Origin of the sequence: Methylobacterium sp. 174MFSha1.1, assembly GCF_900116815.1 — a bacterium.
Lineage (GTDB): Bacteria > Pseudomonadota > Alphaproteobacteria > Rhizobiales > Beijerinckiaceae > Methylobacterium.
The window spans coordinates 113740-169748 of record NZ_FPCB01000018.1 but is presented as its reverse complement, the minus strand read 5'-3'; the positions used below and the strand labels follow the sequence as shown (position 1 = coordinate 169748).

Genomic DNA, 56009 nt, shown 5'->3' with positions numbered 1-56009 from the left:
GCGTGCCGGCGAAGCGCGTGCGGAACCCCGCTTCGTCGAGCCGGGCGAGCTCGGCGAGGGGAGGGGCCGCCAGGTCCTCGCGGGCGAAGAGCCGCGTCTCCCGGGTGGCGGTCGCGAACTTGTTCCATGGGCACACCGCCAGGCAATCGTCGCAGCCGAAGACCCGGTTGCCCATCGGCACCCGGAATTCCGGCGGGATCGGCCCCGCATGCTCGATCGTCAGGTAGGCGAGGCAGCGTCGCGCATCCAGCTGGTAGGGCGCCGGGAAGGCGTTCGTCGGGCAGGCGTCGAGGCAGCGCCGGCAGCGGCCGCAATGGTCGCCCTCGGGCGCGTCCACCGGCAGCTCGGCGGTGGTGTAGATGGCGCCGAGCAGCAGCCAGTTGCCGAAATCCCGCGACAGCAGCACGCTGTGCTTGCCCTGCCAGCCGAGTCCGGCGGCGGCGGCGAGCGGCTTCTCCATCACCGGCGCGGTGTCGACGAAGACCTTGACCCTGGCTCCGGCCTTGGCCGCGAAGGCACCGCCCAGCTCCTTCAGCTTGCCCTTGATCACGTCGTGGTAGTCGCGCCGCCGCGCGTAGACGGCGATCGACCCGCGGGACGGTTCCTGGAGCGCCGCCAGCGGGTCGCCGTCCGGAGCCGCATTGACGCCGAGCATCGCGATGCTGCGCACCTCCGGCCACAGCCGCGCCGGATCGGCCCGCTCCCCGGTGCGCTCCTCCATCCACGTCATCGTGCCGTGGCGCGAGGCGGCGAGCCAGGCGGCCAGGCGCTCGGGCAGAGCCGGCACCGCGTCGGGCCGGGTGATCGCCAGCGTGTCGAAGCCCAGCACCCGGGCGCGGGTCTCGAGGAAACGTCGAAGGGCGTCAGAGGTGAGCGGGGCTTTGGGCGTCAGAAGTCCAGATCCGCGTAATGATCGGCCGGGGCCATCCCGGCCACCCGGTCGGCGAGCAGGCTGCGGAAGGAGGGGCGCGACTTCACCCGCGCGTACCAGTTCCGCGCCGTCTCGTCCTCGTCCCACGGCACGTCGCCGAGGTAGTCGACGCAGGACAGGTGGGCCGCGGCGGCGAGGTCGGCATAGGTCAATTGGCTGCCCGCCAGCCAGTTCCGCCGCGAGATCAGGTAGCCGATGTATTTCAGGTGGTAGCGCACGTTGCTGCGCGCCGCCCGGATCGCGTTCATGTCCGGCGGGCCGCCGCCGTGCTGCGAGGTCATGAAGCGCTTGTGGATCTTCTCGGTGACGAGGTAGCCGGTCACCTCCTGGTCGAACTTCTGCAGGAACCAGTCGAGGAGGCGGCGCACCTCGACCCGTGCGGCGGGGGATTCCGGCAGCAGCCGCGACCCGCCCAGCCCCAAGCCCCGGGTCTCGTCGAGATACTCGGCGATGATGCCGCCGCCCGGCACGGCGAGCCCGCCCTCCTCGACCAGCACCGGGGTGGTGCCGGCCGGGTTCATCATCAAGAAATCCTCCCGCCGCTCCCACGGGCGTTCTTCGACGAGCTGGGGCTCCATGCCCATCTCGGCCATGATCAGGCGCACGAAGCGGGAATGCGGGCAGAACGAGGAATGGTGGAGCGTCGCCATGCGGGGCCGTTTCGCGCTTCGTCTGTTGGCTGGCCTTGAAGGTCGGCTCGCGGTGGGTCGTGTCCGTCAGGATTGGCCCGGACGTGATTAACGTCCGGTCACCGGTTCATAGAAAACTTTCGGCATCCTTAACACGGGTGGTGCGGGCTGGTAACCGAGCCTCAACCTTGTTGGTGCGAGGCTCCGCCGAGAGGGTGGGTGCACCTCACGAAACTCCCGCCGCGCTGACGTCGCTACAACGGGCGACGACGGTGATCGGGAGTTTCGTGAGAGACACCGAGAATCCCGGCACGCCCTTCACCACAGGCACTCCACCACAGACTTGCCATAGAGGTGGCGCTGGACCGCCGGCGAGAGCGCGGCACGACGCCGGGCCCGTTTCCAATCTCCGCCGGACGCGGTCGCGACCGCCCGCGGCGCGACCACGAGAGCAGACGACATGACGACGGCGATCTGGGGGGCGGGCGGGCCCGCGCGTGGCATGATCTCCGAGCGGGGAGCGCGGTGATGGACGTCGCCAGCATCGGCAAGGCCGTCCTGCTCGCCCTCGTCGAGGGCGCGACCGAGTTCATCCCGGTCTCCTCGACCGGGCACCAGCTCCTCGTCGGCCACTTCATCGGCTTCGAATCGCCCAACAACACCTTCGAGGTGCTGATCCAGCTCGGCGCCATCCTGGCGATCGTCGGAGTCTATTTCCGCCAGCTCCTCGACCTGCTGGTGCGCGCGCCGAGCGATCCGACCGCCCGCCGCTTCATCCTGGCGATCCTGATCGCGTTCCTGCCCGCCGCCATCATCGGCGGCCTGTTCTCGAAGTACATCAAGTTCTACCTGTTCAATCCCTGGATCATCTGCTCCACGCTGGTCGCCGGCGGCCTCGTGCTCCTCGTCATCGACGAGACCGAGATCGAGCAGAAATACGACGACGTGCACCAGTTCTCGCTGCCGATGGCGCTGAAGATCGGCCTGTTCCAGTGCCTGGCGATGATCCCCGGCGTGTCGCGGTCGGGCGCCACCATCGTCGGCGCCATGCTGATGGGTTCGGGCAAGCGCGCCGCCACCGAGTTCTCGTTCTACCTCGCCATGCCGACCATGGCCGGCGCCTTCGCCAAGGACCTGCTCGACAACTACAAGAACCTGTCGAAGGACGATGTCGGGCTGATCGCCATCGGCTTCGTGGTGGCGTTCCTGTCGGCCCTGTTCGTGGTCCGCAAGCTCCTCAACTACGTCTCCCGGCACGGCTTCTCGCTGTTCGCCTGGTGGCGCATCATCGTGGGTGCGGCGGGCTTTGCCGGGTTGATCGTGTTCGGCTGACGAAAGGGGGCCGACGTCCCCGCAACGGCACTCGACCATGGGCGGGTCGCGCGGCTATGTCGTGGTCAGGAAACGACCCGCGCCACGAGGACCCGCCATGGACGATACGACGCTCGCCGCCGCGTTTCCGGCCGCCACGGAGGCGCAGTGGCGTGCCCTGGTGGACGGTGTGCTGAAGGGCGCCGATTTCGGCAAGCGGCTGGTGCGCCGCACGCCGGACGGCATCCCGGTCCAGCCGCTCTATCCGCCGGCCGAGGCCGCCCCCCAGCCCGGCCGTGCGGCGCCCGGACGCTGGCGGGTGAGCCAGCGGGTCGACCATCCGGATGCCGCCGAGGCCAATGCGCTCGCCCTGACCGACCTCGACGGCGGCGCCGACGCCCTGACCCTGGTGATGGCCGGCAGCCCCGCCGCCCGCGGCTTCGGTCTTGCCGGGCCCCAGGCCCTGGAGGCGGCGCTCGACGGCGTGATGCTGCCGCTGATCGGCCTGCGGCTCGATGCCGGGGCCGTCGCGCCCGAGGCCGCCCGGGCCCTCCTCGCCCTGGCGAAGGCCCGCGGCGACGATCTTTCCGCCCTCGACATCGATCTCGGCCTCGATCCGGTCGCCGTGCAGGCCGCGACCGGCACCGTGCCGTCCTGGCCCGGCCTCGCCGACCTCCTGCGGGAGGTCGAGGTGCAGGGGTTTTCCGGCCGCGCCTTCCTGGCCGACGGCCGCCCCTTCCACGAGGCCGGCGCCGGCGAGGCGCTGGAACTCGCCTGCCTCCTATCCGGCGCGCTCGCGACCCTGCGGGCGCTCGAGGCCGGCGGGCACTCGCTGGAGCGCGCCCGCGCCGCCCTGGCCTTCCTGCTCGTGGCCGATGCCGACGAGTTCCTGACGGTGGCGAAGACCCGGGCCCTGCGCCGCCTCTGGGCGCGGGTCGAGGAGGCCTGCGGCCTGACGCCGGCGCCGATTCGCCTTCACGCCGAGACCGCCTGGCGCAGCACCACGCGGCGCGACCCCTGGGTCAACATGCTGCGGGCGACGACCGCCGTGTTCTCGGCCGGCCTGGGCGGCGCCGACGCGATCACGGTGCTGCCCTTCACCGCGGCGATCGGCCTGCCCGACGCCTTCGCGCGCCGCTGCGCCCGCAACACCCAGCACGTCCTCCTCGACGAGGCCAATCTCTGGCGCGTCGCCGATCCGGCCGCGGGTGCGGGCGGCTTCGAGGCGCTGACCGACGCGCTCTGCGCCGAGGCCTGGGCGCAGTTCCAGACGATCGAGCGGGAAGGGGGGATCGCCGAGAGCCTGCGCTCCGGCGCCCTCGCCGGCCGCCTCTCGACGTTGCGGGACGCCCGCGACAAGGATCTCGCCACCCGCCGCCAGCCGATCACCGGCACCAGCGAGTTCCCGGACCTGCACGAGGCACCGGTGGCGGTGCTCAGCCCGGCCCCGGCCGCCGACGCCCTGCCGGAGGGCGCGCTGCCGTCCCGGCGCCTCGCCGAACCCTACGAGGCCCTGCGCGAGGCCTCCGACGAGATCCTGGCCCGCACCGGCCGGCGCCCGCGGGTCTTCCTGGCCAATCTCGGACCCTTGAGCGCCTTCAACACCCGCGCCACCTTCGCCCGCAACGCCTTCGAGGCCGGCGGCATCGAGGCTGTGACGAACGAGGGTTTTTCCGATCACGCCGCCATGGTCGAGGCCTTCCGGGCGTCGGGCACGACGCTCGCCTGCCTGTGCTCCTCCGACGCGGTCTACGCCGAGGAGGCGGTCCCGGCTGCCGAAGCCTTGAAGGCGGCCGGCGCCACCACGCTCTTCCTCGCCGGCAAGCCGGGCGAGCTGGAGGCCCCTTTGCGGGCGGCGGGCGTCGCCCACGACCTCTATGCCGGCTGCGACCTGGTGACACTACTGGCGCGGGCACAGGAGGCGGCGAAAGCCTGAAGCCGGACATCGCATCCCGGGCCGCTGCCGTCCGGACCGGGACGCCCTATGTCGTGAGCACCGTGACCGAGATCCTGTTCTACCACATGCAGCGCCAGTCCCTGGAGACGGTGCTGCCGAGCCTCCTGGAGAAATCCCTGGAGCGGCAATGGCGCGTCGCCGTGCAGGCGACGAGCGAGGAGCGCCTCCAGGCCCTCGACGACCACCTCTGGGTGTTCTCGGAGGAGAGCTTCCTGCCCCACGGTACCGACCGCGACCCCGATTGCGCCACCCAGCCGGTGGTGCTGACCCTGCGCGACGCCAACCCGAACGGCGCCTCGATCCGCTTCCTGGTCGAGGGCGCGGCCCTGCCCGACGACGCGGGCGCCTACCAGCGCATCTGCATCCTGTTCGACGGCACCGACCAGGACGCCCTGCTGCATGCCCGCGAGCAGTGGCGCGGCGCCAAGGAGGCCGGCCACAGCGTCGCCTACTGGCAGCAGGACGAGCGCGGCCGCTGGCAGAAGAAGGCGTGATGCAAGTTTGACCTGCTCCGTGCCGATCAGGACGGAGCACTTCTCCCCTCTCCCGTGTGGGAGAGGGGCCGGGGGTGAGGGTGGCTCGGTTTCAGAATTAGACTCTCAGGGTAGAGCTGCGCAGCTCAACGCTCGGTGTCTTATTCTGAGCCCGAGCCACCCTGCGCGATCTTCGATCGCCCCTACCCCTCTCCCACTCGGGAGAGGGGATCCCGCGCCGGATCCTTGGAATGGGATGGTGCGGATATCGTTGGACGAGCCAGTGCCACGGCCCGCGAGGAGACGTCATGACCCGCTTCACGACCCGCATCCTCGCGCTCGCGGCCGCCCTGCTGCTGGGACCCGCGCCGCTCGTCGCGCAAACGGCCCGGCAGGAGAATCGCCAGGAAACCCGTCAGGAACCCCGGCAGCCGGAAGGCCGGCGCCTGCCGCCCGACGCCACCACCCAGCACAGCCTCACGCTCTCAGACGGCCGCGTTCTCAGCTTCACCGCGGTCGCCGGCAGCCTGCCGCTGGTCGACGAATCCGGGAAGCTCCAGGCCGAGATCGCCTTCACGGCTTTCACCCTGCCGGCGCGCGAGGCGGGCGGGCGGCCGGTCACCTTCGCGGTCAACGGCGGGCCGGGCGCGGCCTCGGCCTATCTCAACCTCGCGGCGGTCGGGCCCTGGCGCCTGCCGCTCGACGGCCCGAGCATCAGCCCCTCGATGCCGCCGGTGGCGGTCCCGAACGACGAGACCTGGCTCGACTTCACCGACCTCGTCTTCATCGATCCCGTCGGCACCGGCTACAGCCGCGCCGCCGGCGATGACGGGAAACGCTACTACGGCGTGGAGAGCGACGCGGCCGTGCTGTCGGCCGCCATCGCCCGCTGGCTGCGGACCAACGACCGGCTCGCCTCCCCGAAATTCTTCCTCGGCGAGAGCTATGGCGGCTTTCGCGGGCCGCTGATCGCCCGCAAGCTCCAGGACGATGTCGGCGTCGGGCTCTCGGGGCTGGTGCTGCTCTCGCCGGTGCTCGATTTCGGCTATCTGCAGCCGCCGCGGCACAACCCCCTCGGCGCGGTGACGCGGCTGCCCTCGCTCGCCGCGGCCGGCCTGGAGCGGCGCGGGCAGACCCCCGACCCCGCCCGGATGCGGGAGGCCGAGGCCTACGCCACCGGGCCTTATCTCGCCGATCTCCTGCGCGGGCCCGCCGATGCCGCCGCCACCGAGCGGATGACCGAGCGCGTCGCGGCGCTGACCGGGCTCGATCCTGCGCTCGTGCGCCGCCAGGCCGGTCGGGTCGCCGGATCGAGCTATCAGCGCGAGGCCGACCGCGACTCAGGGAGGGTGTCGAGCGCCTACGACACCGGCGTCACCGGCTGGGACCCGGACCCGAGCGCGGCTCAGGGCCGCTTCGCCGACCCGATCCTCACCGCCATGCAGGCGCCGCTCACCAGCGCCATCGTCGATCTCACCGCCCGCACCCTGAACTGGCGGGTGCCGAACCTGCGCTACGAGCTCCTCAGCAACGCGGTCAACGGCAGCTGGAACTGGGGCGGCGGCCGCTCGCCGCCGGAGGTGGTGAGCGAGCTGCGCCAGGCGCTGGCCCTCGACGGAGCGATGCGGGTGCTCGTCGCCCACGGCTACACCGACCTCGTCACCCCCTATTTCGCCTCGAAGCTGATCCTCGACCAGATCCCGCCCTACGGTCGCGAGCCGCGCCTCTCCCTGTCGGTCTATCCCGGCGGCCACATGTTCTATTTCCGCAAAGCCTCGCGGGCGGCCTTGCGCGGGGACGCGCTCCGCCTCTACGAGACGGCCCTAGCCGCGCGGCAGGGCGGCAACGACGGACGATGACGGGCGGGGCACGATGCGGCGGACGGTGATCGGAATCGCCCTGATGGGACTCGCCTCGGCGGCGCTTCCTCTGGCCGGCTGCAGCAGCACCGACCGGGCCGCCCCGCCGGTGAACCTCGCGACCCCGGTCAAGCCGCCCCCGCCGCTCGCTCCGAGCTGGGGCCCGGTCCTGGCGCAGGACGGCAGCTGCACCGGATCGGTCCCGGCGACCGCGACCGAGATCGCCCCCGGCATCGCCGAGTGCGAGCTGGTGCGGTTGAAGGGCAAGCCGCCGACCGACGTGCTCGTCGGCGAGAGCGGACGCGGCCAGCGCGAGGTCCAGGTGCTCTACACCGAACCCGGCGCGAAGGAGCTGTACTTCTTCGTCAACAACCGCCTCGACCGGATCGTGAAGTAGGGCAGGGCGCCCTCCACGATCCCGGACGGCCGCCGCGCGGGAGATGCGCGGTGGCCTCCTCATGGGCTAAATTCAACGACGACAGGCACTCCCCATCGGTCCGGGGACGTCCGCAGGCCGGCAAAAGGGACCACGAGCCTCATGCGTGAACCGAATGCGGTCGATTTCTGGCGCGGCATCGCCCTGATCACGATCTTCATCAACCACATCCCGGGCAACGTCTTCCAGAACTATACCTATTCCCAGTACGGGATCTCGGACGCGGCCGAGCTGTTCGTGTTCCTGGCCGGCTGGTCGATCGGCATCGCCACCCGCGGGCGCGACGGGGTGCCGGAGCCGGCCGCCCGCACGGTGCTGCGGCTGGTCTCGCGGATGGTCGAGGTGTACCGGGCGCAGCTCGTCATCACCGCGATCGCCCTGGCGATGCTGGCGGGGGCGGCGCTCTACCTCGACAACCCGCTGCTCGTGGAGTGGCACAATGCCGGGCCGATCTTCAGCGACCCGATCCAGGCCACCGTCGGCTGGGTGACGCTGCTGCACCAGCTCGGCTTCTTCAACATCCTGCCGCTCTACGTCGTGCTGCTTGGGCTGGCGCCGGCCTTCGTGCTGCTGTCGCGGGTGCATCTCGGCCTCGCGGTCGGTATCTCGGCCCTGCTCTACGCCGTGAGCCTGGTCTTCGAGATCAACATCCCGAGCTGGCCGGTGGAGGGGCACTGGTTCTTCAACCCGCTGTGCTGGCAGCTGCTGCTGGTGCTGGGCTTTGCCGCGCATGAGTGGCGGCGCAGCTCGGAGCGGTTCCTGGCCTGGCGCCGCAAGCTGATGCCGCTCGGGGTCGTCATCGTGCTCGTCGGCGCGGTCCTGTCCTGGTTCAACCTGCGCCCCGACCCCCTGGCGGTGCCGGAGCCGCGGCTGCTCTTCATCTTCGACAAGTCCTACCTGTCGCCGGCCCGGCTGATACACTTCCTCGGAGTGCTCCTCGCCTTCCAGGGCGTGTTCGCCCTGGTCCAGCCGCGGGCGCGCTGGCTCACCCGCCAGCTCGCCGGCCTCGGGCGCAATTCGCTCGCGGTGTTCTCGGTCGGCTCGGTCGCCAGCCTCGGTGCACAGCTGATTCGTTTCTGGAGCGGGGGAGGTTTCGCGACGGACTTATTCGTCGTAGGATGTGGGCTGGCCTCACTCTCCTTCACGGCATGGTTCGTCGAATGGCGCTCTCGCTCTCCCCGTCCCTCCTCGGCGGCGTGAGCCTCGCCTTGGTCTCGTGCCTCGGCTTCGCCGTGCAGGCGCAGTCGACGACGCCCCAGCCCGGACAGGTGCAACCCGGCCAGGCCCAGCCGGCCCATGCCGAGATCCCGGCGCTCCAGGCGACCGCGCCGGGCCTGGACGCGCCCGATCCCAGCCTCTCCCCCGAGTGCCGGGTGCCGGGCTCCAAGCTCTACACGCTGGCCAAGCTCAAGGCGGTGAAGAAGGCGCTGGTCGAGCACCGGGCGGTCCAGGTCCTCACCATCGGCTCCAATTCCGGGGGCATCGGCACCGCCGCCACCTACCCGGTGCGGCTGGAGGACGCGCTCACCCGCTCGCTCCCCGACATCGAGGTGACGGTGGAGAGCCGCGGCGTCTCGGGCGAGATCGCCTTCGGGGCGGCCGAGCGCCTGCGCAACCAGGTGGCGGAGATCGAGCCCGACCTCGTGGTCTGGCAGGTCGGCGGCAACGACGCGCTCGCCCGCGTCGACATCGAGGATTTCTCGCAGTCGCTGGCCGAGACGGTCGCCTGGATCAAGTCGCACGGGATCGACGTGGTGCTGGTCGATCCGCAATACACCGCGAGCCTCGCCAAGGACGATTACTACCGCCAGTTCGTCCAGGCGATCCAGAAAGTCGCCGAGCGCGCGCAGGTGCCCCTGGTCCAGCGCTACGAGGCGATGCGCTACCTCGCCACGCGGGCGATCAGCGCGCTCAAGGGCGAGTCGCGGGGCGACACGGCGCAGTCCGGCGCCGGCTTCCGCCTGGCCGATCTCGGCTATCGCTGCATGGCCGAGCACGTCACCCGGGCGATCACCGTTTCGCTGCTCCAGCCGGACGTGGCGCCGGCGAAGGCGGCGGTGCCGGTTCCGGCGAACTGACGTATAGCTCTAACCCCCTTCCTCATACCCGCCATGTCATTCCGGGGCCGCGCAGCGGAGCCCGGAATCCAGAACCGCAGGTCGTGCAGAAGAAAGCGGATCGTATTCCGCTTCATCCTGTATCACCCGAGTGTCTGGATTCCGGGCTCCGCTGCGCGGCCCCGGAATGACATGGCGGGTGGCAAGAACCGTCGAGAGAATGCAGGATCAGAATCGATGCTGAAACCCTGGCTGATCGCCGCCTCCTGCATCGCCCTCCTCACCGCGATCCCCGCCCCCCGCGCCGCCGAGCCCCTGCGCCTCGTCCTCGCCACCGCGACGCCCGGCGGCGGGTTTCCGGCCTATGGCGCGGCGCTGGCGGCGGCGCTCCGGGAGGTGGATCCGGACCTCACCCTGGAGTTGCGCGCCAGCAAGGGCTCGACCGAGAATCTGGCGCTCCTGCGCGACGGCAAGGTCGATCTCGGCCTCGTCCAGGGCGAGTACGCCTACGAAGCGCTCGAAGGGCAGGGCGCGCCGGCGGTGACGGTGGTCGCGCCGGTCTACGCCGCACCCGGCCTGTTCGTGGTGCCGGCGGGGAGCCCGGTGACGCGCATCGACGACCTGCGCGGGCAAAATGTGGCCCTCGGCACGAAGAGTTCCGGCCTCACCGCCATGGGCCGGACCGTCCTGCGCGGCTCCGGGATCGACCCCGAGAACGACATCCGTCCGATCCTCCTCGAGCACGCCGGCGACGGCCCGGCACTGGTGCACGACGGACGTGCGGCGGCCCTGTTCGGCGGTGGTACCGGCTGGCCGGGATTCCGGAGCATGGCGGAGGCGCCGGGCGGCGCCCGCTTCCTCGGCCCCGCGGCGGCGGCGATCCCGGCGATCCTGGCGGCGAGCCCGTCCCTGCGGCGCATCACCGTCGCGCCCGGCACCTTCCCGGGCCAGAACGCGGCGATCGAGACGGTGGGATCCTGGAGCTTCGTTCTCGGCCGGCCCGGCCTCGACCCGGCCGCGGTCACCCGCCTCGTCGCGGCGATCGACAAGGCGAAGCCGGCCCTCGCCCGGCTCTTGCCGCATGAGCGGCCGAGCGATCCGCACGACTTGAAGGAGGCCGTCCCGGCGGCCTGGCTGCATCCCGCGACCGCGGCCTTCCTGCGCGGCGAGTAGAGCCCCGAAGGCCGCACCAGCCGGTGTGATCCTGTGGACACAGCGATCGCAACATTATTACATTGCGTTTCTAGATGTTGCTCCCCGGCGGGCGGCCTGCCATGGATGGTGCCGCCAAGGTTCCCCGGGCGCGAGCCCGCGGGCGAAGAGGGAACCCGGTGAGTCCCGACGGGACGAAACCGGGGCTGCCCCCGCAACTGTGAGCGGAGAGGTTCCGCCGCCGACGGTCACTGGTGCGCCTGCACCGGGAAGGCCAGGTGGAGCCGACGATCCGCGAGCCAGGAGACCTGCCTTGAGCGCGCGCCGTTCCGGCGCGGTCACGTCCCGCGGGCGGTGCGGCCCGGAGGAGCGCTCGGGCCCTGCGCCGCGCGATCGCGCGGACGCAGCCTGCCGCTCGCCCGGATCGCGTCGCGCGGCAACAGTCGAGTACGCTCCGTGAAACGCCGTCCGCCGTCCCCCAGCGCTCCGTCCGCTCACCCGGCGCCCCACCGGCGTCGGTACGGCGCGACCCTGGCGACCGCGCTCGTCCTCGGCGCCGCGGCGCCGGAGGCCCGGGCGCAGGAGACCATCGCCCTCGACGAGGTCGTGGTGGAGGGCCCGCGCCCGCCCGTGCCAGGTCCGAGCCTGCCGGTGCTCCCGACGACCGCCGCCGGCATGATCGGCCTCATCGGCCCGACCCCGGGCTTTCGCGCCGACCGCGCCGTCAGCAGCACCAAGACGGACACGCCCCAGCGCGACGTGCCGCAGGTCGTCACCGTCGCCCCCCGCGAGGTCATCACCGATCTGGCGGCGACGCGGGCCGAGCAGGTCCTCGCCTACACGCCGGGCATCGTGCAGCAGAACAATTTCGGCGGCCTCTCGCCCCTCGGCTACGCCGTTCGCGGCGTCGCCACGGCCGAGATCTACAAGAACGGATTCCCCCTCGCCCGCGGGTTCCCGCCCCAGCAGGACGCCCAGAACATCGAGCGGATCGAGGTGCTGAAGGGCCCCGGCGGCGGCCTGTTCGGCCGCAGCGACCCGGGCGGCCTCGTCAACATCATCACCAAGCAGCCGACGCGGGAGCGCTTCGTCGAGATGGGCGGACTCTGGGGCTCGTTCGAGCAGGCCCGCGGCACGGTCGATGCCGGAGGCAGCCTCGACGAGGAGGGCACGCTCCTCTACCGCTTCAACCTCGCCGCCGGACGCCAGAACAGTTTTCGGGATTTCGTCGACGGCGACCGGCTCCTCGTCGCCCCGGTGGTGAGCTGGCAGGTCACGCCCGACATGCGGGTGACGGTCGAGACCGAATTCCTGCGCAACCGCGCGGTGTTCGACCGCGGCATCGTGGCGATCAACGGGCAGCTCGGCGCATTGCCGATCTCCCGCTTCCTCGGCGAGCCGGGCCAGAGCATCCACCAATCCAGCGACATGATGCAGGTGCGGGTCGACCACCGCTTCGACGCCGACTGGCAGATGCGCCTCGCGACCTCCTTCAACACCGGCGCGCTGACCGGCGAGGCGGTGGAGGTGAGGGGGATCGCCGCCGACAACCGCACCGTCCTGCGCGACCGCAACCTGCGCAACTACCGCTGGGACGTGGCGATCGGGCAGGCCGAGCTGGTCGGGCGCTTCGACACCGCCGGGATCGGCCACACCCTGCTCCTCGGCGTCGAGCGCGAGAGCACCGATGCCCGCTACCAGCAGGTCCGCTCGCGCTTCCGCCAGACGCCCTATTCCCTCGACATCTACGCCCCGGTCTACGGCCGGCCGCTGCCGCCCTTCGCCTTCCAGACCAACGGCTTCGAGCAGGTCACCAACACGGCCTTCTACGTCCAGGACCAGATCAGCCTGAATCCGGAATGGAAGGCGCTCGTCGGGGCACGCTTCGACGTCTTCGAGCAGTCGTTCCGGGAGCGGACCACCGGGCTCCAGACCGACCAGACCCATTTCGCCGCCTCGCCCCGGGCCGGGCTCGTCTACCAGCCGCTACAGGCGCTCTCCTTCTACGCCAATGTCGGCACCAGCTTCCGGCCGAATACCGGGCCCGACGCCTTCGCGGCGGCGCGAAGCGGGCCCTTCGCGCCGGAGAGCGGTCTGGGCTACGAGGTCGGCATCAAGCTCGACCTGTTCGGGGGCGCCTTGAGCCTCACCGGCGCCGCCTTCCGGGTCGAGCGGCAGAACGTGCTGACCGCCGATCCCAATAATTCCGGCTTCTCGCTCGCGGCCGGCGGCGTGCGCAGCCAGGGCTTCGAGCTCACCGCGGCCGGCCAGATCACGCCGGAGATCAAGCTCCTGGCCGGCTACGTCTTCGCCGACGCGGTAATCACCAAGGACAATGTGCTGCCGGTCGGCGCGCCCTTGATCAACGTGCCGCGCCACTCGGGCAGCCTGCTCGCGATCCACGAGGTGCAGGAGGGGCCGTGGAAGGGGTTCGGCCTCGGCGGCGGCGTACGCGCCGTCGGCGAGCGGGCCGGCGACGCCAATGCCAGCTTCCGGCTGCCGGGCTACATCGCGGTCGATGCCCTCGCCTATTACCGCTGGGAGAATGTCCGGTTCGGCCTGAACGTCGAGAACGTGTTCGACACCACGTATTACGAGAGCTCGCTCAGCGCGCTCCGGGTCTATCCGGGAGCGCCGCGCCGGTTCACCGGCACCCTGTCGGTGCGGTTCTGATGGTGGCGCTCCGCAAGGGCGATGCCGGCCGCGATGCCGCCGCCGCCCGCGCCCGGCGCTACCGCCGGGACCTCGCGCCGGTCCTGGCGGTGATCGCCGCCGAGACCGGCGGAACGCCTGAGGGCATCGCCGCCTCGCTGACCCGGCGCGGGGTGCGCAAGCCCCGCGGCGGCCCGATCTGGACGCCGCCGGATGTGCGCCGGCTCCTCGCCCGCCTCGCCACCGAGACCGGATCATGACGGCAGCATCCACATCTACGCGCACGACCGCCCCGCGCATCGCCGCGATCGACGCCCTGCGCGGCCTCGTCATGCTGCTGATGCTGGTCGACCACGTCCGGGAAACGTTCTTCCTGCACGCCCAGGTCCGCGACCCGATGGACCTCGCGGTCACCGCCCCCAACCTGGTGGCGACGCGGCTGACCTCGCATCTCTGCGCGCCGGTCTTCCTGCTGCTCACCGGCCTCTCGGCCTGCCTCTACGCGGGCAAGCACGGCACGGGCGCGGCCTCGCGCTTCCTCCTCACTCGCGGACTTTTTCTGATCGGGCTCGAGCTCACGCTCGTGAACCTCGCCTGGACGGGCAAGATCCTGCCGCCGGTCCTGTATCTGCAGGTGATCTGGGCGATCGGCCTCAGCATGGTCGCGCTGGCGGGCCTGCTGCGGCTGCCGCGCCCCGCCCTGGCGGCGGTCGCGCTCGTCATCATGCTCGGGCACAACCTCCTCGACGGGATCGTGCTGGCGCCGGGCCAGGCCGGCTACGTGCCGTGGTCGATCCTGCACCAGCGCGGCCTCATCGACCTGCCCTGGGGTGTGGCCCGCACCTCCTACCCGGTGCTGCCCTGGATCGGCGTCGCGGCGGCGGGCTACGCCCTCGGGCCGTGGTTCGCCCTCGATCCCCTCGCCCGGCAGCGCCGGCTCCTCGCCCTCGGGGCGGCGGCGCTCGCCGGGTTCCTGGTGCTGCGGGGGCTCGACGGCTACGGCGAGCCGGTGCCCTGGCAGGCCGGCCCGACCATCGGGGCGACGGTCCTGTCCTTCCTCAATCTCACCAAGTATCCGCCGTCGGCCTGCTTCCTGCTGCTCACTTTGGGCCTCGGGCTCTGGCTCCTTGCCCTGTTCGAGGCGCTGCCGGCCGCGCGCCTCGCCTGGCTGCGGGTGTTCGGGGGCGCGCCGCTGTTCTTCTACGTCGTCCATCTCTGGCTGTTGCGCGGGCTTTATCATCTCGCGCTGGTCCTTGGCTTCGCCGGCCCGTCCGGCCGGGTCGAGGCCGGGTCGCCGGCGCAGCTCTGGCTGATCGCGGCTTTCCTCAGCCTGCCGCTCTATGGGGCGTGCCGCTGGATGGTGGGGCTGAAGCGGCAAGGGCGGCATCCGGTGCTGAGCTATCTGTAATGGCTCAGCTTCAGCCCTCGAAGCTCACTGGCGGCTTTTTATACCCACCACGTCATTCCGGGGCCGCGCCGCGGAGCCCGGAATGACTTTGTGGGGTGGGAACGTCGTGCGCCAAATTGAACATTCAGCGGTACGAATGCTCACTGCCGCACGAACAAACTCACCGAGAGGATGTGATCCATCGTCACCCGGGAGGCCGGCGCGTTGACCGTCTGGTTCGTGTAGCCGACTTCCACAGTGGACTTCCCGGCGAGCGGCACTTCCAGCCCGATGAAGGCGCGGACGCGGTCGAAGCCGGCCTTCGCGCCCCAATCGGTATCGTTGAGGGCGACGAAGGCCTCGGTCCAGGCTAGAGCGGCGACGCCGCGCGTCTCGTCGGTCAGCGGCACCGCCGCGCGCAGCATCTGGCGCAGGCGGAAGCCCGTGTCCCGCCCGTTGGTCTGGAGGCGCTGCTCGAATCGGGTGCGGGACGAGAGCTTGACCCGCTCGACCGTCCCGATCTCCCAGCCGACCTGCTGGAAGCTGCGATCCTCCGCGAAGGCGCGTTGCCCGAGCGGCGTGTTCTCGACCCGGGCGTAGCCCTGGTAGACGGTGACCGCGTCGGTGATCTTCCAGCCGACGGCCGGCCGCAGGATGAGCTGGTCGAGGTTCGCGATGCCCTCGCCGAAGCGCGGCTGCACCTCGGCGAACACCGCGAACGATCCGATGCTGCCGAAGGCCGTGGCGTTGATCCAGAGTTGACCGTCGTGGTCGACCTGCGCCGCCGCCGGCAGGCTCGCGCCCGCGAGCCCGAGGACGGGCGACAGGATGCGCAGGAGAGGGAGCAGACGTCCGGCCGCGATCATGCCCATTCCATCGGATGCGCCCGCGCGAATCGGACCGGGGCTCTCTTGAGGGCAAACGAGTGGGCGCGACGCTTTATTGCCGGCAAACCGGCAAGGTTTGACGCCTGTTGCGGGAGGGCCACGAACACGCGCACCATGCCCAGCACCGACCGTCTATCTTTGATCCGTGCGGGGACGCGGCCGCGCTCATCCTGGCTGGGTTCTCGGCCTCGGGGATAGCCGAGGAAACCACCGTGATCCATCGCGGTCGAGCATCACGAGGGCGTCGTCGAGCACCGCGACATCGCACCGGCAGCGTCGATCGCGGCTCCACGACCGTCCTTAAGGATGGACGGCACGGGGCAACTCGAAGGCCTGCACAAGGTAGGCTGCAACTGATCGTCGAGCCTTCGACGGGTGCAGCGGACCGTCTCGACGGTCCACTGGCGCATCAGGGAAGCGCGACGATCTCGCTCTCCCGCACGGCGCGCTCGCCCATCCGCGACCGGATGCGATAGGCGGCCTCTCCGCTGCGGTCCTCCGGCATCAGCCGGACGACCTCGAAAGCATCCATGTCGCTGGCATGGCTGTCGGACGATCCGGCCCGCACCATCCGCACGCGCTGATTCAGCTTGAACTTGTGTAGCATTGCGCCACTCCTTCCGACATCCGGCGAGAGGGCGCCGTTCACCCGCGCTGGCGCGCCTTGCGGGCCGCGTATCGGGCGTCGCGCGCGGCCTTCTGGTCAGCCTGTAGCGCTGCATTCGTCCGCACGGCCTCGGCGGCACGTTCCACTTCCTCGGCGGCCGCGGCCTCGCGCTGGCGCGCCTCCGCGGCCCGCGCCTCAGCCTCCTGCACTACCCGGGCAGCTTCCTGGGCGGTTCGCTCGGCCTCGCGCTCGGCCAGTCGGACGGTCCGTGCCGCGGTGATCGCCTGCCGCACCGCGCGCCGCGCCGCGAGGGCCGGGTCGTCCTCGGTGGCCCGCGCCTGGAACCGGGCGAGGGCGGCCTGCCGGGCCGCAGCGGCCGAGCCCAGCCTGTCGCCGAGCGGCGCTTCCTTGAACTTGCCCATCGCTCAGACCCGGCTCAGGGCGAGGGAGCGGATCGGGCGCGAGAACCGGTCGGCGAGATGCCAATGGAGCTCCCGGACGGAATGGTAACGGTAGGTCCGGTCGATCAGGTGGCTGATGTCGCGGCGCTGGTCGTCGACCTGCTGCCAGATCTGCTGCACCTGGAAGGTCGCGGGCTCGATCGCCGCACCAGTAGATTGCGAACTGAACGTAAAATTCACTCAAATGATCCGATGGAGGTCAGGCCTGCGCCGCGGCGCAGGGCGGGAGATGCGGACGAAACCATCCGCATCCCGGTACCGGAGCGTTACGCGGCGCGCAGGTTGCCGGCCGACTGCTTCCCGCTGCGACGGTCGGTCTCCATCTCGTAGGAAACCTTCTGTCCTTCCGACAGGGTCTGCATGCCCGACCGCTCGACGGCGGAGATGTGCACGAACACGTCCTTGCCGCCGTCATCCGGTTGGATGAAGCCAAAACCCTTCTGGACGTTGAACCACTTCACGGTGCCGATGGTCATAGTCGTATCCATAATCTGCAAGCGCATGGTGGAGCTCGGCACGCCGTCGGCAGCGCCAAGACTCGGATCAATCGACGGATTTGGAGCGAGTGGCAGAGCATGCGCCAGCGACGAGGCGGCGGAGAGGCTCGGTAATCAGGCCAACAATCGATTCCACATACTTAATTCAGATCGCGACAGAGCGCAAGGCACGCGAAAAAATATTAGACGCGCCGGTTGGAACGACTGAAAAAAATCACGCGAAAACGGCTCAACGTTCCGGACAATCATCCTGTCGAAGGCTGTCTCGCGTGCACGATTCCGGACGTCCGCCGATCACCCGGATCTCCGACATCCCGCGCCTTTTCGCTCAGGCGGTGACCGCCGCCGGGGCGGGCCAGCCGATGCAGTCCTCGTGGGCGCGGAAGTTGCGCAGCCACCAACCCCAATCCTCCGGCACCAGCGCGAAGGGGTCCGGGTGCGCCAGTTCCCGCGCCGCCCAGACCGGCCAGTGCGGGTTCGACAGGGCCGGCCGGCCGAGGAAGACGAGGTCGATCAGCTCGTCGCGGATCACCCGGTCCGCCACCGCCGGCAGGCCGAGATTCCAGCTCACCCCGACCGGGATCCCGACCTCGCGCCGCACCCGCGTGCCGCGCTCGACCATGAACGACATCCGGGCGAAGGGCGGATCGGTCATCTGGTCGGTGTTGAAACCGATCGACAGGTCGGCGAGGTCGAGGCCGTGCGCCTTCATCCGGCCGACCGCCACCACCGCCTCGTCGAACTGCACGCCGTCCGGGTGGAGGTCGTCGGAGCCGAGACGCATGGTGAGCGGCAGGCGCTCCGGCCACACCGCCCGCACGGCGTCCAGCGCCTCGAGGTGGAACCGGAGCCTGTTGTCGAGGCTGCCGCCGTACCGGTCCGTGCGCTGGTTGGCGAGGGGCGAGAAGAAGCTCGCGCCGAGATAGCCGTGGGCGAAGTGCATCTCCAGCCACTCGAACCCGGCCTCGACGGCCCGGCGCGCGGCCTCCGCGTAGGCCCGGTGAATGGCGGCGATCTCCTCGACCGTCAGTTCCTCGACCGGATAGGTGTAGCGGCCGCCATAGGAGATCGGGGAGGGGGCCTTGAGCTGCCAGCCGTCGGGATGGTCCGGCGGCAATTGCAGCTTACCCTCCCAGGGCTTCTGCTCGCTGCCTTTCCGCCCGGTATGCCCGAGCTGGATTGCCGGCACGCCGCCCATCTCCCGGATGATGCGGGTGACGCGGGCGAGGCCCTCGACGTGCCGGTCGTCCCAGATGCCCGCGCAGGCGGTGGTGGTACGCCCTTCCGGGGTGATCGCGATCTGTTCGGGGAAGACGAGCCCGAACCCGCCGGCCGCCCGCGAGCCGTAGAGCATCACGTGGTAGTCGCCCATCGCCCCGTCGACCGACCGGTGCATGGTCATCGGCGACATCGCGATCCGGTTGCGGAGCGTGACGTCCTTCAGGGTGAAGGGGCTGAACAGGTCGGGCATGCGGCCTCGCGAGGGGCGGCCGCCCGACCATCGAGCCGGCGGGCCTCTCGCGAGGGTATGGAGCCGGAGGCGGGACCGGCAAGGGAGCCTGCGCGGCGAGGGCGATCCGCCGCGGGCGGCGCGACGCTCTCTGGACCCTGCCTCCTCTACGAGGGAGGGCTGGCGTCAGCGCTCTACTCGATCCCGAGCTTCGCCTTCAGCAGGGCGTTCACCGCCGCCGGGTTGGCCTTGCCGCCCGTCGCCTTCATGGTCTGGCCGACGAACCAGCCGAGCAGGGTGGGCTTCGCCTTGGCCTGCTCGACCTTGTCGGGGTTGGCCGCGATGATCTGGTCGATCGCCGCCTCGATCGCGCCGGTATCGGTGACCTGGCGCAGGCCGCGGCTCTCGACGACCTGGCGCGGGTCGCCGCCCTCGCTCCAGACGATCTCGAACACGTCCTTGGCGATCTTGCCCGAGATGGTGCCGTCGCCGATGAGGTCGACGATCGCGCCGAGCCGGTCCGCCGAGACCGGGCTGTCCTCGATACCCTTGCCCTCCTTGTTCAGGCGGCCGAACAGCTCGTTGATGACCCAGTTCGCCGCGATCTTGCCGTCGCGGCCCTTGGCCACCGCCTCGAAGTAGTCGGCCGAGGCACGCTCGGCCACCAGCACCGTCGCGTCGTACGGCGAGAGGCCGTACGCGTCGATGAAGCGCGCCTTCTTCGCGTCGGGCAGCTCCGGCAGGCCGGCGGCGAGGCCATCGACGAAGGCCTGGTCGAATTCGAGCGGCAGCAGGTCCGGATCGGGGAAGTAGCGGTAATCGTGCGCCTCTTCCTTCGAGCGCATCGAGCGGGTCTCGCCCTTGTTCGGGTCGAACAGGCGGGTCTCCTGGTCGATCGTGCCGCCATCCTCGATGATGGCGATCTGGCGCCGCGCCTCGACCTCGATCGCCTGGCCGATGAAGCGGATCGAGTTGACGTTCTTGATCTCGCAGCGGGTGCCGAAGGGGTCGCCGGGCTTGCGCACCGAGACGTTCACGTCGGCGCGGAGGTTGCCCTTCTCCATGTCGCCGTCGCAGGTGCCGAGGTAGCGCAGGATGGTGCGCAGCTTCGTCACGTAGGCCTTGGCCTCCTCCGACGAGCGCAGGTCCGGCTTCGAGACGATCTCCATCAGCGCCACGCCCGACCGGTTGAGGTCGACGAAGCTCATCGTCGGGGACTGGTCGTGCAGCGACTTGCCGGCATCCTGTTCGAGGTGCAGGCGCTCGATCCCGACCCGGATGCTCTCGCCGTCGGGGAGATCCACCAGCACCTCGCCCTCGCCGACGATCGGGCTCTTGTACTGGCTGATCTGGTAGCCCTGGGGCAGGTCCGGGTAGAAGTAGTTCTTCCGGTCGAACACCGAGCGGTGGTTGATCTGGGCTTTCAGGCCGAGGCCCGTGCGCACCGCCTGCGCGACGCATTCGCGGTTGATCACCGGCAGCATGCCGGGCATCGCGGCGTCGACCAGCGAGACGTTGTCGTTCGGCTCGGCCCCGAAGGCGGTCGGCGCGCCGGAAAACAGCTTCGAGCGGCTGGTGACCTGGGCATGGATCTCCATGCCGATCACCACCTCCCAGTCGCCCAGCGCGCCCTTGATCAGCTTCTTGGGGTTCACGGGAGCGTTCATGAGGGTCTGGTCTCTCAAGCGATTCTCCCCTCTCCCGTGTGGTGAGAGGGGCCGGGGGTGAGGATCACGCGCTTCCGTATGAAACTCCTACCGTTGTGCTGGCAGCTCTACGGTTTGAGCCTTCTGCGGAAGCGCGCCACCCTCACCCCCGGCCCCTCTCCCACACGGGAGAGGGGGGTAGGTTGCGCCTAGTAGAAAGGGCGGCGCGGGGGCGTCAAGCGCGCGGCGCGACCGCCCGCCGGGCGGTGTAGCCGATGATCGCGTAGATCAGCGCCGCACCGGTGCGCACCGGGAAGAAGGTCGGGAGTTCCCGCCCGATCGGCGCCGGCCAGGGCACGCCGATCCCGGTCAGCACCCAGGACACCAGCACCGAGCCGACCAGCGCGATCATCGCGACGAGCACGACCTTGCCGAACTGGTCCGCCTTCCAGCCGAGATAGAGCGCGAGCCCGATCAGGACCGGATCGAACGCCGCCAGGATCCAGACGGAGGGCGGATAATAGGGGACGGTCGGGTGGTTCACGCCCACCACGCCTGCGGCAGGGCGATGCGGCCCGCCGCCTCTTCGAGCACCTGGCCCGCGGCGAACAGGGTCTCCTCGTCGAAGGGCCGGCCGATGAGCTGGAGGCCGAGCGGCAGGCCTTGCGCGTCGAGCCCCGCCGGCACCGCGAGGCCGGGCAGGCCCGCCATGTTCACCGTCACGGTGAACACGTCGAGGAGGTACATCTCGACCGGGTCGGCCTTCGCCTTCTCGCCGAATCCGAAGGCGGCGGACGGGGTGGTGGGGGTGAGGATCGCGTCGACGCCCGAGGCGTAGACCTGCTCGAAGTCGCGCTTGATCAGCGTGCGGATCTTCTGGGCCCGGACGTAATAGGCGTCGTAATACCCGGCCGAGAGCACGTAGGTGCCGATCATGATCCGGCGCTTGACCTCGCGGCCGAAGCCGGCGGCGCGGGTCTGCTCGTACATCCCGACGATGTCCTTGCCCGGGACCCGCAGGCCGTAGCGGACGCCGTCGTAGCGGGCGAGATTCGAGGAGGCCTCGGCCGGGGCGACGATGTAGTAGGCCGGCAGCGCGTATTGGGTGTGGGGCAGCGAGACCTCGACCACCTTGGCGCCGGCTTCGCGCAGCCATTCGGCGCCCTGTTGCCACAGCCGCTCGATCTCGGCCGGCATGCCGTCGACCCGGTACTCCTTCGGGATGCCGATGGTGAGGCCCTTGACGCCACGGTTCACCGCCGCCTCGAAATCGGGCACCGGGATATCGACCGAGGTCGTGTCCTTGTCGTCGTGCCCGGACATCGAGGTGAGCAGGATCGCGGTGTCGCGCACCGTGCGGGCGATCGGCCCGGCCTGGTCGAGGGACGAGGCGAAGGCGACGGTGCCCCAGCGCGAGCAGCGGCCGTAGGTCGGCTTGATGCCCACGGTCCCGGTGAAGGCCGCCGGCTGGCGGATCGAGCCGCCGGTGTCCGTCGCGGTGGCGCCCAGGCACAGGCGGGCCGCCACCGCGGCAGCCGAGCCGCCCGACGAGCCGCCGGGGACGAGCTTCGTGTCGGAAAGCTTGCCGTCGGCACCTTGGCGCCGCCACGGCGAGATCACCGGGCCGTAGGCGCTGGTCTCGTTCGACGAGCCCATGGCGAACTCGTCGAGGTTGAGCTTGCCGAGCATCACCGCGCCGTCGCGCCACAGGTTGTGGCTGACGGTGGATTCGTAATGCGGCTGGAACCCTTCGAGGATCTTCGAGCCCGCGGTGGTCGCGACCCCATGGGTGCAGAACAGGTCCTTGATGCCGAGCGGCAGGCCCTCGAGGGGTCGCGCCTCGCCAGCGGCGAGCTTCTGGTCGGCGACCTCCGCCATCGCGAGCGCCCGGTCGGGCGTCTCGAGCAGGTAGGCGTTGAGGAGGCGGGCCTTCTCCATCGCGTCGAGATGGGCCTGCGCCAGTTCCCGGGCGGAGAACTCCTTCGCCCGCAGGCCGTCGCGGGCCTGCGCCAGGGTGAGGTCGGTCAGCTCTGCCGGCTTGGTGCTCACGATCGTCCGTCCTGTCGCGGCCCGTCGGCCGCCATGGGTGCGCTGAAAAGGGTCTGCAGGTCGAGGTTGCTCGGAGCCGAGCCTACTCGACGACCTTCGGCACCACGAAATAGTTGTCCTCGGTCAGAGGCGCGTTGAACACGATCTCGCGGGCATGCCCGCCGTCGGTGATCACGTCCTCGCGGCTCTTCATCGCCATCGGGGTCACCGAGGTCATCGGCTCGACGCCCGAGACGTCGACCGCGTCGAGCTGCTCGACGAAGGACAGGATGGCGTTGAGCTCGTCCTGGAGCGGCGCCACCTCGTCGTCGGTGACTGCGATCCGCGCCAGGTGCGCGATGCGCCGGACCGTCTTGGCGTCGACCGACATGGGCACTCCGTTCGGACAAGCGGGAGACCGGGCGCGACACGGCCCGGCGGCCGGGTCACGGCCGCCGGGCGCTATAGCACCGGCTTTCGCGCTGCCGCAACGGGCGGAGCGGTCAGGCCGCCGGCATCCGCAGGGGCAAAGCCGTGATGGCGTTGGTACGGACGTTCGGCACCTCGATCAGCACGGCCCGCGGCTTGAACGTCCGGTGCGCCTCAGAACCGCCGAGGTAGAGCACCGCGGCGGCGGTCACCAGCATCAGCTTGTGCTTGCGCTCCATCCGCCGGCGCGCCGGCACGGGAGCGGGGGCCGCGTCCGGGCGGCAAGCGGCGTGGGGCATCCCGCGGCCGATGGCGAGGATCGCGTCCGCCGGCACGCGTCGGCGGGGCGCGGCATCCGCCGGGGCGCTCCCGGCGCGGTCGAGGGCCGTCGTGCCCGGGATCTGCGGCGCCGGATCGCCGGTGGGACTCTGCTCCTGCCGGCCGGGAGCGAGCGCGAAGGAAAGGATGTCGGCAGCCACGGGCGACCTCGGTAAAGGGAGATGGCAGGTTAACGCCTGGTTAATCCCACCGGCCCCACCCCGCCATGTCAACCTTTCGTTAACCTTAATGCCGCCGGGCGCGCCGCGCCGCGACGGCCGCCCCGGGGGAGGGCGGCCGCCCTCGTTCTACTGCACCGTGACGGCGGTGCCCTTGTGCGGCACGATCACCTGCACGCCGCTGCCGTCCATGGCGGCGACGAAGCGGTCGGCGCTCGGATCGACGATCGGGAAGGAGCCGTAGTGGCAGGGGATCACGGCCTTGGGCTTGAAGAAGCGCGTGACGGCGAGCGCCGCGGTCTCCGCCCCCATGGTGAAGCGGTCGCCGACCGGCACCATCAGCACGTCGGGGCGGTAGATCTCCTGGATCAGCGCCATGTCGCCGAAGATGTCGGTGTCGCCCATGTGGTAGATCGTCGGCTCGCCTTCGGCGCGCACGATCACGCCGTTCGGCAGCCCGAGCGGCACCGTCACCCCGGCCTCGCTCATGCCGGCCGAGTGGTCGGCCCGCACCAGGCTTACCCGGAACCCCCCGACATCGACGGTGCCGCCGGTGTTCATCGGCTCGAACTGTGTCACGCCCTTCGAGGACAGCCACATGCACAGGTCGTAGTTGGTGACGACCTTGGCGCCGGTCTCGGCGGCGATCTCGACCGTGTCGCCGACATGGTCGCCGTGGCCGTGGGTGATCAGGATGTGGGTCGCGCCCGCGGTCGCCGCCTTGCGGTCGCCCTCGAAGGCCGGGTTGCCGCTGAAGAACGGATCGATCAACACGTGAGCGGAGCCGAAATCGAGGCGGAAGGTGGAATGGCCGAACCAGGTGATGCGCATCGGATGATCTCCGGGCGAGAGATGTGTGAGAGCGAGACTCGGCGGCCTCCCGCCCGGACGCTGCGGCGGGGCGGGGCCGGCACCGCTTACCTAACGCGCGGAGGCCGGCCGTGAACCGGGAGACGATCGAAGCCTTCGCGGCTGCGTCGCGCGGGGGCGCCCGCCTGCTCGGGCTCGACCTCGGCACCAAGACCATCGGCCTCGCCCTCTCGGACGTGCAGCGCCGGATCGCCTCGCCGCTGGAGACGATCAAGCGTGTCAAGTTCACGCCCGACGCGGCGGCGCTGACGGCCATCGCGACGAAGCACGGGGTCGGCGGGCTGGTGGTCGGGCTGCCCCTCAACATGGACGGCAGCGAGGGCCCGCGGGTGCAATCGACCCGGTCCTTCGTGCGCAACCTGAAGCCGATCCTGCCCCTGCCGGTCCTGTTCTGGGACGAGCGCCTGTCGACGGCGGCGGTCACCCGCACCTTGCTGGAGGCCGACGCCTCCCGGGCGCGCCGCGGCGAACTCGTCGACAAGCTGGCCGCCGCCTACATCCTGCAGGGCTGCCTGGACGTGCTGGACGGGCTGCGGGAGGAGGGGGATTTCGAGGAAGAATAGGGCGCGACAGTAAGGAGCGTGAACCCTCCCCCCTCTGCGGGGGAGGGTGCCCCACGAAGTGGGGCGGGAGAGGGGACGCCGCTTCCGGAAAGGTCGCGCGCTCCATGACGGGCGCCACCTGGATCAGCGTCGCGCTACCCCTCTCCCGGCTCACTGCGTTCGCCACCCTCCCCCGCAGAGGGGGGAGGGTTCACGCGCTCTGCCGTCGCGGCCTACTCGCCGGCCGCGCTCTTCGCCGCCGGCTTCTTCGCCGGAGCCTTCTTGGCCGCAGGCTTGGCGGCGGCACTCTTGGCCGGGGTCTTGCGCGCCGCGGGTTTCGGCTTCGCCTCGGCGGCCTCGTCGCCAGAGACCTCCGCCTCGCCCTTGGCCGCGGCCTTCGTCTTGCCGGCAGCGGTCTTGCCGGCCGCCGCCTTGGCCGGCGCCTTGCGCGCCGTCTTCTTCTTCGTCCCGCCCCCGGCCTCGCGCCGGGCCGCGATCAGCCGCAGGGCCTCGTCGAGCGTCACCGCCTCGGCGTCGGCCCCCTTCGGCAGGGTGGCGTTGATCTCGCCGTCGGTGACGTAGGCGCCGTAGCGGCCGGCCTTGACGGTGATCGCCTTGCCGCTGTCCGGCGCCGTGCCGATCAGCCGCCCGGGATCCTGAACTGGTCGCCCGCCGCCCTGCTCCTTCTGGACGATCAGGTCGATGGCGCGGTTGGCGCCGACCTCCAGCACGTCGTCGTCCTTGCCGAGATTGGCGTAGGTCTTGCCGTGCTGCACGTAGGGACCGTAGCGGCCGATATTGGCCAGGATCGGCTCGCCGGTCTCCGGGTGGCGCGCCACCTCGCGCGGCAGCGAGAGGAGCTTCAAGGCCTTCTCGAGATCGACCGCCGAGGGCGACAGGCCCTTGGGCAGGGAGGAGCGCTTCGGCTTCTCCGCCCCCTTCTCGGGCGAGGCCTCGCCGAGCTGCAGGAACGGGCCGAAGCGGCCGTCGCGCAACGTCACCGGCAGGCCGGTCTCGGGATCGTCGCCGAGCACCCGCACGCCGGGCTGTCCGCCCTCACCGGCTCCCTCGCCGTCACCGTCGAGGCCCGTCGCGTTGAGCTGGCGGGTGTACTTGCACTCGGGGTAATTCGAGCAGCCGACGAAGGCGCCGAACTTGCCGAGCTTGAGCGAGAGCTGGCCGCTGGCGCAGTTCGGGCAGGCGCGCGGGTTCGCGCCGTCGGCCTTGGCCGGGAAGATGTGCTCGGCGAGCAGCCCGTTCAGCGCCTCCAGCACCTCCGTCGTGCGCAGCTCCTTGGTCCCGGCGATCGCCGCGGAGAAGTCGCGCCAGAAGTCGCGCAACACCGCGCGCCAGTCGATCTCGGCGTTCGAGACCCGGTCGAGCTGCGTCTCGAGGTCGGCGGTGAAGTCGTACTCGACGTAGCGGCGAAAGAAGCTTTCGAGGAAGCCGGTGACGATCCGGCCCTTGTCCTCCGGCACCAGGCGCTTCTTGTCGATCTTGACGTATTCGCGGTCGCGCAGGACCTGGAGCACGGCGGCGTAGGTCGAGGGCCGGCCGATGCCGAGCTCCTCCATCCGCTTGACCAGGCTCGCCTCGGAGTAGCGCGGCGGCGGCTCGGTGAAGTGCTGGGTCGCGGCGATGCGCTCGCGGGTGAGCGCGTCGTCCTTGCGCATCGGCGGCAGGCGGCGCGATTCCTCGTCCTCCTCGTCGTCCTTGCCCTCCTGGTAGAGGGTGAGGAAGCCGTCGAACTTCACCACCTGGCCGGTGGCGCGCAGCTCGATGCGGCGCGGCCCGACCTGGGCCACGATCTCGACCGTGGTGCGTTCCAATTCGGCCGATTCCATCTGGCTCGCCACCGTGCGGGTCCAGATCAGCTCGTAGAGCCTGGCCTGCTCCGGATCGAGGAAGCGGGCGACCTCTTTCGGCAGCCGGCTGAGATCGGTCGGGCGCACCGCCTCGTGGGCTTCCTGCGCGTTCTTGGCCTTGACGCTGTACTTGCGCGGCGCCCCCGGCACGTAGGCGTCGCCGTACTCGGCGCCGATCACCTCACGGGCTTGGGTCACCGCCTCCGGCGCCATGTCGACGCCGTCGGTCCGCATGTAGGTGATCAGGCCGACGGTCTCGCCGCCGATCTCGACGCCCTCGTAGAGGCGCTGCGCCACCCGCATCGTCTGGGCCGGGGCGAGGCCGAGCTTGCGCGAGGCCTCCTGCTGCAGGGTCGAGGTGGTGAAGGGCGGCTGGGGATGGCGCTTGGCGGGCTTGGCCTCGACCGAGGCGACCGTGAAGGTCGCGAGTTCCAGGTCGCGCCGGAAGGCCTCCGCCTCCTCCGCCGTGCCGACGTCGAGGCGCTGGATCCGCTTGCCGTCGGCGCCGACGAGGCGGGCCTCGAACACTGCGCCGTTCGTGGTCTTCAGCGTCGCGACGATCGACCAGTATTCCCGCGGCTTGAAGGTCTCGATCTCGCGCTCGCGGTCGCAGACGAGGCGGAGCGCCACCGACTGCACGCGCCCCGCCGAGCGGGCCCCCGGCAGCTTGCGCCACAGGACCGGCGAGAGGTTGAAGCCGACGAGGTAGTCCAGGGCGCGCCGCGCCAGGTAGGCGTCGACGAGGGCCTGGTCGATCGCCCGCGGCTGGGCCATCGCGGTCGCGACCGCGTCCTTGGTGATGGCGTTGAAGGTGACGCGCTCGACGGCGACGTCCTTCAGCACCTTCTTGGCCTGGAGCGCCTCCAGCACGTGCCAGGAGATCGCCTCGCCCTCGCGGTCCGGGTCGGTCGCCAGGATCAGTTTGTCGGCGCCCTTGACCGCCTTCGCGATCTCGGCCACGCGTTTCGCTCCGCGATCCTCCAGCTCCCACAGCATATGGAAGTCCTGCTCGGGATCGACCGAGCCGTCTTTCGCCGGAAGATCCCGGATATGCCCGAACGAGGCCAGCACCTCGTAGTCGCTGCCGAGGTATTTATTGATCGTCTTGGCTTTGGCGGGCGACTCGACGACGACGACTTTCATGGACGGGCTGCCTCTTCGAAGAGCACACCGCGGCAGATCGGGCTTCAACTTGTGCGGGGCGGCCGGCGCGGAGTTTGGCGTGGCGAAGCGGACAAGTGGGTGATGACGCGGCGGTTGTCAAATACCCCCGATGATCCGGAGGCGTTCCGCAAAGGCCGTCCTTGCGGCCCGGGCCCGCGGCTCCTATAGCGCTCGTCTCAGGATGAGCACCCAGGCACCCCCCGGCTTCCCGCACCGCCACCTCCTCGGCATCGAGGGCCTCTCGCCCCTCGAGATCGCGGCGCTCCTCGACCGTGCCGACGAGGCCGTCGAGATCAGCCGCCAGGTCGAGAAGAAGCGCACGACCCTGCGCGGGCGCACCCAGATCAACCTGTTCTTCGAGCCCTCGACCCGGACGCAGTCCTCGTTCGAGCTGGCCGGCAAGCGCCTCGGCGCCGACGTGATGAACATGTCGGTCGCCTCCTCGTCGGTGAAGAAGGGCGAGACCCTGATCGACACCGCCGCGACCCTCAACGCGATGCGCCCCGACATCATCGTGGTGCGTCACCACCAGGCCGGCGCGGTGCACCTGCTGGCCCGCAAGGTCGATTGCTCGGTGGTCAATGCCGGCGACGGCGCCCACGAGCACCCGACCCAGGCGCTCCTCGACGCGCTGACCATCCGGCGCAACAAGGGCCGGGTCGAGGGGCTGACGGTCGCGATCTGCGGCGACGTCCTGCATTCGCGGGTGGCGCGCTCGAACATCATCCTGCTCATGGCGCTCGGCGCCCGGGTGCGGGTGATCGGCCCCTCGACCCTGCTGCCGCCGGGCCTTTCCCGCTTCGGCGTCGAGGTCTTCACCGACATGCGGGCGGGGCTGAAGGACGCCGACATCGTGATGATGCTGCGGCTCCAGCGCGAGCGGATGAACGGCTCCTTCGTGCCCTCGGTGAAGGAGTATTTCCGCTATTTCGGCCTCGACGGCGACAAGCTGCGCCACGCCAAGCCCGACGCGCTGGTGATGCATCCCGGCCCGATGAATCGCGGCGTCGAGATCTCGTCGGAGGTTGCCGACGGGGCGCAGTCGCTGATCCGGGAGCAGGTCGAGATGGGGGTCGCGGTGCGGATGGCGGTGCTGGAAGCGCTGGCCATGCACCTGCCGAACGCGTGACGGCGCCCGGCGCTTGACATGCCGCCGCGGGCCTTCGACCTTGACATCCAGGCGATCCGGCGGCGGCTCGAGCGCGAGGGGTGGCAGATCCGGCCCTCCAAGGGCCCGCATGAGATCTACATGATGCCGGGACGCCCGCACGTCGCGGTGCCCCGGGGCCGCGGGAGCCTTCCGCCCGGGACCGCCCGGTCGATCGCGCGCAATGCCGGGTGGCTGGACGGGAGCGAGGAGCCGTGACGGCGTATATCGGCATACTGGAGAAGGAACCCGGCACCCTGTGGGGGCTCTGGTTCCCCGACCTGCCGGGCTGCATCGCCGCCGGCGCTTCGGCCGACGACACCCTGGCGCAAGGGGCCGAGGCGCTGGCGCAGTGGGCGGCCCTGGCGCGGGAGGACGGCACCGTCCTGCCGGCGCCCCGCTCCGTCGAGGCCCTGCGCTCCGACCCCGACGTCGCTGCCGCCCTCGCCTCGGGCCATGTCGCGGTCGCCGTGCGGCCGCCCGCCGACGAGCTCGGCCTCGACGACGCCCAGCTCCAGGCCGTCGACCGGGCCGCCGAGCGCCGCGGCCTCACCCGCAGCGGTCTCGTCCGCGCCCTGGTGCTCGACGGGATCGCCGGCTGACGTCCCCGCCCGCGGCTCCCCTCCCATCTTTCTCGCTCCGTAGGCCGATGTCCTCCTCCTGCCTCCTCCTCACCAACGCCCACCTGATCGACCCCGCCACCGGTCGCGAGGGCCCGGGCGCGGTGCTCGTCCGCGACGACCGCATCGCCGACGTGCACTGGGGCAAACCCGCCTCCGTGCCCGAGGGCGCCGAGGTGATCGAGTGCGGGGGCCAGGTGCTCACCGCCGGCCTCGTCGATCTGCGCGCCTTCGTCGGCGAGCCGGGGGCCGAGCACCGCGAGACCCTGGCGAGCGCCAGCGCGGCGGCCGCCGCCGGCGGCGTCACCACGCTCGTGTGCATGCCCGACACCAACCCGCCGATCGACGATCCGGCCATCGTCGACTTCGTGCTGCGCCGGGCGCGGGACACCGCCAGCACCCACGTGCTGCCGGCCGCCGCCATCACCAAGGGGCTGGCCGGCCAGGTGATGACCGAGTTCGGCCTGCTCACCGAGGCCGGCGCCGTCGCCTTCACCGACGGGCTCAAGGCCGTCACCAACGCCCAGGTGATGCGCCGCGCGCTCACCTATGCCCGCGACTTCGGCGTGCTCCTCATGCAGCACGTCGAGGAGCCGACGCTGGTCGGGGACGGGGTGATGAACGAGGGCGAGATGGCCTCGCGGCTGGGACTCCACGGAATCCCGCGGGAGGCCGAGACGATTCTTCTGGAGCGCGACATCCGCCTCGTGCGCCTCACCGGCGGGCGCTACCACGCGGCGATGATCTCCTGCGCCGATTCGGTCGAGATCGTGCGGCGGGCGAAGGAGGCCGGCCTGCCAGTGACCTGCGGCGTCTCGGTCAACAATCTGGTGCTGAACGAGAACGACATCGGCCACTACCGCACCTTCTGCAAGCTCTCGCCGCCCTTGCGCACGGAGGCCGACCGCCAGGCGGTGGTGGCGGCGCTCAACGAGGGGGTGATCGACGTGATCGTCTCCGACCACAACCCGCAGGACGTCGAGACCAAGCGCCTGCCCTTCGCCGAGGCCGCCGACGGGGCCCTCGGGATCGAGACGCTGCTCGCCGCCGCGCTCCGCCTGGTCCATGCCGGCGACATCGCCCTGCCGCGGCTGCTCGCGGCGCTCTCGGCGGCGCCGTCGCGGGTCCTCGGCCGCGAGACCGGGCACCTCAGGCCCGGCGCCCCGGCCGACCTCGTGCTGATCGATCCCGACGCCCCCTACGTGCTCGACAAGCGGCAGCTCAAGTCGCGCTCGAAGAACTCGCCCTTCGACGAGGCCCGGCTCCAGGGGCAGGCCGCCCTCACCATGGTCGCCGGCCGCATCGTCCACCGCATCGAGGAGTCGCGCTGATGGCGCCGGACTGGACGCAGATCGCCCTCTGGCTCGCCGTCGGCTACCTGTTCGGGGCGATCCCCTTCGGGCTGATCCTGACCCGCTTCGCCGGCCTCGGCGACGTGCGGGCGATCGGGTCGGGCAATATCGGCGCGACCAACGTGCTGCGCACCGGGCGCAAGGGCCTCGCCGCCGCGACGTTGCTCGGCGATGCACTCAAGGGCACGGTCGCGGTGCTGATCGCCTCAAGGGCCGGCGGGCCGGAGGCGGCGCTCGCTGCCGGCCTCGGCGCATTCCTCGGCCACCTCTTCCCGGTCTGGCTCGGCTTCAAGGGCGGCAAGGGGGTCGCCACCTTCATCGGCGTGCTGCTCGGGCTGTTCCCCCTCGGGGTCCTGGTCTTCGCCGTGGTCTGGCTCGGCCTCGCGGCCTTGCTGCGCTACTCCTCGGCCTCGGCGCTCGCCGCCTCGGCCGCGACCCCCGCCGCCCTGTGGGCGTTCGGGCAGGGGCGCCTCGCCGTGCTGTTCTGCGTCCTCGCCCTGCTGCTATGGTGGAAGCACGCGCCCAATATCCGCCGCCTCGCCGCGGGGACCGAGGGGCGCATCGGGCAGAAGGGCTGAAGGTCTCACACCGACCCTCACCCAGAGGGAGAGGGTCGTGACCTTAAGCGACGCGCAGCGCCTCGACTGGCTCCGGCTGATCCGCTCGGAGGGCGTCGGCCCGCGCACCTTCCGGGGATTGGTGAACAAGTTCGGCGGCGCCGGCCCGGCGCTGAAGGCCCTGCCGGGCCTCGCCAGGGCCCGGGGCAAGCCGATCCGGGTGACCACCAAGGCCGAGGCCGAGCGCGAGATCGCGGCGGCCGCCCGCCTCGGCGCCCGGTTCGTAGCGATGGGCGAGCCCGATTACCCGCTGCCGCTCCAGGCCACCGCCGACGCGCCGCCGCTGATTGCCTTACGCGGCGATCCCACTTGCCTGAGGCGGCCGGCGGTCGCCATCGTCGGCTCGCGCAACGCGTCGGCCGCCGGCCTCACCTTCACCGAGCGGCTGTCGCACGCGCTCGGCGCCGAGGGGCTGGTGATCGTCTCAGGGCTCGCCCGCGGCGTCGATGCCCGCGCGCACAAGGCGGCGCTCGCGACCGGCACCGTCGCGGTGCTCGCCGGCGGACACGACAGGATCTACCCGTCCGAGCACGAGGAGCTGGTCGCGCGCATCCTCGACAACGGCGGCGCGGTCGTCGCCGAGATGCCGATGGGCTGGGAGCCCCGCGGCCGCGACTTCCCGCGCCGCAACCGCATCATCTCCGGCCTCGCCCTCGGCACGGTGGTGGTCGAGGCGGCGCGCCGCTCCGGCTCGCTCATCACCGCCCGCTTCGCCCTGGAGCAGGGCCGCGAGGTCTTCGCCGTGCCGGGTTCGCCCCTCGATCCCCGCGCCGAGGGCACCAACGACCTCATCCGCGACGGCGCCACGCTCTGCGCCGCCCCCGAGCACGTGATGGCGGTGCTGGCGCCGCTGATCGGGGGCCCGGCGCCCGATGCCGGGGCCGAGGACGCGGCGGACCGGCCGGAGCCCGCGCTCTACTGGGACGAGATCGACTTCTCCGCCGAGGAGCCCGTCACCGCCATGGCGGCCGAGCCGGCGCAAAGCCCCCTCGACGAGGCACCCGCGCAGGCAACGCTGCGGGACGACCGGGCCATCCTGCTCGAACTCCTCGGGCCGTCGCCGGTGCCGGTCGATGCGCTCGCGCGGCAGGCCGGATTGCCGTCGCGGGTGGTCCAGGGCTTGTTGATGGAACTGGAACTCGACGGGAAGATCTGGCGGCATCCGGGTGGGGCGGTGTCGCTGCGGTGATGCGCGCTCGGTAGAGACGGACAGGCAGCGGAATCTAGACCATCGCCCGTCAACCTGCTCGACGAGTCTCTCACCCGCAGGGTCATTCCGGGGCCGCGCAGCGGAGCCCGGAATCCAGACACTCAGTTGATGCAGAACGGAGCTGTGGCCGTTCCGCTTCGTCCTGAAAGCCCCGCAGCTCTGGATTCCGGGCTCCGCTGCGCGGCCCCGGAATGACCCTGTGGATATGAAATCCGTGGGTGCTCGAGCGGCCGATTCCGCTCGATTTTACAGCACCTCACCCCGGTGCATCGCCTCCACCTGCTCCGTGAACCGCCCGTCCGGCCCGTGCAGCACGAGCGCCGGCATCAGGACGAACGGCGCCCGGCTGCCGCGCACGCCCGCCACCAGCACCCGGATCGCCGGAGCCTCCGCCCGCGGCTGGACCGGGGTGACCTGGAGCGCGCCGAACCGGCCCGCCAGGGCGCCGAGGCAGGCGGGGAGGGCGTCGGCCCGGTGGATCAGCACCAGCCGGCCGCCCGGGCGCAGCAGGTCGGCGCAGGTCCGCAGCCAGGCCGCGAGCCCGCCGGGCTCGGGGAAGCCGTGCGCCGCGGCCCGGAGCGCCACCGGCGAGGCGCGGTGCCGGCCGGGCTCGAAGAAGGGCGGGTTGGTGACGAGCCGATCGACCGAGTCGGGGAGTAGGCCGGCGGCGCGGCGCTCGCGGCCCGGCGCCGTCACGTCGGCCTCGATCACCCGGACGCGGGCGGCGAGCCCGTTCTCCTCCGCGTTGAGGCGCGCCAGCGCCGCGGCCTCCGGGTCGCGCTCGACCAGCATCACCCGCGTCTCCGGGCAGGCGCGGGCGACCGCGAGCCCGACCGCGCCGGTGCCCGCGCCCAGGTCGCACACAGTCTCGCCGGCTTGCGCGCCGGCGCAGGCGGCGAGCAGCACCGCGTCCGTCCCGGCCCGGTGGGCACCCCGCGGCGGCTGGCGTAGGGAGAGCCGTCCGCCGAGCCAGGACTCGGCGGGGGGAGGGGCTGCGCTCACGGGTGGCGCAGTTCGTGCGCGAGGCCCGCATCGGTGAGGATGCGCCGGGCCTGCCGCGCATGGTCCTCGGGCACCAGGAGCCGGCGCGGGAAGGCGCCGATCATCCCCTCCATCACGCTGATGTGGTTGTCGGCCACCAGCACCGGGATCTCGGCGCCGGCGAGGAGGGATTCCGCGAAGCCGATCAGGACGAGGTCGTTGGTGCGGATCAGCTCGATCATGGTGCGGCACAGGGTCCCTGTTCGGATCGCGGCGGCCATACCACACAAGCGCGCCGGTTGCGCCGCATCCCCAGGCCGCGGGGCCGGCAACCAGGCCTTGCGGCAGCTTGCGTGTTGCCGCCGGGGCCGCTCGCGTGCCAAAGGGGGCGGGAGTTGATCGAGATGCCCTGTCTTTTCGGGGCCGTCTCCGAGGAGATCGCGCGGGCGTGGGCGTCGTACTTCCCCTTCAGGACAGACCCTCCGATCCGGAGGCCAGCCTCGACGCCCTGGTGGGCCTCGTGGCGGGCGGGATGGAGCGCGTCAACGCGATGATCCTGTCGCGCACCGGCTCCGACGTGACGATGATCCCGGAGGTCGCCAACCACCTGATCTCCTCGGGCGGCAAGCGCCTGCGTCCGATCCTGACCCTCGCGACCGCGTCGCTGGCCGGCTACGACCGCGCGAAGGGCAAGGACGCCGACGGCGACGTCAAGCTCGCCGCCAGCGTCGAATTCATGCACACCGCGACGCTGCTCCACGACGACGTCGTCGACGAGAGCGACATGCGCCGCGGCAAGGTCGCGGCCCGGATCAAGTGGGGCAACGAGGCCAGCGTCCTCGTCGGCGACTTCCTCCTCGGCCAGGCCTTCAAGATGATGGTCGAGGTCGGCTCGCTGCGCGCCCTCGACATCCTCTCCTCCGCCGCCTCGGTGATCGCCGAGGGCGAGGTGATGCAGCTCACCGCCGCCCGCTCGACCGAGACCAGCGAGGACGAGTACCTGGCGGTGATCCGGGCGAAGACCGCCGAGCTGTTCGCCGCCGCCTGCGAGGTCGGCCCGGTCATCGCCGAGCGGCCTACGGCCGAGATCGCCGCCTGCCGCAGCTACGGCATGAATCTCGGCATCGCCTTCCAGCTCGTCGACGACGCCCTCGATTACGGCGGCACCAGCGCCGATCTCGGCAAGAACGTCGGCGACGACTTTCGCGAGGGCAAGATCACCCTGCCGGTGGTGCTGTCGTTCCGCCGCGGCAGCGACGAGGAGCGGGCTTTCTGGCGCCGCACCCTGGAGCGCCAGGAGATCGAGGAGCCCCGCGACCTCGACGCCGCGATCGCGATCATGCGCCGCCACTCCGCCCTCGAGGACACGATCGAGCGCGCCCGCCACTACGGCGACCGGGCGAAGGACGCGCTGGCGCTGTTTCCGGCCTCGCCGATGAAGCAGGCGCTCTTGGAAGCCGTGGATTTCTGCATCGCCCGGGCGCGCTGAGGCGCCTGCGTCGGACGTTCTTCGGTCGATCGCGTCTGACGATCAAACGCAGTGCATAAGTACCCTCTCCGTCATCCCGGGTTCCGCTGCGCGGCTCCGGGATGACATCGAGGGTATCAGGGCCGTCAGCAGGTCGAACACGCCCTCGGCCGATAGGAGGAGTCGCGGCCGACCTCCCCGCATGCTCAGCGCAGCAACGTCGCCCGTACCCACCAGCCTGCCTGCGCCGCCGCGATCGTCCGCGCCGCCCGCACCGCCTCGGAGCGGTGGCCGAACAGCCCGAACACCGTCGCGCCCGAGCCCGACATCCGGGCGAGCCGGCAGCCGGCCTGGTCGCGCAGGGCCGCCAGCGTGTCGCCGATCACCGGGGCGACCGTGAGGGCCGGGGCCTCGAGGTCGTTGCGGGCCGGCCCGATGCGGGCGAAGAACGCGTCGAGACCGTCCGCCCCGTCGATGTCCGGATGAGCTTCGGCGGCGAGGGGATGCGCCTCGCCGACCTTGAGCCCGAGGGCGCGAAAGACCGGCGCGGTCTCGACCGGGACGCCGGGATTGATCAGCACCGCCGGCACCGGGGCCAGCGCCAGGGCCGGGCCGACCGCCTCGCCGGCGCCGCGCATCATCCGGGCGCGGGGATCGAGGCAGACCGGCACGTCGGCACCGGTGCGGCGCGCCGCCGCCATCAGGGCCGGATGATCGGGCGAGAGGCCGTTGAGGCGGCCCAGCAGCCGCAGGGCCGCGGCGGCATCCGACGAACCGCCGCCGATCCCCGCCGCCACCGGCAGGCGCTTCACGAGATGGAACCGCCCGAGCGTCAGCCCCGGGATTTCGGCGGCGAGGTGGCGGGCCGCCCGCATCACCAGGTTATCGTCGGTCGGGCCGGCGGGCCCCGCGGTCGGGCCGCTGACGACGAGATCGAGCGCCGGCCCCGGCTCCAGGGTCAGGAGGTCGCCGGCATTGGACCCCGCGAACACCACCAGGCTCTCCAGCGCGTGGTAGCCGTCGCCGGGGCGCCGGCCGAGGACGTGCAGGGTCAGGTTGATCTTGGCGGGCGCGCGGGTCGTGAGGGGGAGCACGGCGACGTCTCTCGAACGGGCAAGGTCATTGAACGGCGAAGGGGCGCGGCGCCTGTCCGGCGCCGCGCCCGCGATGTCGTCTCGATGATGGACGGGAGGGGCGGTCAGCCCCCGCTCTTCGTCTCGGTGCCCATCGCCGGCGGCTCCGTCGGGGCCGGGGCGCCCTTCGGCATCTCGGGCTGGGGCGCGGGGGCGGGCTGGCTCTCGGCGGTGGCGGCGGGCTTCTCCAGCTCCGGCAGCCCGTCCTTGAGCTTGGCCTCGATCTTCGCCAGGTCCTCAGGCTCGGGGTTCAGGTCCTTGGCGTGCTGCCACTGGAACTTGCCCTCGAGGCGCCGGCCGCTGCGCCAGTAGGCGTCGCCGAGATGGTCGTTGATCGTCGGATCGCCCGGCTTCAGTTCGATCGCCTTCTCGAGCTCGCGCACCGCGTCGTCCCAGCGGCCGAGGCGATAATAGGCCCAGCCGAGGCTGTCGATGATCATGCCGTCGCGCGGCTGGAGGTCGACCGCCTGCTTGAGCATGCGGAACGCCTCGTCGATGTTCATGTTCTGGTCGACCCAGGAATAGGCGAGGTAGTTCAGCACCTGGGCGCGGCCGTTCGGCTGCGTCGCCGGCACGAGGTCGAGCGCCTTCTTCAGGTCGGCCTCGGCCTTCGGCCACTCCTTGGCGCGCTCGTAGGACGTGCCGCGGAAGTAGAACAGGGTCCAGTAGTTGCGCGCCGGCTGCTCGCCGATCAGGTCGATCGCCTTGGTGTAGGTCTGGGCCGACTCAGCGTACTTCTTGCGCGAGCGCTGGACGTTGCCGAGCGCCGAGATCACGTCGATATCGTTGGGATAGGTCTTGGCGACCTGGTCGAGATGGGCGATCGCTTCCTCGCCCTTGCCCATCTGCTCGAGGTTGAGGCCGATCTGGATGTCGGCGTTGAGCTTGAGCGGCGAGGAGGCCGGCATGCGGGCGAAGACTTCGTTCGCCCGGTCGGGCGCCTTCATCCGCTCCAGCGTGTCGGCGAGGGTCAGCAGCGCCAGCGAGTGCTCGGGCGCGAGGTAGAGCGCGAGCCGCAGGTAGACGACAGCCGGCAGTTCGTCGCCCTGCGAGGTCCCGGCCGAGCCGAGGCCGTAGAGCACCTCGGCCGCGCCTTCCTGGGCCGAGCCGATGAGCGGCGTCAGCGGCTTGCCGGCCTTCAGCTTGTCGAGGGCGTCGCGCACGATCGGGTGGCGCGGCAGGACGTTGTCGAATTCCTGGTAGGCCGCCACCGCGAGGTCGGGCCGGCCGGATTCGGCCTCGAAGCGGCCGTAGGCGTCGACGATGCGCAGGGTGTTGCGGTCGGCATCGTAGGCCGACTTCAGCCGGCGCTCGGCCTCGACCTTGTCGCCGACGAGCGCCGCGATCAGACCGGCGTGGTAATCGCGAAAGACGTTGTAGTAGCGCTCGCCCTTGAGCTTGTTGATGGTCTCGAGCGCCTTCTTGCCCTCGCCCGCTCCGGCATAGGACCATGCGGTCAGAAGCGTCGAGGTCAGGTCGGCCGCCGCGCCCTTGCCGCCGCGCTGCAGGTTCTGGCGCGCCGCGGCGAATTGCTTGGCCTTGATCTTCTGCACGCCGAGCGCGAGCTGGGCGAGGCCGTTGGCCCCGTCACGCGCCGTCAGGCGCTCGGCGGCGCGAAACGCCTCCGGCAGCGAGCCGTCGGCGAGGAGCGCCACGAAGGAGCGTTCGAGCAGCTCGGCATTGCGGGGGTCGCCCTTCACCGCCTCGCGGTAGAAGGTGGCGGCGGCGGCCGTGTCGCGCGAGGCGCCGGCGATGTAGGCGGCGAGGAAGTTGCCTTCCAGCGAATCCGCCGGCTCGTAGGCCTGCGGGGCCGCGATCTCCCGCGCCGGCAGCCGGGCCGCGAGGGCCGGCGCCGTCGAGGCGGCGAGAAGCAGGGCCAGCGCGGCGCGCGCAACTCCGCGACGGGGGGCGGGGATTCGGGTCTTGAGCACCAAACTCGTGGCTCCGTGATCGTGCCGGCCGCGGCGCCGGCACGCGAAATCGGCGCGACATTGGACCCTGCGCGGGGCAGCGGCAAGACCAAACGGCGGCGGCGATGTGTCGGGGGCCGCCGCCGGGGCTGCCCGGGCGGCCGACCCCCGCCGAGTCGGGGATGCTCCTCCCGCCGCACGACATCAAGGTTGTAAGACCTATCTTAAGCAATCGCCGTGATAGATATCCCAGATTGCTCAAGTCGACCGTTCGAGCCGCCTGACATGTCGCTGCGTAGACAAATTTTCCTCATCCTGGGCCTGATCGGCTGCCTGCTGGTCTGGCTCGCGGGTTATCAGGTCGCCGACGCCTGGAACCGGGCCGACATCATGCGGCGGGCGGCGGAGGCCAACCGGGTGACTGACGGGCTCGCCGCCGCCGCCGCGTCGCTGGCGGCCGAGCGGGGCCTGACCAACGGCTGGCTCGCCAAGCCGCCAGCGGCCGGAGAGCTCCCGACCCTGGCACGTTTGCGCGAGGAGGGGGACCGCCAGCTGACGGCCGCCCTGGAGAACCTGCGGCAGGACGAAGCGGTCTCGACGGCGGCGACGGCCCTCGGCGAGGCGCGCCGCGACCTCGCGGCTCTGCGCCGGCGGGTCGACCGCGTGCTCGCCGGCACGCCCGATGCCGACCTGGCGGCGGCCTGGTTCCCGGCCGCGACCGGCGTGATCGCCCGCGAGCAGGCCCTGTTCGACGCGGTGCGGGCCGGCCTCGCCGGCTCGGTGCCCGGCGCGCTGCATCACGGGCTCGACATCAAGCGGGCCCTGTGGGACGCGGGCGAGTTCGCGGGCCGCGAGCGCGGCCGGCTCAACGCCGCGATCGCCGGGCGGCAGGCGCTCGCCGTCGAGCAGGTCCGCGCGCTTTCCGGGCTCGCCGGGCGGGTCGAGGCCGCGTTGGCCCAGGCCCGCGCCTCCGAGCCGGCGCTCTCGCCGGAATTCCGGACCGCGCTGGCTTCGGCCTCGCGCCGGGTGGAAGCGTTCGAGGCGACCCGCGCGGCGGTGATCCGGGCCGGCGCGGCGCGCGAGCCCTACCCCGTCACCGCGGAGGAATGGTTCCGGCAGGCGAGCGACGTCATCGCCGGTATCGCCGAGGCCCGGGCGGCGGCCACCGCGTCGCTCGGCGCGATCGTGGCGGCGGAGAGCCGGGCCGCCGAGACCTGGCTCCTCGCCGCGCTGGCGATCCTCGCCGGCGCCTGCGCGGCGGTCGGCGGCGGCGCGCTGATGCTGGTGCGCGGCGTGACCGGGCCGCTCGCCCGGATGATCGAGGCGATGCGCCGCCTCACCGCCGGCGACCTCGCCGTCGCGGTGCCGGCGGCCTCGTCCCGCAGCGAGATCGGCGCGATGGCGGCGGCGATGGTGGGCTTGCGCGACGGGCTCGCCCGCGCCGCCGCCCTGGAGCAGGAGGCGGCCGCCGCCCGCGAAGGGGCCGAGGCGCAGCGCCGCGCGGCGCTGCGCGAGCTCGCCGACCGCTTCGAGAGCTCGGTCGGCGGCGTGCTGGCGGCAGTGACCGCCGCCTCGTCCGAGATGGAGGCCACGGCGCGGGGCATGAGCGACATCGCCGGCCGCACCGCCGACCAGAGCACCAGCGTCGCCGCCGCCGCCGAGGAGGCCTCCTCGAACGTCGCCACCGTCGCGGCGGCGGCGGGCCAGCTCGGCGCCTCGGTGCACGAGATCGGCGGCCGGGCCGGCACCTCCGCCGAGATGGCCCGGGCCGCCGCCGAGGCCGCCGGCCAGACCGCGCGTCTCGTCCACGAGCTGCGCCAGGGCGCCGCGAAGATCGGCGACGTGCTCGGCCTGATCTCGTCGATCGCCGACCAGACCAACCTGCTGGCGCTCAACGCAACGATCGAGGCGGCGAGGGCGGGTGCGGCGGGCCGGGGCTTCGCGGTGGTGGCCGCCGAGGTCAAGGCGCTCGCCGGCCAGACCGGCCGCGCCACCGCGGAGATCGCCGACCAGATCGCCCGCATCCAGGGCTCGACCGAGCAGGCCGTCGCGGCGATCGGCGGCATCGCCGGGCAGATCGGCGAGATCAGCTCCGCCTCGACCGCCATCGCGGCGGCGGTGGAGGAGCAGGGCGCGGCGACCCGGGAGATCGTCCGCACCATCTCGGAGGCGGCCAAGGGCACCGACGAGGTGACGGGCAGCGTCGTGCGGGTCGCGGGCGCGGCCGACGAGACGGGGGCCGCGGCGAGCCAGGTCCTGTCGGCGGCGAGCGAGCTGTCGCGCCAGTCGGAGCACCTGCGCGGGGAGGTGGGGCGGTTCCTGACGACGGTCAGGGCGGCGTGAGTTCCAGGGGCCGGAGGTCCGTCGCCGGCCCGTTCATCGACCTCTCGCCGTCGGCCCGGCCTTAAGAAAGCCGGGCCGATCGCCGCGCGCGATCTCCGACGTGGGCGCCTGTCCTCCGACGAGGCGGCCCCCAACCCATCGAAGGAGGGCCTCCGGTCAGGCCGCCCGGATGGTAGCGAGGAAACGGTCGACCTCCGCGCCGAGCTGCTCGGACTGGCGCGACAATTCGGAGGCGGCGGAGAGGACTTGGCCGGCCGCTGCCCCCGTCTCCTCGGAGGCCTGCGCCACGCCGGCGATGTTGCCGGTGACCTCGGTGGTGCCGGACGAGGCCTGGGCGACGTTGCGGACGATCTCCTGCGTCGCCGCACCCTGCTGCTCCACCGCAGCGGCGATCGAGGTCGCCACGCTGTCGATCTCGCGGATCCGCCCGGTGATGCCGCCGATCGCCGCCACGGCCTGGGCGGTGACGCCCTGCACCTCGCCGATCTGGCGTCCGATCTCCTCGGTCGCCCTGGCGGTCTGGGCGGCGAGGGCCTTCACCTCGCTCGCCACCACGGCGAAGCCGCGCCCCGCCGCGCCGGCGCGGGCCGCCTCGATCGTGGCGTTCAGCGCCAGGAGGTTGGTCTGGCCGGCGATCGAGGAGATCATCCCCACCATGTCGCCGATCCGGCCCGAGGTGGCCTGCAGCGCCTGGACCAGGTGCGCGGTCTGGTCGGCCTCGCTCACCGCCGCCCGGGCGAGCTGCGCCGAACCCGAGACCTGCCGGCCGATCTCGACCACCGACGATCCCAGTTCCTCGGACGCCGCCGCGACGGTGTTGACGTTCGCGGCCGCCTCCTCCGCCGCCGCGGCCACGGTGGTGGATTGCGACGCGGTCTCGGTGGCGATGGTGCTCATCTGCCGGGCGGTGGCCTGGAGCTCGGTGGCCGAGGACGACACCATCCCGACGATGCCGCCGACCGCGCGCTCGAAGCCGTCGGCGAGCTCGATCATCGTGCGCTTGCGCGCCGCCGCCGCCGCCGCGTCGGCCCGACGCTTGACCTCGGCCTCCTCGGCCGCCTTGCGGGCGACCATCGCCTTGATGCCCTCGACCGCCTGGCCGACCGCGCCGATCTCGTCGCGGCGGGCGGCCTCCCGGATCTCCGCGTCGATCTCGCCGCGGGCCATGCGCTGGAGCACGCGGACGAGGCCGCCGAGGGGGCGGGTGACCTGGTACACCACCGTGTAGACGCCGTAGGCGATGCTGAGCACCGCGAGGGCGAGGGCGGCGAGCAGCCCAAGGCGCGACCAGCCGGCGGTGGCCTCGGAGCTGTGGAACTCCGCCTCCGCCTCGCGGACCTGCACGCCGGTCAGCTGGCTCAGCGTCGCGGTCGTCGCCTGCATGCCCTTGAGCAGGTCCGCATGCGTCGTCTCGAACTCCGCCTGCCCGCCGGCCGCGAGGCGCCGGAGGATCTCGGCCGCGATGGCGCCGTTGCGGTCGATCTGCCCCTGGAGGTCCTTGGCGAGGACCGTCTCCTCCGGGGTCAGGTAGGTCGCCAGGTAGGCCGACCATTGCGTGCGCACGTTCGAGAGGTCGCGCCCGATCCGCTCCCTCGCCAAAGCCGGCTCGATCTGCCGGCCGCGCAACTGCCGCGAGACGTCGACGAGGTCGTCGTAGGCGTCGCGGATGATGCTGAACTGCCGCAGGCAGACGACGCGATCCTCGAAGACGGTCTTGAGGCTCTGATGGCTCCAATGCAGCGCGAGATTGCCCAGCGCCGCGGTGGCGAGCAGGAGCAGGCCGAGGCCGGCGAGCAGGGCGACGAGCCTCAGTTTGATCGTCATGCGAGGTCTTTCGAAGAGTGGGCGCGACGATCGGCGGCGATCCGGGCCCGGAGCGCGCGATCCGGTCGTGGTCGCACAATATTTATGCAAATTGCTTAAGAATTCATTCCTGACCTTGGGAGGTCCGGCCGTGATCAAGAAACAAACCGACACCATCGCCGTTAGCGCCAGTGGAGCGCGACGGACCATCGCAAGGTGTTGGTCCCTATAAGATGCAACCTTGGGTCATGCAGCCCGCGAGAGATGGATCGCGAGAGCTGAATCGCCGGCGGGGCGCGGGCCGGCCCGGGGGCCGGCCCGCCCGGCCGTCGTCAGTGCCCGTGGGCGGGCTCCCGCGCCGGTGCGGGCTCCGGCGCCTGCACCGCCCCCGCCTCATTCTCCGCCCGCACCCGGCGGCGCTGGAAGAACCGCATCGCGACGACGAAGAAGACCGGGACCAGGATCACCGCCAGCACGGTGGCGGAGATCATCCCGCCCATCACGCCGGTGCCGATCGCCTGCTGGCTCTTCGAGGCCGCGCCGGTCGCGATGGCGAGGGGCACGACGCCGAAGATGAAGGCGAGCGAGGTCATCACGATCGGCCGGAAGCGCAGGATCGACGCCTCGATCGTCGCCGGCACCAGCTTCGTGCCGGGCTTCCAGAGTTCGCGGGCGAACTCGATGATCAGGATCGCGTTCTTCGCCGACAGGCCGATGATCGTGATGAGGCCGATCTTGAAGTAGACGTCGTTCGGCATCTCGCGGATCAGCACGCCGGCGACCGAGCCGATCACGCCCAGCGGGATGACCAGCATTACCGCGAGCGGGATCGACCAGCTCTCGTAGAGCGCGGCGAGGCACAGGAACACGATCAGCACCGAGAGGGCCAGCAGCAGCGTCGCCTGCGAGCCAGCCTGCTTCTCCTGCAGCGACTGGCCGGTCCAGGTATAGCCGAAACCCTTCGGCAGCTGCGTCATCAGCCGCTCCATCTCGGCGATCGCCTCGCCGGAGGTGAAGCCCGCCGCCGGCTCGCCGGTGAAGCGGACCGACTGGTAGCCGTTGAAGCCGATGATCTGGGCCGGGCCGACGCTCCATTTCAGGTCGGCGAAGGACGACATCGGCACCATCGTGCCCTGCTGGTTCTTCACGCCGTAGTTCAGGAGGTCGGTGGCGTTGAGGCGCTGGCCGTCCTCGGCCTGGACGATCACCCGCTGCATCTTGCCCCGGTTGGGGAAGTCGTTGGTGTAGACCGAGCCGAGATTGACCTGGATCGTGTCGTTGATGTCGGCGAACGAGACGCCGAGCGCCGCCGCCTTCTCCCGGTCGATCACCAGCTCCGCCTGCGGCGCGGGCGGCAGGCCCTCGACGTAGACGTTCTTGAGCATCGGGCTCTTGCGGGCGAGCGCCAGAAGCTGCTCCTGCGCCGCCATCAGGGCGGCGTAGCCCTTCTGGGCCCGGTCCTGGAGGCGGAAGCTGAAGCCCGAGGCGTTGCCGAGGTTGTCGATCGGCGGCGGCTCCAGCGCCTGGATCACCGCGTCGCGGTAGCTCGCCATCGCCTTGTTGGTGCCGACGACCAGGGCCGCGGCCGACTGGTCCTTGCCGCGCTCCGACCAGGACTTGAGCGTGACGAAGGCCTGCGAGGTCATCTGGCCCTGCCCCGAGAACGAGAAGCCGTTGACGATCGTGACGGTCGCCACGCCCGGCTGGGCCATCAGGTGCTCCTCGGTCTTCTTCACCGCCGCGAGCGTGCGGTTGAACGAGGAGCCCGGCGGGGTCTGGATGTCGACGGTGAAGAAGCCCTGGTCCTCGACCGGCAGGAAGCCCTCGGGCAGGCGCACGAAGGCGTAGGCCACGCCCGCGACCAGGATCAGGTAGACCACCATCATCCGGCCGGACTTGGCGACCGCCCAGGCGACGCCGCGGCCGTAGCGCGCGGTCTCGCGGTCGACGATGCGGTTGAACCAGCCGAAGAAGCCGCGCTTGGCGTGGTGGTGGCCGGGCTCGACGGGCTTCAGCAGCGTGGCGCAGAGGGCCGGGGTCAGCGAGAGCGCCAGGAAGGCCGAGAAGGCGATCGAGGTCACCATCGCGATCGAGAACTGCCGGTAGATGATGCCGACCGAGCCAGGGAAGAACGCCATCGGGATGAACACCGCGACGAGCACCAGCGTGATGCCGATGATCGCACCCGTGATCTGGCCCATCGCCTTGCGGGTCGCCTCCTTCGGGGAGAGACCCTCCTCGGACATGATCCGCTCGACGTTCTCGACCACCACGATCGCGTCGTCGACCAGGATGCCGATGGCGAGCACCATGCCGAACATGGTGAGCACGTTGATCGAGAACCCGGCGAGCAGCATGATCGTGCAGGTGCCGAGCAAGGCGATCGGCACCACGATCGTCGGGATCAGGGTGTAGCGGATGTTCTGCAGGAACAGGAACATCACGATGAACACCAGCACCACCGCCTCGACGAGGGTGTGGAGCACCTTCTCGATCGAGGCCTCGACCGCCGGCGTGATGTCGTAGGGGATGTCCCACTTCACCGTGTCGGGGAAGAACTGCGACAGCTCCACCATCTTGGCGCGGATCGCCTTGGCGGTGTCGAGGGCGTTGCCGTCGGGGGCGAGCGTCACCGAGATGCCGGCGGCCGGCCCGCCGTTGAGCCTCGTGGTGAACTTGTAGTCCTCGCCGCCGAGCTCGATCCGGGCGACGTCGCGCAGCCGCACGGTCGAGCCGTCCGGGTTGGCGCGCAGCACGACCGCGCCGAACTCCTCCGGCGCCCGCATCTGGCCCTTCACGACGATCGGGAAATTAACCTTGTGGACCTCCGGGCTCGGCTGGGCGCCGACGGCGCCCGAGGCGATCTGGACGTTCTGGCGCGTGATCGCCTGGGTCACGTCGGAGGCGTTGAGCGACAGGCCGCGCAGCTTGTCGGGGTCGATCCAGACCCGGAGCGAGCGCTCGGTCGAGTACAGGGTCGCGCGCCCGACGCCCGGGATGCGGCGGATCTCGTTGATGACGTTGCGGATCAGGAAGTCGCCGAGCGCGACCTCGTCCATCGACCCGTCCTTGGAGACGAGCGTGATGATGTTGAGGGTCGCCGCCGAGGCCTCCTCGACCAGGATGCCCTGCTGGCGCACTTCCGCAGGCAGCCGCGCCTCGACGCGCTTGAGGCGGTTCTGCACCTCGACGCCGGCATAGCCCGGATCGGTGCCGGGCTCGAAGTTCGCGGTGATCTCGATGACGCCGAACGAGTCGCTCGCCGATTCGAAGCTCTGGATGTTGGCCGCGCCGTTCAGCTCATCCTCGATGAGGCGGGTCGTGCCGGTATAGAGGTCCTCGACCGAGGCGCCCGGGAAGGCGGTCGAGAGGGCGATCGAGGGCGGCGCGATGATCGGGTACTGCGCCACCGGCAGCATCGGGATCGTCAGGACGCCGCCGAGACAGATGAACAGCGCGACGACCCAGGCGAAGATCGGCCGGTCGATGAAGAAGCTCGCCACGTCAGGGCCTCCCTCAGCGCTGCTCGGTCGAGGCGGGCTGGCGCCCGGCCCCGGCCGCGGCCATGGTGGTGGTCTCGAACGGCACCGCGGCGACCTTGGTGCCGGCGACGATCTTCTGGAAGCCCTCGGCGACGACCCGGTCGCCGGCCTTCAGCCCCTCGCGGATCACCCACTGGCCCTCGACGACGGGACCGACCTCGACCGGCTGGAGCACCACCTTCTCGCCCTCGCCGACGAGCCAGACCTGGGCGCGGCCGTCGTTGGAGCGATGCACCGCCTGCTGCGGCACCGCGATGGCGTCGGAATCGATGCCCTGCTTGATCCGGGCGCGCACGTACATGCCGGGGAAGAGTTCGCCGTGCGGGTTCGGCACCACGGCGCGGAGAGTCACCTGGCCGGTGCTCGGATCGGCGGTGACGTCGGAGAACAAGAGCCGGCCGGGCTCGGGGTAGAGCGAGCCGTCATCCATGATCACGCGCACGCTCGCGACGTCGGCCGCGAGGCGGTCGAGCTCGCCGCTGGCGAGGTCCCGGCGCAGCTTGTTCAACTCGCCGACCGACTGCGTGATGTCGACGTAGATCGGGTCGAGCTGCTGGACGGTCGCCAGATTGCTGGCGCCCCCCTGCTCGACGAGGGCGCCTTCGGTCACCAGCGCCCGGCCGATGCGGCCCGAGATCGGCGCCCGCACGTCCGTGTAGCCGAGGTTGAGCTGGGCCCGGTCGCGCGCCGCCTTGGCGCCGGCGACCTCGGCCTCGGCCTGCTTCTGGCCGGCGAAGGCGGCGTCGTACTGGGCCTGACTCGCGGTCTGGCGCGAGAGCAGGGTCTCCAGGCGCTCGGCCTGCTGGCGGGCGAGCACCAGGGCGGCCTCGGCCTTGGCCAGCGTCGCCTCGGCGCTGGCGAGGTCGGCGCGGAACGGCATCGGGTCGATCTTGTAGAGGACGTCGCCCTCCTTGACCTGGCTGCCCTGCTCGAAGGTGCGCTTGATCACGAGGCCGGCGACGCGGGCGCGCACCTCGGCGATGCGGGTCGGCGCGGCACGCCCCGGCAGGTCGCGCTCGTAGGGAATCGGCTGGTGCTTGACCGTGACGATCGAGACTTCCGGCGGGGCGGCCGGGGCCGCGGGGGCGGCGGCCTGCTCGGCCGGCTTGCAGGCGGCGAGCCCGAGGAAGAGGGCGGTCGCTCCGAGGAGGATGCGGCGGCGTTGGGTCACGGGCGGTCTTTCCTGCGCGGTTTTCGGGAAGCGGGCGCATGAGCGCCGCGGGGCTTCCCGCGAGGGGGTCGGGCGAGAGATCGGAGACAACGGTCGGCGCGCGGCGCGAATCGCACGACTCAGGAGTCGGGACTCGGCGCAATCGCGCGTCGGTTCCGCTGCCGGTCGGGCACGCGGCATCGGTGAGCGTCGGAGGCTCGCAGGGTTCCGCGGCGGAGATGTGACGGGGGCGTCCGGCCGGGGACCGGGCCGTCAGACCCTTCCCTTCGGCGGGCGCTCGGGCAGGGCGGCACCGGCCTGGACCAGGGCGCCGAGGCGGCGCGGCGGCAGCAGCGTGGCGGCGGGAGCGGCCGGGCCGTCGGCCGGGCAGGCGAGGTTCGCGCTCGCCGCGCCGCTGTCGTCCGGACGCGGATTGTCGACCCCGCCGGCCGTGAGGGTGCAGGCCGGGCTCTTGACCCAGTGCGCGTGCAGGCTCGCCATCGGCGAGGCGCCGTGGCTGGCGCGCAAGACCGGCTCCGGACGGCCGCCCGCGGCATCAGCCGCCGACATCGCCAGAAGAGCGAAGCCGAGGCCGAGAAGGGCGGTCGCGCAGAAGCGCGCGAGAGATGTCCAGAGACGACCGGTCACAGAGCGGGACAGTGGGGGTTCCGACCGCACCGCACAAGGCGCCGCGACATTCTGTCAGTGCCCGGACCGGGTCCGGCCGGGCGGGTGCGGGGGCTTGATCCAGCCGCCGCACCGCCGTACCGATTTTTCGAAACGAGCAACCGGGAGGAGCCTTCATGAGCGCGGCGCGGGACGTCTACATCTGCGATTACGTGCGCACGCCGATCGGCCGCTACGGCGGCGCGCTCGCGAAGGTGCGGGCGGACGACCTCGCAGCCGTGCCGCTCGCCGAGCTCGCGCGCCGCAACCCGGCCCTGAAGGAGGCGGTGGAGGAGGTTTTCCTCGGCTGCGCCAACCAGGCCGGCGAGGACAACCGCAACGTCGCCCGCATGGCGCTGCTGCTCGCCGGTTACCCCGAGCACGTGCCGGGCCTGACCCTGAACCGGCTCTGCGCCTCGGGCCTCGACGCGGTCGGGGCGGCCGCCCGGGCGATCCGCGCCGGCGACCTCGACCTCGCGGTGGCGGGCGGCGTCGAATCGATGACCCGGGCGCCGTTCGTGATGGGCAAGAGCGAGGGCGCGTTCCAGCGCCAGGCCGAGATCCACGACACCACGATCGGCTGGCGCTTCATCAACCCGGTGCTCAAGCATCAGTACGGCGTCGATTCGATGCCGGAGACCGCTGAGAACGTCGCCGAGGACTACCAGGTCGGCCGCGCCGACCAGGATGCCTTCGCGCTGCGCTCGCAAGCCCGCGCTACCCGCGCCCAGGACGACGGGACCTTCGCCAGGGAAATCGTCGCAGTCGAGATTCCCGACCGCAAGGGCAACCACATCAAGGTCGACCGCGACGAGCACCCGCGGGCCGACACTACGGCCGAGGGCCTCGCCAAGCTGAAACCCTTCGTGAAGAAGGACGGCACGGTGACGGCCGGCAACGCGTCGGGCGTCAACGACGGCGCCGCCGCCCTGGTGCTGGCCTCGGCCGAGGCCGCCGAGCGCCACGGCTTCCCCCCCATCGCCCGGGTGCTCGGCCTCGCCTCGGCCGGCGTGCCGCCCCGCGTGATGGGCATCGGGCCGATTCCCGCCGTCGAGCGGCTCTGCGCGCGTCTCGGCCTCAAGCCGTCGGACTTCGACGCCGTCGAGCTCAACGAGGCCTTCGCCTCGCAGGCGCTCGCCTGCCTGCGCGGCCTCGGGCTGCCCGACGATGCCGACCACGTGAATCCGAATGGCGGCGCCATCGCGCTCGGCCACCCGCTCGGCATGTCGGGCGCGCGCATCGCCGGCAGCGTCGCGCTCCAGCTCGCCCGGACCGGCGGGCGGCTCGGCCTCGCCACGATGTGCGTCGGCGTCGGCCAGGGCGTGGCCTTGGCGGTCGAGCGCGTCGGCTGATCCGGGGAAATCCGCGGCGGGGCGCCGCAGGCCTCCGCCGCGGGAGGGAGATATCGTCGTGGATTAAGCCGGCTCCTATGCCGGATTCCCGGCGATCGCCCGCGTCCTTTCGCACTGCACCATGGTGCGTCCTCACGGCTTGCGGTAAGCATGCTCGTCTGTGCCCATATCGGGTCTCGCCCCTCCGAGGAACCGCCCGGACGACGCTCCCGCCCCGCGCGGGACGGCCGCCGGCAGACGATCCCATGACACGACACAGCTTGATTTCCGGTCCCACCCTCCCGCCCGGACGCAGCCGCGGCTCCGTCCTCCGGTTCCGGTGAGGCCCGCCATGCCAACCAGAAACCGTCCGGGCGCGGACGATTCCGTGTCCGGTGCCTCAGAGGCGGACGATCCGGAATCGGAATTCCTGACCGTCCTCGGCCAGCGCGTCCGCACCATGCGGGCGGTGCGGGCGATGTCGCGCAAGATGCTGTCGCAGACCTCCGGCCTGTCCGAGCGCTACATCGCGCAGCTCGAGGGCGGGCAGGGCAACGTCTCGATCATCCTGCTGCGCCGGGTCGCGCTCGCCATGGGCGTGCGGCTCGAGGATCTGATCGCCGCGGTCGAGAGCCCGCCGGACTGGCCGGTGGTGCGCGACCTCCTGGAGAAGGCTTCCGCCGATCAGATCGCCGAGGCCAAGCGCGTGCTCTCGGGCGCGGCCGCGCCGGGCGACGGCCCGACGCAGCGCGTGGCGCTGATCGGCCTGCGCGGCGCCGGCAAGTCGACCCTCGGGCGGATCCTCGCCGAGCGGATGGGATGGACCTTCGTCGAGCTCAACCGCGAGATCGAGCGCGAGAACGGGCTGTCGGTCGCCGAGATCTTCGCGATCTACGGCCAGGAGACCTATCGCCGCCTGGAGCAGGGGGCTTTGCGGCGCCTCGCCGAGCGGCCGGGCCCGATGGTGCTGGCGACCGGCGGCGGCATCGTCGCCGAGCCGGTCACCTTCGACCTGCTGCTGTCGTCGTTCTTCACCGTCTGGCTCAAGGCGCGGCCGGAGGAGCACATCCACCGGGTGCGCGAGCAGGCCGCCAAGGGCATTGCCCCGACGCGGATGCCTGACAGCGACAACGCGCTCAGGGAGATCCGCGGCATCCTGATGAGCCGCGAGCCGCTCTACGCCCGGGCCCGGGCGGTCGTCGACACCGCCGACCACAACGTGGCCGAGACCGCCGCCGAGCTGACCGGCTTGGTCGAGACCTACCTCGGCGGGCGGCGCGGCGCCTGAGGCACCGGCGCCGCCACCGCCGAAATTCGCGGGGCGGCGGCGCGGGCGCACGTATTCTGGCCGCAAATGAGTCGGCAGGCTCCGGACCGCAGGATCACGTCGCGATCGAGGAGCACGATGGAGAGTTCGAACCGGGCCGAGAGCTACGCGGCACACGAGGGCGCGGCGGCGCAGGTGGTCGAGGCGGCGCATTTCTCCGCCATCCGCAGCGTCCGCACCGAGGCCGAGGCGCTCCTGACCCTCGCCCGCGCCCTCGACCACGAGCTGAAGGCCGGGTTCGGCGCCGCCGTCGCGGCGATCCACGCCATTCCGGGCCGGGTGATCGTGTCGGGCATCGGCAAGAGCGGCCATATCGGGCGCAAGATCGCCTCGACGCTCGCCTCCACCGGCACCCCGGCCTCGTTCATCCACCCGAGCGAGGCCAGCCACGGCGACCTCGGGATGATCACCCAGCAGGACATCGTCATCGCCCTGTCCTGGTCGGGCGAGACGGCCGAGCTCGGCGACCTGATCAGCTTCTCCAAGCGCTTCGCCGTCACGCTGATCGGCATGACCTCGAACCCGGGCAGCACGCTCGGCCAGGCCGCCGACATCCTGCTGCCGCTGCCGCTCGTCAAGGAAGCCTGCCCGCACAACCTCGCGCCGACCTCGTCGAGCGTGATCCAGCTCGCCCTCGGCGACGCGCTGGCGGTAGCGCTGCTCGAGCGCCGCGGCTTCTCGGCCAGCGACTTCAAGCTCTTCCACCCCGGCGGCAAGCTCGCCGCCCGGCTGAAGACCGTGGCCCAGCTGATGCACGCCGGCGAGGAGATGCCGCTGGTGCCCCGGGGCCTGCGGGTCTCCGAGGCGCTGATCGCCGTGATGGGCAAGCGCTTCGGCTGCGCCGGCATCGTCGACGAGGCGGGGCGGCTCGTCGGCATGATCACCGACGGCGACGTGCGCCGCCACATGAGCGCCGGCGCCGGCCACAGCGACCTCCTCGCCCGCCGGGTCGAGGAGATCATGACGCCGTCGCCGATCACCACCAGCCCCGGCACCTTCGCCAGCGCCGCCCTGGAACTGATGAACCGCAGCCAGATCACCGCCCTGTTCGCGGTGGAGAGCGGACGCCCGGTGGGGATCCTGCACATCCACGATATCTTGCGGGCGGGGGTGGTGTAGGGGGCGAACGGCTTTCGCCGAAAGATTCTATACCCTCCGCGTCATTCCGGGGCCGCGCAGCGGAGCCCGGAATCCAGACACTCCGGTATTTCAGATGCAAGCGGAACAGTCTCCGCCTCATCCTAAATCATCCGCGGCTCTGGATTCCGGGCTCCGCTGCGCGGCCCCGGAATGACACGCAGGGTGTCAACACCTTGGATTGCTGTCCAACAAACAGCGATGACCAGCCCGAGGCCGATTATCACGGCAGCAAAAACGACAGCGTCCTGACCCCGACCCAGCCCCAGTAGACCCGGTGATGGGCGATGAGCCCGTCGGCGAGGTCGATCATCTCCATCAGGTCGATCTGGTCGCCGTCCGGTGTCCGGCGCGGGTATTCCCACACCATCTGCTGCCCCGCGGAGAAGACGACTCCCGTGCGGTACCAGCGGCCCAAGCCGTTCTGCGGCGACCGGAAGCCGTCCTCGAAAAAGTCCCGGATCGCCGCCCGGCCGGTGAGGATCCCGCTGCCGCCCTCCGGCCGGGACACCCAGACCAGCGGGCTCTCGAAGACGGCCTCCTCGGCGTAGAGCGCCGTCAGTCTCTCGATGTCGCGATGCACGACGCTGTCGTGCCACTGCCGGTGAATGTGGCGGATGGCGGCGTCCAGGCTCATGGTCGATCCTCTCCGGCACCGGGATGTGGCCGGTGCCGGACGCTAGCCCCGCGCGCGCCGCGGATGCTTCGGTCCCTGCCGAAGCCTCAGTACGGCACCCCGCCCCGTCGCTTCTCCCGCAGCGCCTCGGCGTACCAGGTCAACTCGTCGAGGAACCGCCCGGTCGGGCGCTCCAGCCAGGGGAGGAGGGGCTGGCCCTCCTCGTCGAGCGCCTTGTGCACCTCGGGGATCGGCAGCAGCGAGGGAATGCTCGGGGTGCCGAGCTCGCCCAGCATGGCGCGCAGCTGCATTGCCGCACGCACGCCGCCGTAGCGGCCGGCCGAGTAGCAGACGATCGCCGAAGGCCGCCAGAAATACTCCTCCAGGAAGTGGTCGAGGGTGTTCGACAGGGCCGGCGGGATGCTGTGATTGTATTCCGCCGAGACGACCACGAAGGCGTCCGACCGGCGGAAAAGCGTCGCCAGCCGCTCCAGGGCGTCGGGCGCCTCGCCCTTCGGATATTCCTTGTACATCCTCTCCAGAAGCGGAAGGCCGAGCTCGGCCGGATCGACCAGCGGCGCCTCGTGGCCGCGGGATGCGAGGGCGCCCGCGACGTAGCGGGCGGCGCGCAGGCCGTTGCGCCCCTGGCGCACCGAGCCGAGGATCACCGGGATCACGAGGGTCATGGTGGAACTCCGGACGGATCTGACACCGCCCGGAGCCTACAGCGTTCCGGCAGGATCTCACATCATCCCGAGCATCCGCGGCAGCCACAGGGAGATCGCCGGGACGTAGGTGACGACGACGAGGAACATCAGCATGGTCAGGAGCCAGGGCCAGACCGCGATGGTCAGTTCCGTGATGCCCATGCGGGTGATGCCCGAGGCGACGTAGAGGTTGAGGCCGACCGGCGGGTGGCACATGCCGACCTCCATGTTGACCACGATCAGGATGCCGAAATGCACCGGGTCGATGCCGAGCTTGGCGGCGATCGGGAACAGGATCGGCGCCATGATCAGCACGATGGAGGAGGGCTCCATCACGTTGCCGGCGACGAGCAGCAGCAGGTTGACGATGAGCAGGAACACCACCCAATTCAGGCCGGCCCCGGTGATCCAGCTCGCCATCTGTTGCGGGATCTGCTCGCTCGTCATCAGGAACGAGAACAGCACCGCGTTGGTGATGATGTAGAGCAGCATCGCGCTCATGTTGGCCGAATCGAGCAGCACCCGCGGCACGTCGCGCCAGGTGAGGTCGCGGTAGACGAACAGCGCGATCACGAAGGCGTAGACCGCGCTGACCGCCGCCGCCTCGGTCGGGGTAAAGGCGCCGCTATAGATGCCGCCCAGCACCAGCACGATCAGCAGCAGGCCCCAGACCGACTTGCGGAACGCGACCCAGCGCTCGCGCCAGCTCGCCTTCGGCATGCGCGGGTAGCCGAACTTGCGCGCCCGGTACCAGGTGGTGAGGCCGAGCAGCGCGGCCAGCATCAGGCCCGGGATCACGCCGGCGACGAAGAGCGTCGAGATCGAGGCCGAGGAGACGCGCTGCCCGTCGGGCCCGGTCACCACCGCGCCGCTGGTCGCCACCGAGTACATCACCATGACGATCGAGGGCGGGATCAGGATGCCGAGCGCGCCCGATGTGGTGATGACGCCGGCGCCGAAGCGCTTGGGGAACCCCTGCGCCACCATGGCGGGCAGGATGATCGAGCCGATCGCCACGACGGTGGCCGGGCTCGAGCCCGAGATGGCGGCGAAGAGCGCGCAGGCCATGACGCCGGCGAGCCCCAGGCCCCCGTGCCAGTGGCCGATCATCGCGGTGGCGAAGTTGATCATCCGCCGGGCGACGCCGCCATGGGTGAGGAAGTTGCCCGACAGGATGAAGAACGGGATCGCCATGATCTCGAAGTTTTCGATCCCGGTGAACAGCTTGAGCGCCACCGCCTCGATCGGCACGGTGGTCATGGTGAACAGGAAGGTGAGCACCGAGAGGCCGAGCGCGATCGAGATCGGCATGCCGGTGAGCATCAGGGCGATGAGCAGCCCGAAGATGATGGCGGCGTTCATCGCGCGGGTCCTCCGGTGCGGGCCTCGGCAGCGAGATCCTGCGCGGCGTGTGGGCTCTCGACCACGCCCTCGACGTGGCCCGGATCGTGGTGGGGCAGTTCCCCGGTGCGCCAGAAGCTCCAGGCCACCTGGAGGAAGCGGAAGCACATGAGGTACGAGCCGAGCGGGATCGCCAGGTAGACGACCCAGCTCGGGATCTCGAGGTCGGGGGTGGTCTGGTCGGTGTCGACGAGGCCGTAGACGAAGCGCGCGCCCATCGTGCCGACGATCGCGGTGAACAGCGCGCCGGCGAGAAGGCCGAACAGCACGATCCGGTCGCGCCACGCGGGCGGCAGTTGGTTCACCGCCACGTCGACGCCGACATGGATGCCGGTGCGCACCCCGTAGGCCGCGCCGAACTTCGCCATCCAGACGAACATGTAGATGCACAGCTCCTGGGCCCAGGAGAGGTGGATCGCGGTGGTGATGGAATAGAGCGCGTCGATGCCGGACGCGTAGCGGTGCACGACGGCGACGAAGATCAGAATCGTCGCGCCCGCCATCAGGCTCGCGATCAGGATCTCCTCGAGTCGGTCGAGGATGCGCAGGGGGTGCATGGGGTCTCCCGGGGATCTTCTTCTTGTGAGCGGGGTGGCGTCAGGATTCCCCGCCGCCGGGCCAGGGAAAGCGGATGGTGCGATCGCGCAGGCCCGCCAGCACCACCTCGACCCCGCCGGACTTCACCATCCATTCGAGGCGGTGGTCACGGTATTCCCGCCGGCGCCCGCCGGTGGTGTAAAGGTCGGCGGCCTCGGCCATCCGAGCCGCCGCCGCGTCGAATTCCCGGAACGTCTGCGCCACCGAGGGGCGCTCGCGGATCCGCGCGTGCCAGCGGGCGAGGGGGCTGCCCGCGGCGGGCCCGAGCCCGTAATGCACCGAGCGGTTGACCATCGGGGCCGCCGCCGCGTCGGCCCAGCCGAACCGCCCGCCCCCGAACCACTCGGCCTCGCCGAGGCGGCCGGTCAGCCAGTCCTGCAAGGTCTTCGTCTGCGCCGCGGCCTCGGCGCGCAGGCGGTCGGCCAGCGCCCCGGTGGCGCGGCGGAACCACAGGATCTCGCCGAACCCCCAGTTCACGGCCTCGTACTGGGTGTCGCAGACCTCCTCGGTCATGCGGGCGAAGGCGCGGGCGGCGGGATCGCGCGGCAGCAGGGGCGGGTCGGGCCAGCGTTCCTCGATGTATTCGAGGATCACGGTCGATTCGAACAGGCTCACCCCGCCATCGATCAGCACCGGCACCTCGGTGCGGGGATTGGCCTTGGCGAACGCACCGTCGCTCCGCCCGGTGCCGAAGGTCTCCGGCACCTCGGCCGTGAAGGACACGCCCTTCTCGCGCAGGGCGATCTTGACCTTCTGCGCATAGGACGAGAGCGGGTGCTCGTAGAGCAGCATGATGTCGGTTCCCCCCGGACCGTCTCGTTCGTTTGGGGGGAGTGTCGCACGCGCAGGAGGCCTCGGCGAACCCGACGATGGTTGGTGAGCGCGAAAAAAGATCGGTTCGCGAACCGGGGCTGGTCGATGTTACGACGGGCGGCATATAACGCGGACAGCCGCTACGCGCCGAGGATCCACCGCCATGCGCCGCATCGTCCGGGCCGCCTGCCTGCTCTTCGCCGCGACGCTCGCCCTCCCGGCCGTGGCGGCCGAACCCACGACGGTCTTCGCGGCGGCGAGCCTGAAGAACGCCCTGGACGAAGCCGGCAAGGCCTTCACCGCCGAGAGCGGCCTCCCGGTCCGGGCGAGCTACGCCGCCTCCTCGGCGCT

At 71.2% G+C, this 56009-nt stretch carries 52 protein-coding genes and 1 riboswitch (2 of these 53 only partly in view); of the genes, 24 read left to right on the top strand and 28 right to left on the bottom strand.

Annotated elements, in window-relative coordinates; translation table 11 throughout:
* Both queG and BM430_RS17140 read right to left on the bottom strand, forming a co-directional pair.
* A protein-coding gene (gene queG / locus BM430_RS17145; RefSeq protein WP_177303076.1) for a tRNA epoxyqueuosine(34) reductase QueG crosses the window boundary here: on the bottom strand, positions 1-829 show its 5' portion. 284 nt of this gene lie to the left of the window's left edge; only the first 829 of its 1113 coding nucleotides appear in the window; it begins with the start codon at positions 827-829; its stop codon lies beyond the left edge, outside the window.
* A gap of 59 nt (positions 830-888) precedes the next feature.
* Positions 889-1581: a glutathione S-transferase family protein gene (locus tag BM430_RS17140; RefSeq protein WP_093568449.1), complete on the bottom strand. Its 693-nt coding sequence runs from the start codon at positions 1579-1581 to the stop codon at positions 889-891.
* Positions 1582-2088: 507 nt separating this feature from the next.
* Here BM430_RS17140 and BM430_RS17135 point away from each other — a divergent pair.
* From BM430_RS17135 to BM430_RS17085, 11 genes are all read left to right on the top strand, one after another.
* A complete protein-coding gene (locus BM430_RS17135; protein WP_093568448.1) occupies positions 2089-2892 on the top strand; it encodes an undecaprenyl-diphosphate phosphatase in 804 nt (267 codons plus the stop codon).
* Between the two features lie 97 nt (positions 2893-2989).
* A complete protein-coding gene (locus BM430_RS17130; protein ID WP_093568447.1) occupies positions 2990-4807 on the top strand; it encodes a methylmalonyl-CoA mutase family protein in 1818 nt (605 codons plus the stop codon).
* A 62-nt stretch (positions 4808-4869) separates the two neighbouring features.
* On the top strand, positions 4870-5322 hold the full coding sequence (locus BM430_RS17125) for a DNA polymerase III subunit chi (RefSeq protein WP_093568467.1): 453 nt from the start codon (positions 4870-4872) through the stop codon (positions 5320-5322).
* A 287-nt stretch (positions 5323-5609) separates the two neighbouring features.
* Entirely contained in the window at positions 5610-7160 is a 1551-nt protein-coding gene (locus BM430_RS17120; RefSeq protein ID WP_093568446.1) for a S10 family peptidase, read from the top strand.
* Positions 7161-7173: 13 nt separating this feature from the next.
* Positions 7174-7557 (top strand): hypothetical protein, encoded by a 384-nt coding sequence (locus tag BM430_RS17115; protein ID WP_093568445.1) that lies wholly within the window; start codon positions 7174-7176, stop codon positions 7555-7557.
* A 141-nt stretch (positions 7558-7698) separates the two neighbouring features.
* The gene (locus BM430_RS17110) at positions 7699-8796 is read left to right on the top strand and encodes an OpgC family protein (protein WP_093568444.1); all 1098 of its coding nucleotides are present in this window, start codon (positions 7699-7701) and stop codon (positions 8794-8796) included.
* On the top strand, positions 8757-9674 hold the full coding sequence (locus BM430_RS17105) for an SGNH/GDSL hydrolase family protein (RefSeq protein ID WP_093568443.1): 918 nt from the start codon (positions 8757-8759) through the stop codon (positions 9672-9674). The genes BM430_RS17110 and BM430_RS17105 overlap by 40 nt, the downstream gene beginning before the upstream one ends.
* A 216-nt stretch (positions 9675-9890) precedes the next feature.
* Entirely contained in the window at positions 9891-10826 is a 936-nt protein-coding gene (locus BM430_RS17100; protein WP_093568442.1) for a TAXI family TRAP transporter solute-binding subunit, read from the top strand.
* A 100-nt stretch (positions 10827-10926) separates the two neighbouring features.
* Positions 10927-11136, top strand: a riboswitch (cobalamin riboswitch).
* Positions 11137-11480: 344 nt separating this feature from the next.
* Positions 11481-13478, top strand: coding sequence for a TonB-dependent siderophore receptor (locus BM430_RS17095; protein WP_244539521.1), 1998 nt, complete (start codon positions 11481-11483; stop codon positions 13476-13478).
* Entirely contained in the window at positions 13478-13717 is a 240-nt protein-coding gene (locus BM430_RS17090) for a hypothetical protein (protein WP_093568441.1), read from the top strand. Before BM430_RS17095 ends, BM430_RS17090 begins: the two co-directional genes overlap by 1 nt.
* A complete protein-coding gene (locus BM430_RS17085) occupies positions 13714-14865 on the top strand; it encodes an acetyltransferase domain-containing protein (RefSeq protein ID WP_093568440.1) in 1152 nt (383 codons plus the stop codon). The genes BM430_RS17090 and BM430_RS17085 overlap by 4 nt, the downstream gene beginning before the upstream one ends.
* A gap of 140 nt (positions 14866-15005) precedes the next feature.
* Here BM430_RS17085 and BM430_RS17080 read toward each other — a convergent pair whose 3' ends face one another.
* The 12 genes from BM430_RS17080 to BM430_RS17030 form a co-directional block, all read right to left on the bottom strand.
* On the bottom strand, positions 15006-15710 hold the full coding sequence (locus BM430_RS17080; RefSeq protein ID WP_093568465.1) for a DUF2490 domain-containing protein: 705 nt from the start codon (positions 15708-15710) through the stop codon (positions 15006-15008).
* Between the two features lie 430 nt (positions 15711-16140).
* Positions 16141-16338: a hypothetical protein gene (locus BM430_RS17075; RefSeq protein WP_093568439.1), complete on the bottom strand. Its 198-nt coding sequence runs from the start codon at positions 16336-16338 to the stop codon at positions 16141-16143.
* Between the two features lie 38 nt (positions 16339-16376).
* A complete protein-coding gene (locus tag BM430_RS17070) occupies positions 16377-16760 on the bottom strand; it encodes a DUF6481 family protein (RefSeq protein ID WP_093568438.1) in 384 nt (127 codons plus the stop codon).
* 3 nt (positions 16761-16763) lie between these two features.
* Positions 16764-16979 (bottom strand): hypothetical protein, encoded by a 216-nt coding sequence (locus tag BM430_RS34060; protein ID WP_143132058.1) that lies wholly within the window; start codon positions 16977-16979, stop codon positions 16764-16766.
* 86 nt (positions 16980-17065) lie between these two features.
* Positions 17066-17275: a cold-shock protein gene (locus BM430_RS17065; protein ID WP_093568437.1), complete on the bottom strand. Its 210-nt coding sequence runs from the start codon at positions 17273-17275 to the stop codon at positions 17066-17068.
* 349 nt (positions 17276-17624) lie between these two features.
* On the bottom strand, positions 17625-18767 hold the full coding sequence (locus BM430_RS17060; RefSeq protein WP_093568436.1) for an oxidoreductase: 1143 nt from the start codon (positions 18765-18767) through the stop codon (positions 17625-17627).
* 173 nt (positions 18768-18940) lie between these two features.
* Positions 18941-20413: an Asp-tRNA(Asn)/Glu-tRNA(Gln) amidotransferase subunit GatB gene (gene gatB, locus BM430_RS17055; RefSeq protein WP_093568435.1), complete on the bottom strand. Its 1473-nt coding sequence runs from the start codon at positions 20411-20413 to the stop codon at positions 18941-18943.
* Positions 20414-20627: 214 nt separating this feature from the next.
* On the bottom strand, positions 20628-20936 hold the full coding sequence (locus BM430_RS17050; RefSeq protein ID WP_093568464.1) for a hypothetical protein: 309 nt from the start codon (positions 20934-20936) through the stop codon (positions 20628-20630).
* Positions 20933-22441, bottom strand: coding sequence for an Asp-tRNA(Asn)/Glu-tRNA(Gln) amidotransferase subunit GatA (gene gatA / locus BM430_RS17045; protein WP_093568434.1), 1509 nt, complete (start codon positions 22439-22441; stop codon positions 20933-20935). Before gatA ends, BM430_RS17050 begins: the two co-directional genes overlap by 4 nt.
* 82 nt (positions 22442-22523) lie before the next feature.
* Positions 22524-22811 (bottom strand): Asp-tRNA(Asn)/Glu-tRNA(Gln) amidotransferase subunit GatC, encoded by a 288-nt coding sequence (gene gatC, locus BM430_RS17040; RefSeq protein WP_093568433.1) that lies wholly within the window; start codon positions 22809-22811, stop codon positions 22524-22526.
* Positions 22812-22923: 112 nt separating this feature from the next.
* Positions 22924-23328 (bottom strand): hypothetical protein, encoded by a 405-nt coding sequence (locus tag BM430_RS17035; protein ID WP_093568432.1) that lies wholly within the window; start codon positions 23326-23328, stop codon positions 22924-22926.
* 147 nt (positions 23329-23475) lie between these two features.
* Positions 23476-24177, bottom strand: a complete 702-nt coding sequence (locus BM430_RS17030) for a metal-dependent hydrolase (RefSeq protein ID WP_093568431.1) — start codon at positions 24175-24177, stop codon at positions 23476-23478.
* A gap of 110 nt (positions 24178-24287) precedes the next feature.
* On the opposite strand from BM430_RS17030, the gene ruvX reads away from it, so the two are divergent.
* Positions 24288-24779: a Holliday junction resolvase RuvX gene (gene ruvX, locus BM430_RS17025; RefSeq protein ID WP_093568430.1), complete on the top strand. Its 492-nt coding sequence runs from the start codon at positions 24288-24290 to the stop codon at positions 24777-24779.
* Between the two features lie 212 nt (positions 24780-24991).
* Here ruvX and topA read toward each other — a convergent pair whose 3' ends face one another.
* Positions 24992-27766, bottom strand: coding sequence for a type I DNA topoisomerase (gene topA / locus BM430_RS17020; protein WP_093568429.1), 2775 nt, complete (start codon positions 27764-27766; stop codon positions 24992-24994).
* Between the two features lie 202 nt (positions 27767-27968).
* Between topA and BM430_RS17015 the strand changes: the two genes are divergently transcribed.
* Genes BM430_RS17015 through dprA form a run of 6 tightly spaced genes read left to right on the top strand, consistent with a single transcriptional unit; the run spans position 27969 to position 32712 of the window.
* On the top strand, positions 27969-28916 hold the full coding sequence (locus BM430_RS17015; protein WP_093568428.1) for an aspartate carbamoyltransferase catalytic subunit: 948 nt from the start codon (positions 27969-27971) through the stop codon (positions 28914-28916).
* An 18-nt stretch (positions 28917-28934) separates the two neighbouring features.
* Positions 28935-29153: a type II toxin-antitoxin system HicA family toxin gene (locus BM430_RS17010; RefSeq protein WP_093568427.1), complete on the top strand. Its 219-nt coding sequence runs from the start codon at positions 28935-28937 to the stop codon at positions 29151-29153.
* Positions 29150-29536, top strand: a complete 387-nt coding sequence (locus BM430_RS17005; RefSeq protein WP_093568426.1) for a type II toxin-antitoxin system HicB family antitoxin — start codon at positions 29150-29152, stop codon at positions 29534-29536. The genes BM430_RS17010 and BM430_RS17005 overlap by 4 nt, the downstream gene beginning before the upstream one ends.
* A gap of 47 nt (positions 29537-29583) precedes the next feature.
* Positions 29584-30885, top strand: a complete 1302-nt coding sequence (locus BM430_RS17000) for a dihydroorotase (protein ID WP_093568425.1) — start codon at positions 29584-29586, stop codon at positions 30883-30885.
* Positions 30885-31484: a glycerol-3-phosphate 1-O-acyltransferase PlsY gene (plsY, locus tag BM430_RS16995; protein ID WP_093568424.1), complete on the top strand. Its 600-nt coding sequence runs from the start codon at positions 30885-30887 to the stop codon at positions 31482-31484. Before BM430_RS17000 ends, plsY begins: the two co-directional genes overlap by 1 nt.
* 37 nt (positions 31485-31521) lie before the next feature.
* A complete protein-coding gene (gene dprA, locus BM430_RS16990) occupies positions 31522-32712 on the top strand; it encodes a DNA-processing protein DprA (RefSeq protein WP_093568423.1) in 1191 nt (396 codons plus the stop codon).
* Positions 32713-32979: 267 nt separating this feature from the next.
* Here dprA and BM430_RS16985 read toward each other — a convergent pair whose 3' ends face one another.
* Together BM430_RS16985 and BM430_RS16980 are read right to left on the bottom strand one after the other, a co-directional pair.
* Complete coding sequence (locus tag BM430_RS16985) at positions 32980-33735, bottom strand: tRNA1(Val) (adenine(37)-N6)-methyltransferase (RefSeq protein WP_093568422.1); 756 nt, start codon at positions 33733-33735, stop codon at positions 32980-32982.
* Positions 33732-33956, bottom strand: a complete 225-nt coding sequence (locus BM430_RS16980) for a putative signal transducing protein (protein ID WP_093568463.1) — start codon at positions 33954-33956, stop codon at positions 33732-33734. Before BM430_RS16980 ends, BM430_RS16985 begins: the two co-directional genes overlap by 4 nt.
* 206 nt (positions 33957-34162) lie before the next feature.
* Here BM430_RS16980 and BM430_RS16975 point away from each other — a divergent pair, with 206 nt between their 5' ends.
* On the top strand, positions 34163-35203 hold the full coding sequence (locus tag BM430_RS16975) for a polyprenyl synthetase family protein (RefSeq protein WP_093568421.1): 1041 nt from the start codon (positions 34163-34165) through the stop codon (positions 35201-35203).
* Between the two features lie 185 nt (positions 35204-35388).
* Here the strand turns inward: BM430_RS16975 and BM430_RS16970 are convergent, their stop codons facing one another.
* Entirely contained in the window at positions 35389-36276 is an 888-nt protein-coding gene (locus tag BM430_RS16970) for a 4-(cytidine 5'-diphospho)-2-C-methyl-D-erythritol kinase (RefSeq protein ID WP_093568420.1), read from the bottom strand.
* A gap of 104 nt (positions 36277-36380) precedes the next feature.
* Positions 36381-38246, bottom strand: a complete 1866-nt coding sequence (locus BM430_RS16965) for a tetratricopeptide repeat protein (protein WP_177303083.1) — start codon at positions 38244-38246, stop codon at positions 36381-36383.
* A 264-nt stretch (positions 38247-38510) separates the two neighbouring features.
* On the opposite strand from BM430_RS16965, the gene BM430_RS35305 reads away from it, so the two are divergent.
* Entirely contained in the window at positions 38511-40568 is a 2058-nt protein-coding gene (locus tag BM430_RS35305) for a methyl-accepting chemotaxis protein (protein WP_244539520.1), read from the top strand.
* A gap of 156 nt (positions 40569-40724) precedes the next feature.
* Here the strand turns inward: BM430_RS35305 and BM430_RS16955 are convergent, their stop codons facing one another.
* From BM430_RS16955 to BM430_RS16940, 4 genes are all read right to left on the bottom strand, one after another.
* Entirely contained in the window at positions 40725-42392 is a 1668-nt protein-coding gene (locus tag BM430_RS16955; RefSeq protein ID WP_093568419.1) for a methyl-accepting chemotaxis protein, read from the bottom strand.
* A gap of 311 nt (positions 42393-42703) precedes the next feature.
* Positions 42704-45874: an efflux RND transporter permease subunit gene (locus tag BM430_RS16950; RefSeq protein ID WP_093568418.1), complete on the bottom strand. Its 3171-nt coding sequence runs from the start codon at positions 45872-45874 to the stop codon at positions 42704-42706.
* A gap of 13 nt (positions 45875-45887) precedes the next feature.
* Positions 45888-47084, bottom strand: a complete 1197-nt coding sequence (locus BM430_RS16945; RefSeq protein ID WP_177303082.1) for an efflux RND transporter periplasmic adaptor subunit — start codon at positions 47082-47084, stop codon at positions 45888-45890.
* A gap of 252 nt (positions 47085-47336) precedes the next feature.
* Positions 47337-47591, bottom strand: coding sequence for a hypothetical protein (locus BM430_RS16940; RefSeq protein ID WP_143132057.1), 255 nt, complete (start codon positions 47589-47591; stop codon positions 47337-47339).
* A gap of 275 nt (positions 47592-47866) precedes the next feature.
* On the opposite strand from BM430_RS16940, the gene pcaF reads away from it, so the two are divergent.
* From pcaF to BM430_RS16925, 3 genes are all read left to right on the top strand, one after another.
* Positions 47867-49081, top strand: coding sequence for a 3-oxoadipyl-CoA thiolase (gene pcaF, locus BM430_RS16935; protein ID WP_093568416.1), 1215 nt, complete (start codon positions 47867-47869; stop codon positions 49079-49081).
* A gap of 331 nt (positions 49082-49412) precedes the next feature.
* On the top strand, positions 49413-50348 hold the full coding sequence (locus tag BM430_RS16930) for a helix-turn-helix transcriptional regulator (RefSeq protein WP_093568415.1): 936 nt from the start codon (positions 49413-49415) through the stop codon (positions 50346-50348).
* 117 nt (positions 50349-50465) lie between these two features.
* Positions 50466-51506 (top strand): KpsF/GutQ family sugar-phosphate isomerase, encoded by a 1041-nt coding sequence (locus BM430_RS16925; RefSeq protein ID WP_093568414.1) that lies wholly within the window; start codon positions 50466-50468, stop codon positions 51504-51506.
* Positions 51507-51747: 241 nt separating this feature from the next.
* Here BM430_RS16925 and BM430_RS16920 read toward each other — a convergent pair whose 3' ends face one another.
* The 5 genes from BM430_RS16920 to BM430_RS16900 form a co-directional block, all read right to left on the bottom strand.
* A complete protein-coding gene (locus BM430_RS16920; protein ID WP_093568413.1) occupies positions 51748-52161 on the bottom strand; it encodes a nuclear transport factor 2 family protein in 414 nt (137 codons plus the stop codon).
* Between the two features lie 86 nt (positions 52162-52247).
* Positions 52248-52826 (bottom strand): NADPH-dependent FMN reductase, encoded by a 579-nt coding sequence (locus tag BM430_RS16915; RefSeq protein ID WP_093568412.1) that lies wholly within the window; start codon positions 52824-52826, stop codon positions 52248-52250.
* A 57-nt stretch (positions 52827-52883) separates the two neighbouring features.
* Positions 52884-54209: a TRAP transporter large permease gene (locus BM430_RS16910; protein WP_093568411.1), complete on the bottom strand. Its 1326-nt coding sequence runs from the start codon at positions 54207-54209 to the stop codon at positions 52884-52886.
* Positions 54206-54805: a TRAP transporter small permease gene (locus tag BM430_RS16905; RefSeq protein ID WP_093568410.1), complete on the bottom strand. Its 600-nt coding sequence runs from the start codon at positions 54803-54805 to the stop codon at positions 54206-54208. The genes BM430_RS16910 and BM430_RS16905 overlap by 4 nt, the downstream gene beginning before the upstream one ends.
* A gap of 40 nt (positions 54806-54845) precedes the next feature.
* Positions 54846-55637: a glutathione S-transferase family protein gene (locus tag BM430_RS16900; RefSeq protein WP_093568409.1), complete on the bottom strand. Its 792-nt coding sequence runs from the start codon at positions 55635-55637 to the stop codon at positions 54846-54848.
* Between the two features lie 184 nt (positions 55638-55821).
* Here BM430_RS16900 and modA point away from each other — a divergent pair, with 184 nt between their 5' ends.
* Positions 55822-56009: the start of a molybdate ABC transporter substrate-binding protein gene (modA, locus tag BM430_RS16895; RefSeq protein WP_093568408.1), read on the top strand. The gene runs 595 nt beyond the window's last position; the window shows 188 of its 783 coding nt (coding positions 1-188); the start codon lies at positions 55822-55824; its stop codon lies off the right edge, out of view.

What these genes read in the sequence shown, in the direction of transcription:
- BM430_RS17140 (WP_093568449.1), bottom strand. Translation starts at nt 1,581, where the DNA reads ATGGCGACGCTCCACCATTCCTCGTTCTGCCCGCATTCCCGCTTCGTG.
- BM430_RS17135 (WP_093568448.1), top strand. Translation starts at nt 2,089, where the DNA reads ATGGACGTCGCCAGCATCGGCAAGGCCGTCCTGCTCGCCCTCGTCGAG.
- BM430_RS17130 (WP_093568447.1), top strand. Translation starts at nt 2,990, where the DNA reads ATGGACGATACGACGCTCGCCGCCGCGTTTCCGGCCGCCACGGAGGCG.
- BM430_RS17120 (WP_093568446.1), top strand. Translation starts at nt 5,610, where the DNA reads ATGACCCGCTTCACGACCCGCATCCTCGCGCTCGCGGCCGCCCTGCTG.
- BM430_RS17115 (WP_093568445.1), top strand. Translation starts at nt 7,174, where the DNA reads ATGCGGCGGACGGTGATCGGAATCGCCCTGATGGGACTCGCCTCGGCG.
- BM430_RS17110 (WP_093568444.1), top strand. Translation starts at nt 7,699, where the DNA reads ATGCGTGAACCGAATGCGGTCGATTTCTGGCGCGGCATCGCCCTGATC.
- BM430_RS17105 (WP_093568443.1), top strand. Translation starts at nt 8,757, where the DNA reads ATGGCGCTCTCGCTCTCCCCGTCCCTCCTCGGCGGCGTGAGCCTCGCC.
- BM430_RS17100 (WP_093568442.1), top strand. Translation starts at nt 9,891, where the DNA reads ATGCTGAAACCCTGGCTGATCGCCGCCTCCTGCATCGCCCTCCTCACC.
- BM430_RS17095 (WP_244539521.1), top strand. Translation starts at nt 11,481, where the DNA reads ATGATCGGCCTCATCGGCCCGACCCCGGGCTTTCGCGCCGACCGCGCC.
- BM430_RS17090 (WP_093568441.1), top strand. Translation starts at nt 13,478, where the DNA reads ATGGTGGCGCTCCGCAAGGGCGATGCCGGCCGCGATGCCGCCGCCGCC.
- BM430_RS17085 (WP_093568440.1), top strand. Translation starts at nt 13,714, where the DNA reads ATGACGGCAGCATCCACATCTACGCGCACGACCGCCCCGCGCATCGCC.
- BM430_RS17080 (WP_093568465.1), bottom strand. Translation starts at nt 15,710, where the DNA reads ATGATCGCGGCCGGACGTCTGCTCCCTCTCCTGCGCATCCTGTCGCCC.
- BM430_RS17075 (WP_093568439.1), bottom strand. Translation starts at nt 16,338, where the DNA reads ATGCTACACAAGTTCAAGCTGAATCAGCGCGTGCGGATGGTGCGGGCC.
- BM430_RS17070 (WP_093568438.1), bottom strand. Translation starts at nt 16,760, where the DNA reads ATGGGCAAGTTCAAGGAAGCGCCGCTCGGCGACAGGCTGGGCTCGGCC.
- BM430_RS17065 (WP_093568437.1), bottom strand. Translation starts at nt 17,275, where the DNA reads ATGACCATCGGCACCGTGAAGTGGTTCAACGTCCAGAAGGGTTTTGGC.
- BM430_RS17060 (WP_093568436.1), bottom strand. Translation starts at nt 18,767, where the DNA reads ATGCCCGACCTGTTCAGCCCCTTCACCCTGAAGGACGTCACGCTCCGC.
- gatB (WP_093568435.1), bottom strand. Translation starts at nt 20,413, where the DNA reads ATGAACGCTCCCGTGAACCCCAAGAAGCTGATCAAGGGCGCGCTGGGC.
- gatC (WP_093568433.1), bottom strand. Translation starts at nt 22,811, where the DNA reads ATGTCGGTCGACGCCAAGACGGTCCGGCGCATCGCGCACCTGGCGCGG.
- BM430_RS17030 (WP_093568431.1), bottom strand. Translation starts at nt 24,177, where the DNA reads ATGCGCATCACCTGGTTCGGCCATTCCACCTTCCGCCTCGATTTCGGC.
- topA (WP_093568429.1), bottom strand. Translation starts at nt 27,766, where the DNA reads ATGAAAGTCGTCGTCGTCGAGTCGCCCGCCAAAGCCAAGACGATCAAT.
- BM430_RS17015 (WP_093568428.1), top strand. Translation starts at nt 27,969, where the DNA reads ATGAGCACCCAGGCACCCCCCGGCTTCCCGCACCGCCACCTCCTCGGC.
- BM430_RS17010 (WP_093568427.1), top strand. Translation starts at nt 28,935, where the DNA reads ATGCCGCCGCGGGCCTTCGACCTTGACATCCAGGCGATCCGGCGGCGG.
- BM430_RS17000 (WP_093568425.1), top strand. Translation starts at nt 29,584, where the DNA reads ATGTCCTCCTCCTGCCTCCTCCTCACCAACGCCCACCTGATCGACCCC.
- plsY (WP_093568424.1), top strand. Translation starts at nt 30,885, where the DNA reads ATGGCGCCGGACTGGACGCAGATCGCCCTCTGGCTCGCCGTCGGCTAC.
- BM430_RS16980 (WP_093568463.1), bottom strand. Translation starts at nt 33,956, where the DNA reads ATGATCGAGCTGATCCGCACCAACGACCTCGTCCTGATCGGCTTCGCG.
- BM430_RS35305 (WP_244539520.1), top strand. Translation starts at nt 38,511, where the DNA reads ATGTCGCTGCGTAGACAAATTTTCCTCATCCTGGGCCTGATCGGCTGC.
- BM430_RS16955 (WP_093568419.1), bottom strand. Translation starts at nt 42,392, where the DNA reads ATGACGATCAAACTGAGGCTCGTCGCCCTGCTCGCCGGCCTCGGCCTG.
- pcaF (WP_093568416.1), top strand. Translation starts at nt 47,867, where the DNA reads ATGAGCGCGGCGCGGGACGTCTACATCTGCGATTACGTGCGCACGCCG.
- BM430_RS16930 (WP_093568415.1), top strand. Translation starts at nt 49,413, where the DNA reads ATGCCAACCAGAAACCGTCCGGGCGCGGACGATTCCGTGTCCGGTGCC.
- BM430_RS16925 (WP_093568414.1), top strand. Translation starts at nt 50,466, where the DNA reads ATGGAGAGTTCGAACCGGGCCGAGAGCTACGCGGCACACGAGGGCGCG.
- BM430_RS16920 (WP_093568413.1), bottom strand. Translation starts at nt 52,161, where the DNA reads ATGAGCCTGGACGCCGCCATCCGCCACATTCACCGGCAGTGGCACGAC.
- BM430_RS16915 (WP_093568412.1), bottom strand. Translation starts at nt 52,826, where the DNA reads ATGACCCTCGTGATCCCGGTGATCCTCGGCTCGGTGCGCCAGGGGCGC.
- BM430_RS16910 (WP_093568411.1), bottom strand. Translation starts at nt 54,209, where the DNA reads ATGAACGCCGCCATCATCTTCGGGCTGCTCATCGCCCTGATGCTCACC.
- BM430_RS16905 (WP_093568410.1), bottom strand. Translation starts at nt 54,805, where the DNA reads ATGCACCCCCTGCGCATCCTCGACCGACTCGAGGAGATCCTGATCGCG.
- BM430_RS16900 (WP_093568409.1), bottom strand. Translation starts at nt 55,637, where the DNA reads ATGCTGCTCTACGAGCACCCGCTCTCGTCCTATGCGCAGAAGGTCAAG.